The 45,174-nt window shown below is 26.0% G+C and carries 38 protein-coding genes; 31 read left to right on the forward strand and 7 right to left on the reverse strand.

Features of this window, described 5'->3' with window-relative positions:
• Positions 1 to 143 precede the first annotated feature (143 nt).
• Positions 144 to 3,317: a DEAD/DEAH box helicase gene (locus LPC13_RS11795; RefSeq protein ID WP_040419681.1), complete on the forward strand. Its 3,174-nt coding sequence runs from the start codon at positions 144 to 146 to the stop codon at positions 3,315 to 3,317.
• Between the two features lie 108 nt (positions 3,318 to 3,425).
• Entirely contained in the window at positions 3,426 to 4,466 is a 1,041-nt protein-coding gene (locus tag LPC13_RS11800; RefSeq protein WP_005214075.1) for a M42 family metallopeptidase, read from the forward strand.
• A gap of 70 nt (positions 4,467 to 4,536) precedes the next feature.
• Here LPC13_RS11800 and LPC13_RS11805 read toward each other — a convergent pair whose 3' ends face one another.
• Both LPC13_RS11805 and LPC13_RS11810 read right to left on the reverse strand, forming a co-directional pair.
• Complete coding sequence (locus LPC13_RS11805) at positions 4,537 to 5,265, reverse strand: phosphatase (RefSeq protein ID WP_005214074.1); 729 nt, start codon at positions 5,263 to 5,265, stop codon at positions 4,537 to 4,539.
• 148 nt (positions 5,266 to 5,413) lie between these two features.
• Positions 5,414 to 5,608 carry a hypothetical protein gene (locus LPC13_RS11810; RefSeq protein ID WP_005214073.1) on the reverse strand — a complete coding sequence of 65 codons (195 nt, stop codon included), beginning with the start codon at positions 5,606 to 5,608 and terminating at the stop codon, positions 5,414 to 5,416.
• 205 nt (positions 5,609 to 5,813) lie between these two features.
• Here LPC13_RS11810 and LPC13_RS11815 point away from each other — a divergent pair, with 205 nt between their 5' ends.
• The 5 genes from LPC13_RS11815 (at position 5,814) to LPC13_RS11835 (ending at position 10,356) form a co-directional block, all read left to right on the forward strand.
• Complete coding sequence (locus LPC13_RS11815) at positions 5,814 to 6,536, forward strand: thioester domain-containing protein (protein WP_195245566.1); 723 nt, start codon at positions 5,814 to 5,816, stop codon at positions 6,534 to 6,536.
• A 136-nt stretch (positions 6,537 to 6,672) separates the two neighbouring features.
• Entirely contained in the window at positions 6,673 to 7,533 is an 861-nt protein-coding gene (locus LPC13_RS11820) for an SDR family oxidoreductase (protein ID WP_005214071.1), read from the forward strand.
• A gap of 155 nt (positions 7,534 to 7,688) precedes the next feature.
• Positions 7,689 to 7,838, forward strand: coding sequence for a hypothetical protein (locus LPC13_RS11825; RefSeq protein WP_005214070.1), 150 nt, complete (start codon positions 7,689 to 7,691; stop codon positions 7,836 to 7,838).
• 36 nt (positions 7,839 to 7,874) lie between these two features.
• Entirely contained in the window at positions 7,875 to 8,030 is a 156-nt protein-coding gene (locus LPC13_RS11830; RefSeq protein ID WP_005214069.1) for a hypothetical protein, read from the forward strand.
• 226 nt (positions 8,031 to 8,256) lie between these two features.
• Positions 8,257 to 10,356 (forward strand): sodium-translocating pyrophosphatase, encoded by a 2,100-nt coding sequence (locus LPC13_RS11835; protein ID WP_005214068.1) that lies wholly within the window; start codon positions 8,257 to 8,259, stop codon positions 10,354 to 10,356.
• 119 nt (positions 10,357 to 10,475) lie between these two features.
• Here the strand turns inward: LPC13_RS11835 and LPC13_RS11840 are convergent, their stop codons facing one another.
• Positions 10,476 to 11,588 (reverse strand): amidase domain-containing protein, encoded by a 1,113-nt coding sequence (locus tag LPC13_RS11840; protein ID WP_040419685.1) that lies wholly within the window; start codon positions 11,586 to 11,588, stop codon positions 10,476 to 10,478.
• Positions 11,589 to 11,791: 203 nt separating this feature from the next.
• On the opposite strand from LPC13_RS11840, the gene LPC13_RS11845 reads away from it, so the two are divergent.
• The 3 genes from LPC13_RS11845 to LPC13_RS11855 all read left to right on the forward strand — a co-directional run bounded on the left by LPC13_RS11845 (position 11,792) and on the right by LPC13_RS11855 (position 14,242).
• On the forward strand, positions 11,792 to 12,727 hold the full coding sequence (locus LPC13_RS11845) for a metallophosphoesterase (RefSeq protein ID WP_005214066.1): 936 nt from the start codon (positions 11,792 to 11,794) through the stop codon (positions 12,725 to 12,727).
• 128 nt (positions 12,728 to 12,855) lie between these two features.
• Complete coding sequence (gene ymfI / locus LPC13_RS11850) at positions 12,856 to 13,599, forward strand: elongation factor P 5-aminopentanone reductase (protein WP_005214065.1); 744 nt, start codon at positions 12,856 to 12,858, stop codon at positions 13,597 to 13,599.
• A gap of 235 nt (positions 13,600 to 13,834) precedes the next feature.
• Entirely contained in the window at positions 13,835 to 14,242 is a 408-nt protein-coding gene (locus tag LPC13_RS11855) for a hypothetical protein (RefSeq protein WP_005214064.1), read from the forward strand.
• Positions 14,243 to 14,314: 72 nt separating this feature from the next.
• On the opposite strand, the gene LPC13_RS11860 is transcribed toward LPC13_RS11855, so the two are convergent.
• Positions 14,315 to 15,808 (reverse strand): sensor histidine kinase, encoded by a 1,494-nt coding sequence (locus tag LPC13_RS11860; protein ID WP_005214063.1) that lies wholly within the window; start codon positions 15,806 to 15,808, stop codon positions 14,315 to 14,317.
• Positions 15,798 to 16,481 carry a response regulator transcription factor gene (locus tag LPC13_RS11865; RefSeq protein ID WP_005214062.1) on the reverse strand — a complete coding sequence of 228 codons (684 nt, stop codon included), beginning with the start codon at positions 16,479 to 16,481 and terminating at the stop codon, positions 15,798 to 15,800. Before LPC13_RS11865 ends, LPC13_RS11860 begins: the two co-directional genes overlap by 11 nt.
• Positions 16,482 to 16,668: 187 nt before the next feature.
• Between LPC13_RS11865 and LPC13_RS11870 the strand changes: the two genes are divergently transcribed.
• Genes LPC13_RS11870 through LPC13_RS11880 form a run of 3 tightly spaced genes read left to right on the forward strand, consistent with a single transcriptional unit; the run spans position 16,669 to position 19,634 of the window.
• Positions 16,669 to 17,907, forward strand: coding sequence for a M16 family metallopeptidase (locus LPC13_RS11870; RefSeq protein WP_005214061.1), 1,239 nt, complete (start codon positions 16,669 to 16,671; stop codon positions 17,905 to 17,907).
• Positions 17,908 to 17,925: 18 nt separating this feature from the next.
• On the forward strand, positions 17,926 to 18,561 hold the full coding sequence (gene recX, locus LPC13_RS11875) for a recombination regulator RecX (protein ID WP_040419680.1): 636 nt from the start codon (positions 17,926 to 17,928) through the stop codon (positions 18,559 to 18,561).
• A 17-nt stretch (positions 18,562 to 18,578) separates the two neighbouring features.
• Positions 18,579 to 19,634 (forward strand): transglutaminase-like domain-containing protein, encoded by a 1,056-nt coding sequence (locus LPC13_RS11880; RefSeq protein WP_005214059.1) that lies wholly within the window; start codon positions 18,579 to 18,581, stop codon positions 19,632 to 19,634.
• 9 nt (positions 19,635 to 19,643) lie between these two features.
• Here LPC13_RS11880 and LPC13_RS11885 read toward each other — a convergent pair whose 3' ends face one another.
• Positions 19,644 to 20,000 (reverse strand): tetratricopeptide repeat protein, encoded by a 357-nt coding sequence (locus LPC13_RS11885; protein WP_005214058.1) that lies wholly within the window; start codon positions 19,998 to 20,000, stop codon positions 19,644 to 19,646.
• Between the two features lie 159 nt (positions 20,001 to 20,159).
• On the opposite strand from LPC13_RS11885, the gene LPC13_RS11890 reads away from it, so the two are divergent.
• From LPC13_RS11890 to LPC13_RS11940, 11 genes are all read left to right on the forward strand, one after another.
• A complete protein-coding gene (locus LPC13_RS11890) occupies positions 20,160 to 24,449 on the forward strand; it encodes a 2-hydroxyacyl-CoA dehydratase (RefSeq protein ID WP_005214057.1) in 4,290 nt (1,429 codons plus the stop codon).
• A 168-nt stretch (positions 24,450 to 24,617) separates the two neighbouring features.
• Positions 24,618 to 25,565, forward strand: coding sequence for a carbohydrate kinase family protein (locus tag LPC13_RS11895; RefSeq protein WP_005214056.1), 948 nt, complete (start codon positions 24,618 to 24,620; stop codon positions 25,563 to 25,565).
• Positions 25,566 to 25,719: 154 nt separating this feature from the next.
• Positions 25,720 to 28,011 (forward strand): carbamoyltransferase HypF, encoded by a 2,292-nt coding sequence (hypF, locus tag LPC13_RS11900; RefSeq protein WP_005214055.1) that lies wholly within the window; start codon positions 25,720 to 25,722, stop codon positions 28,009 to 28,011.
• Entirely contained in the window at positions 27,998 to 28,294 is a 297-nt protein-coding gene (locus tag LPC13_RS11905) for a HypC/HybG/HupF family hydrogenase formation chaperone (protein WP_234088826.1), read from the forward strand. The genes hypF and LPC13_RS11905 overlap by 14 nt, the downstream gene beginning before the upstream one ends.
• Positions 28,278 to 29,354, forward strand: coding sequence for a hydrogenase formation protein HypD (gene hypD / locus LPC13_RS11910; RefSeq protein ID WP_234088827.1), 1,077 nt, complete (start codon positions 28,278 to 28,280; stop codon positions 29,352 to 29,354). The genes LPC13_RS11905 and hypD overlap by 17 nt, the downstream gene beginning before the upstream one ends.
• A 90-nt stretch (positions 29,355 to 29,444) precedes the next feature.
• On the forward strand, positions 29,445 to 30,452 hold the full coding sequence (hypE, locus tag LPC13_RS11915) for a hydrogenase expression/formation protein HypE (RefSeq protein ID WP_005214051.1): 1,008 nt from the start codon (positions 29,445 to 29,447) through the stop codon (positions 30,450 to 30,452).
• A gap of 95 nt (positions 30,453 to 30,547) precedes the next feature.
• Complete coding sequence (gene yqeB, locus LPC13_RS11920; protein ID WP_040419679.1) at positions 30,548 to 31,345, forward strand: selenium-dependent molybdenum cofactor biosynthesis protein YqeB; 798 nt, start codon at positions 30,548 to 30,550, stop codon at positions 31,343 to 31,345.
• A gap of 16 nt (positions 31,346 to 31,361) precedes the next feature.
• Entirely contained in the window at positions 31,362 to 32,393 is a 1,032-nt protein-coding gene (locus LPC13_RS11925) for an XdhC family protein (RefSeq protein WP_005214049.1), read from the forward strand.
• 38 nt (positions 32,394 to 32,431) lie between these two features.
• Positions 32,432 to 33,022: a sulfurtransferase-like selenium metabolism protein YedF gene (yedF, locus tag LPC13_RS11930; protein WP_005214048.1), complete on the forward strand. Its 591-nt coding sequence runs from the start codon at positions 32,432 to 32,434 to the stop codon at positions 33,020 to 33,022.
• Positions 33,023 to 33,077: 55 nt separating this feature from the next.
• Positions 33,078 to 33,650 carry a nucleotidyltransferase family protein gene (locus LPC13_RS11935; RefSeq protein ID WP_005214047.1) on the forward strand — a complete coding sequence of 191 codons (573 nt, stop codon included), beginning with the start codon at positions 33,078 to 33,080 and terminating at the stop codon, positions 33,648 to 33,650.
• Between the two features lie 380 nt (positions 33,651 to 34,030).
• Positions 34,031 to 35,491: a glycogen synthase gene (locus tag LPC13_RS11940; protein WP_005214046.1), complete on the forward strand. Its 1,461-nt coding sequence runs from the start codon at positions 34,031 to 34,033 to the stop codon at positions 35,489 to 35,491.
• A gap of 75 nt (positions 35,492 to 35,566) precedes the next feature.
• On the opposite strand, the gene selD is transcribed toward LPC13_RS11940, so the two are convergent.
• Positions 35,567 to 36,604 (reverse strand): selenide, water dikinase SelD, encoded by a 1,038-nt coding sequence (gene selD, locus LPC13_RS11945; protein WP_005214045.1) that lies wholly within the window; start codon positions 36,602 to 36,604, stop codon positions 35,567 to 35,569.
• A 230-nt stretch (positions 36,605 to 36,834) separates the two neighbouring features.
• Here selD and LPC13_RS11950 point away from each other — a divergent pair, with 230 nt between their 5' ends.
• The 7 genes from LPC13_RS11950 (at position 36,835) to LPC13_RS11980 (ending at position 45,064) form a co-directional block, all read left to right on the forward strand.
• On the forward strand, positions 36,835 to 38,178 hold the full coding sequence (locus LPC13_RS11950; RefSeq protein ID WP_005214044.1) for an alpha-amylase family glycosyl hydrolase: 1,344 nt from the start codon (positions 36,835 to 36,837) through the stop codon (positions 38,176 to 38,178).
• 188 nt (positions 38,179 to 38,366) lie between these two features.
• The gene (yqeC, locus tag LPC13_RS11955) at positions 38,367 to 39,104 is read left to right on the forward strand and encodes a selenium cofactor biosynthesis protein YqeC (protein WP_005214043.1); all 738 of its coding nucleotides are present in this window, start codon (positions 38,367 to 38,369) and stop codon (positions 39,102 to 39,104) included.
• Positions 39,105 to 39,200: 96 nt separating this feature from the next.
• A complete protein-coding gene (locus LPC13_RS11960) occupies positions 39,201 to 39,833 on the forward strand; it encodes an HAD family hydrolase (protein ID WP_005214042.1) in 633 nt (210 codons plus the stop codon).
• Between the two features lie 136 nt (positions 39,834 to 39,969).
• Positions 39,970 to 40,437 (forward strand): hypothetical protein, encoded by a 468-nt coding sequence (locus tag LPC13_RS11965; protein ID WP_195245330.1) that lies wholly within the window; start codon positions 39,970 to 39,972, stop codon positions 40,435 to 40,437.
• A gap of 344 nt (positions 40,438 to 40,781) precedes the next feature.
• Positions 40,782 to 42,275, forward strand: a complete 1,494-nt coding sequence (gene glpK / locus LPC13_RS11970; RefSeq protein WP_005214040.1) for a glycerol kinase GlpK — start codon at positions 40,782 to 40,784, stop codon at positions 42,273 to 42,275.
• A 165-nt stretch (positions 42,276 to 42,440) separates the two neighbouring features.
• Positions 42,441 to 43,484, forward strand: coding sequence for a calcium/proton exchanger (gene cax, locus LPC13_RS11975; protein WP_040419678.1), 1,044 nt, complete (start codon positions 42,441 to 42,443; stop codon positions 43,482 to 43,484).
• 416 nt (positions 43,485 to 43,900) lie between these two features.
• The gene (locus LPC13_RS11980; protein WP_005214037.1) at positions 43,901 to 45,064 is read left to right on the forward strand and encodes a class I SAM-dependent methyltransferase; all 1,164 of its coding nucleotides are present in this window, start codon (positions 43,901 to 43,903) and stop codon (positions 45,062 to 45,064) included.
• Positions 45,065 to 45,174 lie beyond the last annotated feature (110 nt).

Genomic DNA, 45,174 nt, shown 5'->3' on the forward strand with positions numbered 1-45,174 from the left:
GTGTACCAGACCGGTACGCACGGTGGTGTGAGAGGACGGAAAATAAAATAATTATTTTCCTCCTACTCGATTATTAGGAAGGCTTATATGCTATAATAATGATTAAATAGTATTTATAATCAATGAAAAGAGGTGAGTAAATATTGAATTTGAAAGATATTTTAGATAAAGTATTAGCCTTAGGATCTAATGTTACTATTAAAGAAGGCAAAGAGATTTATAAAGAAAAGTTAGTATCAAATTTAAGTAGTAAAAATATTTCTGGAATATACCACATATATTCTAAGGTAAATAGTAAAAAAGAGTATTATAGTTGTCATATTAAAATTGATTTAAATAAAGAAAAGGTTATTGGATGTACATGCACCTGCAAACAGTATGAGGATTTTTCTAAGTATAAAAGTGACTATATATGCAAACATATAGTTGCTAGTACTTTTACTTTTTATTCAGCTGTAAAAAAGAAAATAAATAAAAATAATATTAATGTAAAAGAGAGAAAAAATGTTCCATTAAAAGAAAAAATTAAATTAAAATTAGATATAGACATAAAGGAAGCAACAGACTTACATAAAATAAGCCCTAATGAAAGAAAATATTATATTCAATTGAGGATAGGAGAGACTTCTACATATTTAATTAGTAAATTAAAGGAATTCTTTAAACATAAAAATGAAAATAAATCCCTTAGAATCAATGGTGAATTTCTATTTAATCCATATGCCATGAGTTTTAATAGTAATGATGAAGAGCTTTTATACTTTATTTATCAAAATTTAGCTATTAATAATTCTGTTAATAATTATAATAAAGTTAACTTAAGAAATTCTATTGAAATATATGAAGATAGATTCTTAGTTGTGAAAGATGATGTATTACGATCCATATTAATGCTAATTAATAGAGATAAAAAGATTAAGTTAAATTATGATTATATTAATTATGAATCTTATGTATTTAATGAAGATCTTAATCTTACATTTACTTTAAAATTAGAAAAAGATACAGTTGTATTAACTACAAAAAAGAAATTACCGGTCCCATTAAGTAAAAACTTCGATATATTCCTAAACGAAAGAAATATATATTTGCCAAGTGATACTCAATCAAAACACTATAAAAAATTATGGGAAGAACTAAAGAAAAATGGGAAGATACTATATAAAAAAGATTCTAGAGAAATATTAAACTTGCTTAAAGTATTAAAAAATATAAGTAATGATATATCTTTAGGGGAAGGTGTTAAGAGGTTTTGTATTGAGCTTTTTAATATAAAGCTTTACTTTGGCTTTGAAAACTCACAAATAACTTGTAAGGCCTCCATAGATTACTTAGGTGATACTATAAATATTTTAGATAAAAATAATGAAATCTTTTTAAGAAATTTTGAACTAGAAGATTATATTGAAAGAAGATTAGAAAGATTACGCTTTATTAAGAAAAATGATAAATTCATATTCATAGGTAACGATGATGAACTTTTTGAATTATTATCAGTAGGAATTCCTTCATTGAGTAAATTTGCTAAAGTAGTATTTTCAAATAATTTTAATGAAGTGTCGCTTATTGGAGAAGAATGTATATCATCATCACTTGAAGAAGAGGATGATAAATTTTATTTCAAATATGCTATAGAAGGCTTAGAATTTTATGAGTATAAAAATATATTAAATGCTATGAATGAAGGTAAGAACTATTATAAGACTAAAAAAGGAAAACTTTTAAATTTAAGAGACTTAGGTATTAAAAATTTCTTTAATATGATAGATAATTTAAATGCTGATTCTGAACTATTAAATGGTTTGTTAGAAGTAGACAAAAATAAAGCTTTATTCTTAGAAAATAATATAACTAATAGCAATTTGACCTTCATTAGAGGAAGTGAGATATTAAAAAAAGTTACTAATAAAATTTCTAATAGAATAAATGATCAATTAAATCAACCTGAAGGTTTAAATGGTACATTAAGAAATTATCAATTAGTTGGATTCAATTTTCTAAAATCTTTAAGTTATATGGAATTTGGTGGGATATTAGCGGATGAGATGGGTCTTGGTAAAACCATTCAAGTTATATCATTCTTATTATCTGAAACTAATAAAAAATCACTGATAATAACACCAACTTCTCTTATTTATAATTGGAAGGAAGAGTTTATTAGGTTTGCACCAAATATGAAAATTGGTATAGTTCACGGAAGTAAATCAGCTAGACAAAAGGTGCTTGCAAATAAAGATTTATATGATGTACTTATAACTACATATGGAACTATAAAAAATGATATTGATTTTTATAAAAGTAATATTTTTGATTATTGTATTATAGATGAAGCTCAAAATATTAAAAATCCAAAATCACAAAATACTAAGACAATAAAAAGTATAAATGCAAAAACTAAAATTGCACTGACAGGAACACCTATTGAAAATAACTTACTTGAACTTTGGTCAATATTTGATTTTATAATGCCAGGCTATTTATTTAATGAAAAGAAATTCAAAGAAAAATATATAAATAACGATGAAAATATTGATGAATTAAAGGAATTAATTAAACCATTTATTTTAAGAAGATTAAAAAAAGATGTTTTATTAGAAATACCAGATAAAATTGAAAAGAAATACTTTGTCCCTATGACATTAGCTCAAAAAGTAGCTTATAAAAATTATATGAAGGAAATAAAAAATAATATTAAAAATAAAAATACTGATAAGTTTACTATTTTATCTTATTTAACAAGACTTAGACAATTGTGTCAAGATCCTTATTTAATTGATAATAATTATTTAGGGGATAATGGTAAACTACCTATAGCTTGTGAAATAATAAATGACGCAATTAAAAATAATAATAAAATATTAGTATTTTCTCAATTTACTTCTGTTTTAAAAAGATTAAGAAATAAGTTAGAACTTGATAATATTAATACCATGTATTTAGATGGAGCTACTAATGCAAAAGAGAGAATTAATCTTGTAGAAAATTTTAATAATAGTGATGAAAGTTTAGTATTTTTAATTTCTTTAAAAGCAGGAGGTACTGGATTAAATTTAACATCAGCTAAAATTGTAATTCATATGGATCCTTGGTGGAATCCTGCCATTGAAGACCAAGCTACAGATAGAGCCCATAGAATTGGTCAAAAGAATATTGTAGAGGTAATTAAGCTTATTTCTAAAGATACAATAGAGGAAAAAATTATACAACTTCAAGAAGAAAAAAGGGAAATTATAAATGATGTTTTAAATGATGATGTTACCAACACTAAATTAATTTCTAAACTTACAAATGATGAAATATTAGAATTATTTGAATAACTGTTATTTATATATTTGAGTGCTAATATTTAATGTGGTATTATAAAAATGTTACAAGAAAATTTTACCACACAAACTAAAGAGGGTAATTTTGAGGAGGCTATTTAATTGAGTAAAGAGTTTAATATTAACAGAGAATTTTTATTAAGTACAGCAAATGAAATATTAAAATTCCATAGTCCTACAGGCTTTTGCTTTGAAATAATGGACAAAATTGAAGCTATGGTTTTACCATTAGGATATAAGTTTGAAAGAACTAATAAAGGTTGTGGAATAATAACAGTAGAAGGAGAGAATTGTGATTTAACAACAGGCCTTTGTGCTCATGTTGATACGTTAGGTGCCATGGTTAGGTCCATAACAGCCTCTGGTACATTAAAATTCACTATACTAGGAGGTCCAATACTTCCAACACTCGATAGTGAATATTGTATTATAAGAACAAGAAATGGTAAAGAGTATACAGGTACCTTCCTAAGTACTAGTCCTGCCGCACATGTTTTTGAAGATAGTAAATCTAAAACTCGTGATGAAAAAAACATGGAAGTTAGAATTGATGAAATTGTAAAGTCTAAAAGTGATGTAGAAAAACTTGGAATAGCTCCAGGTGATTTTATATTTATAGATCCTAAAACAACTATAACTGAAAGTGGATTTATTAAATCAAGGTTTATAGATGATAAAGGTAGTGTAGCCGCAATAATTACATTATTAGAAATGATGCATAGAGAAAATTTAAAGCCAAAGAATACTTTAAAAATTGTTATTTCAACTTATGAAGAAGTTGGGCATGGCTCATCTTATATTCCAAGTGATATTAGTGAAATGATTGCTGTTGATATGGGATGTATTGGAGATGATTTATCGTGTAGTGAATATGATGTATCAATTTGTGCTAAAGATTCTAGTGGCCCATATGACTATAATATGACTACTAAGCTTATTAACCTAGCTAAAGAAAATAATTTAAACTATGCTGTAGATATTTATCCTATGTACGGTTCTGATGTAAGTGCTGCACTTAGATCTGGAAATGATATAAGGGGAGCGCTTATAGGTCCTGGTGTACATGCAAGCCATGGTATGGAAAGAACACACGTAAATGCTCTTATAAATACTATCAAACTTTTAGCATTATACTTAATATAATAAATTAAAAAGGTAACTAGATAATAACTTTTATTCAAACTTTCTAGTTACCTTTTATATTAATAATAAATTATAAATCTTCAAGTCTTCCTTTAGATTTTAAATGAGCGATTAGTTTATCTGGCTCATTCATTATAAGTTCTTCTGGCATTTCTATCTTTTTAAATAGTTCAATTCCTTTACTAAATTCTCCTATACGATTGCTAAAATGGGCATCAGATGTAAGAATTACTTTAGTTTTATATTTTTTACAAAGTATAGCAACTTTTTCACAATTCACATCACTACCAACTCTTGATGCACCTGCAAGTGAACTATTATTAATTTCAATCATAATATTTTTATCATGAGCCTTTTTTATAATAGCATCATAATCAAGTTCATAGTTAGGATTTCCCAAGTGTCCTAATATTTCAACCTTTTCATACTTATCCATTACATTTAGTATAGCTTGTGTATTTTCCTTTAATGTTTTAGGTGTAAAAATTGGTTCATGAAATGATGCAATCATATAGTCTAAGTTTTTCATTCCATCAAAAGGTAAATCTATATTACCATCTATGTCTGTAATATTAGCTTCACATCCCCTTAAAATAATGACATCCTTTATTACTCTAGGTAATACTTTTAAATTAGCAAAATACCAATAATGAGGTGCTCCGGGCATTGTTGGTGCATGCTCAGATGTACCAAGAATTTTAATACCATTTTTAGAGCAATAATCTATGTTTTCCATTAATGTAGTATAAGCATGTCCACTTACTATTGTATGAGTATGTAAATCAGATAAATAGTTCATAATAATCTCCTTCTAAGCTATGTCTAAATTTTATAATTTCAGTTATTAGTATATACTATTATTATTTAAATGCAAATTCTCAATTTATTGATAATTAAAACTTTAAATTTAAAAACCATACTATAAAATAGTATGGCTATAAATTTTATCAAACTCCAGTTACTTTTATACTTTCTAATAAATGCTTATACCTTAAAAAGTCACTATAGAGATTGTCTATTTGTTTTTCAATAATTTCTCTTTCTCTATATTGAGATGTCTTTTTTAATTTATCACTTAAATTTTGAATTTGTTCATCGATATTCCACATTTCTTTCATCACTTCGTAAGCGTTATTTTTCATTTAATAATCACTTCCTTTCAAAATTAAAGTTGAATCTTAATTTTACATACAAATTATAGCATATTTTACTTAAAAAATAAAAAAACTGTAGGTTATAATAAATATATTCAAAAATAAAAATTATGCTATTTTATAAAAATATAAGTATATATTTCATATAGAAGATAATACTACTAACAGAATAATTTGTTAGGAGCTATAAAAAATGAAGAAGAAACTAATTAATACCTTTACTACACTATTTTTAATATTAGTGTTAATAATTATAGCTTTTGATATTAATAGTACAAATGCTAAAATAATTATTAATAATGATATTATTAAAGAAAGTGAAAAATTTACAAATTCAATACCAGAATCAATTGTTATAAACACTGGCAATACTATTATAGGAAATATTTATTATGATGATTATTATTTACAAGCTAAAAGAATCAATTGTGAAATAGGAATACCTTATTGTTTAGAAATAGAGAAGAATTATCCAAGTGGAGAAAACTTTATAAGCATTGGAAATGTACGCAATGATATTATTGGTATATTAGCTGCTGGATATCCTAATAAATCTATTAAGGAGCTTGGTGTTGATACTGAAAATGATGCTTATTTTGCAACCCAAATTGCATTATGGAGTAAAATAGAAGGATATGATATTAATAAATTTCAAAGCTCTAATATTAAAATTTTAGATGCAATAAAAAACATTTATGCAAACGCTGAAAATTATACATCACAGGATGTTCGTCATACTCTTTTAGAATATGAAACATCAGCTAATTCAGTTCAAAGAATAGTGTTATATATAGAAAATTCAGTGGAAGTAAATCCATCTCCTGATAATTCAATTAACTCACCCAAAATAGATAATTCTAATATATTAAAGGATACTAATGAAATATTAGATAATAAGGGCAAAGGCAATGGTTAATATTTTATAATAAAGCTAAAAATATATTTTTAGCTTTATTTGTTCATTATTAATTAATATGTAGAAAAATAATTGCTTTTAATATAAAATTAAATAATAAAAATATACTATGATTAAAAGCGATTAGGAGAATATTATGAAAAAAATATTAGTTACTGGATGCGATGGTTTTTTAGCATCTAGATTTATTGAATACTATAATAATAAATATGAAATAGTAAAAGTTAATAGAAAAGAATTAGATATTACAGATGAATATAAAGTATATAAGCTTTTTAAAGATAATAAATTTGATTTAGTATTTCACAGTGCAGCAATATCTGATACAGGTAAATGTCAAAATAATCCTGAATTAGCAAACGAAATAAATTTAAATGGAAGTATAAATATTGCAAAAGGTTGTGCACTTAATAATAGTACTTTAATTTTTGCTAGTAGTGATCAAGTTTATGCTGGAAATAAAGAATCTGGTCCCTATAGTGAAGATATAATTAAAGTTCCTAATAATGTATATGGATTTACTAAATTAAATGCAGAAAATGAAATAAAAAATATACTAAATAATTACTATAATTTAAGGTTAACTTGGATGTTTTCATTTCCTGAGAGAAATAAAAGAGTTAATACTAATATAATCACCAATATATTAAATGCAGCATTAAAATCTGAAAAAATTGCTTTAGCAACTAATGAATTTAGAGGTATAAGCTATGTTTATGAAGTTATAAAAAATATTGAAAAGCTATTAAATTCTCCTTTTGGAGATTACAATTTTGGTTCTGAGAATCATATGAACACTTATGAAATTGGTAAAAAAGTATTGCAGGATTTAGGTTTATACCATAGGTTAGAAGATATAATAATAGAAGATACAGAAAGATTTAAAAATAGTAAGAGAGATCTTAGAATTAGTAATAAAAAATTAAAAGAAAACAATATACATTTTTCTAATACTTTTGAAGCAATAGAAAAATGTATTAAAGAATTTAAGTTTTAGTCTGAAAAACACACTTAATTTAAATTAAGTGTGTTTTATTTAGCAAAAAAAACATATTTACCTTTTCATCGCTAACTTATGTTAATTAATGCTTAGAATAAGAATCATAAAAAACCATAAAATAATAACATCAAAACATAAGGAGGGATTTAAATATGAAAAAATTAGATGCACTTTTAAGTAGAGATGTAGCTAAAAGAATGATAATTGATGGAAAGCCTTGGGAAGAGATTATGGATACTACTCATTTAAGATTAAAAGATTTAAAGCGCATACAAAGAGATGAAATAGACCCTAAGTTTTAAGGTAAAATTTAAAATTATAAAAATAGGAGATTTAGTATGAATAATAGCAATAAAAGAGAATATACTAAAGAAAATTATTTAAAAAATGGTTCTAAAACCCAAAATCACAATCCTAAAAATAAATATAATACAACTTTAGAAGAGCCCGCTTTAAATGAAAGCGGAATAGAGGCTAAAAAAAGAGGATTTTAATATTAACTAAATAAAAAGAGTACTTATTATAAAATTTATTTTATAACAAGTACTCTTTTTATTAGCATACAAAATATAAAAATTTTAATATTAATTGCTACTTTTAATATATTAATAGTCGAAATAACAAAAAACTTCTTGTTTTATTAAAATGATAATAAGTAAAAATAAGAAATACAATGTATTGTAGAGATAAATTTTAATTTAAGGAGGACAGATAGTAAGCATGAATTTAATAGTTTTTGCTCCAGTGGGAGCAAGTTTAGCCTTAATTTTTGCTGCATATTTTGCTTACACAATTTTTAAAGTTGACGAAGGTACGGATAGGATGAAGTATATCGCATCAAGCATAAGAAAAGGAGCCAATGCATTTTTAAAACGCCAATATAAAGGTGTTGGAATTTTCTTTATATTTATGTTTATTGTACTATTTATATTAGCTCAATTTAAATTTGTTAGTATTTTTATGCCTTTTGCATTCTTAACTGGAGGAATTTTTTCAGGTTTAAGTGGATATTTAGGTATGAAAATTGCAACTAATTCTAACAGCAGGACAGCAAATGCTTGTACAAAGAGTTTAAATAGTGGTTTACGAGTAGCTTTTTCCAGTGGATTAGTTATGGGACTTGTTGTTGTAGGTTTAGCATTAGCTGATTTAAGTATTTGGTATCTTATTTTAAATTGCTATTATAGTTATCTACCTATTGACCAAAGAATCTCTATTATTACTACAACAATGTTAACTTTTAGTATGGGCGCTTCATCAATGGCTCTTTTTGCAAGAGTTGGTGGAGGGATATTTACAAAAGCTGCAGATGTAGGTGCTGATTTAGTAGGTAAAGTTGAAATTGGTATTCCAGAAGATGACCCAAGAAATCCAGCTGTTATAGCTGACAATGTTGGTGATAATGTTGGTGACGTTGCTGGAATGGGAGCTGATCTTTATGAGTCTTATGTAGGTTCAATTTTATCATCTTGTGCTTTAGCAGTATCAGCTGGTCTTTCTGTTAAAGGTGCTGCTATTCCTTTAGTAATTGCCTCTATTGGTGTAATGGCATCTATAGTTGGAAGCTTTTTTGTTAGATCAAAAGAAGATGTATCTCAAAAAGCATTATTAGGTGCATTAAGAAGAGGAACATATTTTTCTGCAATCGTTATAGCTATAGCATCTTTCTTTGTTGTAAATAATATTTTAGGAAAAGGTCATCTAGGAGTATATTTTTCAATATTATGTGGTTTAATTGCTGGTTTATTAATAGGATTCTTTACTGAATATTATACTAGTGATAATTATAAACCAACAAAAAGTATAGCAGAATCCTCTGAAACAGGCCCTGCAACTGTAATAATTACAGGATTATCTGTTGGAATGAAATCTACAGCTGCTCCAGTAATTATTATAGGATGTTCAATTTTAATTAGCTATGTTTCATCAGGTGGTTTAACTAACTTTAATATGGGGCTTTTTGGTATAGCAATATCTTCTGTCGGTATGCTATCAACTCTAGGAATAACTTTAGCAACTGATGCTTATGGTCCAGTAGCAGATAATGCTGGTGGTATTGCTGAAATGGCTGGATTACCTTCAGAGGTAAGAGATAAAACTGATGCTTTAGATTCTTTAGGTAATACAACAGCAGCAACAGGTAAAGGGTTTGCTATAGGTTCTGCAGCATTAACTGCCTTAGCTTTTATAGCTGCATATAAGAATTCAATAGAACAAATGGCTATAGAAAATAATTTATCATTTACTTTTGATTTATCAATTTTAAATCCACAAGTTTTGATAGGTGCTTTTATAGGTGCTATGGTGACTTTTGCATTTTCTTCTTGTACCATGAGTGCTGTTGGTAGAGCTGCTAGTAAGATAGTTATTGAAGTTAGAAGACAATTTAAAGAAATAAAAGGATTAATGGATGGAAAAGCTGAGCCTGATTATGAATCTTGTGTTGATATTTGTACTAAATCTTCTCAAAAGGAGCTTTTAGTAATTGCTGCAATAGCAATTATTACCCCATTAGCTGTTGGATTAATATTAGGACCTAATGGTGTTGCAGGATTGCTTGCTGGAGCAACTATTTCTGGATTTGTTCTAGCAGTTATGATGTCAAATTCAGGTGGAGCATGGGATAATGCTAAAAAGCATATTGAGGCAGGCAATTTTGGTGGAAAAGGATCCGAATGTCATAAAGGAGCTGTTGTTGGAGATACTGTAGGGGATCCGTTTAAAGACACATCTGGTCCAGCTATAAATATATTAATTAAACTTATGTCAATTGTATCAATAGTATTTGGCATGGTGATTTTAACATTCCATATTTTCTAACAGAAATTTAAATTTGTATATGTAAAGCAGAGTAATTTAATTTTTATTTAAATTACTCTGCATTTTTTTGTTATATTTTAACTATACTTCTTAATTAAAAATATTTTAAATTGTACTTATTAATAATGAACATCTATAAAATGAAATTTTATATTGCTATTACTCCATCCTAAATCATATGGTACTAACATTCTATCTGTATTATGACAAGTTACTAAAGGATATCCCTTTGAATCTAAGCCTGTAACAGTTGACACATGAGTTATTCTACCTTTTTTTTCATAAGCTACTATATCACCAGGACGTAATTGAAAAGAGTCTTTATATGTATTACAGTAAGATCCTTTTGAAATATACGAAGCTCTACCACTGTTTACCAAATAATTCTTAAATCCTTGAGCGTTGACCCATGCTTTTGTAGCACTTTTTCCACGATAATTCCAAATATCATTCTTTTTAAATCCGCCACCTTCATAAAGAATTTGAGATGCAAAATTAGCACAATCACCACCATCTGGATTAAAGTTTTTATAATCCTTATTATATTTAAATAAATGACCTTCTTCCTCACTTATACCACAATAGGTATGAGCATAATCAATTGCTTTTTGTGTTCTTTCATCAATATTATACTCTGGGCATTTATGTGCTAAAATAGTCTCTTTAATTTCATCACATTTTATATTTTCTAATTCTAAAGAATCAGCTAATGGATCTGTATACCATTCTTTACTTATTACATATTTATCACTATCTTTTTTCAAATTTATATAATGACATGTTCCAAGTTTAAAAGTATTTTCAACTGTTGGTTCATCTTCATAAGCATAAGTAAACTTAGTACATGCATAACAAATTACAGTATATACATCCTTTTCTTTTTCATTTACTTTGCTAACTTTAATAATTGAATTGATTTTAGTAAAATTAGCGCCTTGTTTATCACACCAATTAGAAAAATATTGTATTTTTTTTGCTTCATTTTCATATGCCCATAAACCTACCTTTTTATTTAAGTCATAGAATTCCTTAAGTCCTTCACTATCTTTTGCAAGTATTGCAGTATTTCTATTTAAAAATATATTCTCTATAATTGGTTGAAATTTAGATTTTAATTCTTCATTCTCATCTAAACTATTAAGATATAATATATCACTTTTCATAGTTTCTACTTCATTTTTAGGTAATTCCTCTGCAAAAGAAATAAAGATGATATTATTAATACTTAACATGGTTATAATAAAAATTTTACATAAATTATTTTTTAAAGAAATATAATGAGGATGAATATTAAAAATAGATTTTTTAATCATTATTATTACCCCTTTTTCTTATGTTTCTAATAGTTTGTGCTAAGTATCTAACTTTTATAAAAAAATATCAAATTTAAATTTAAAATCATAAAATATTAAAAATACTATTAAGTGGTGAAAAAATGTCTGAAAAGCAATTAGATACTTTATATAATGAAGGCTTTACTGTAAATTTTAACGATGATTCAAAGCTGGTTTTTATTTCTGATGTTCATAGAGGTGATGGAACATACTCTGATTCACTTTTACCAAATAGAAATATTTATATTACCGCTTTAAGATATTATTTAAAAAATGATTATACTTATATAGAGGTTGGTGATGGTGATGAACTTTGGAAAAATAAAAATTATAATGAAATAGCATATTGTTATGAGGATATTTTTAAAATTCTTAATAAATTTAAGAAAAAAGAGAACATATATTGTATTTATGGTAATCATGATTTTATAAAGAAAAATAAGAACTTTAAAAGAAATCAAGAAAAAGCATTAAGAAAAATAGGAGCTGATTATGGCCAAGCTTTTATTGAATTTATAAGTGATATTGAATTTTATGAAGGTATAAATTTTATGTACACACCTTTAGAAGAAAAATTTCTAGTAACCCATGGAAATCAAGTTGATATACCTAATAATGAGCTTTGGGTTATTAATAGATTCCTAGTAAGATATTTTTGGAAATTTTTAAATGGTATAGCAGGTTTTCGTGATCCAACTACCTCTGCTAAAAGCAAAACAAAAAGAAGCAGGGAAGACATAAAACTACAATCTTGGGCTATAGATAATGGAAAAATGATACTTTGTGGTCATACTCATAACAGTAGGTTTCCTACTGTTTATGAGCCTCCATATTTTAATGATGGTTGTTGTGTACTTCCTTATGCTATGACAGCAATTGAAATAGAAAAGGGAAAGATAAAATTAGTAAAATGGGAAATTAATGCTCAAGAAACAGGATCTCTTTGGGTTGTTAGAAAAATAATAGGTGGCCCAACACCTATATCATCTTATTTGCAATACGCAAAAGAAGAAAGAATAAAAAAAAGGAAGAATTAAAGCAATAAAAATAAAATATATAAAATTCTCTATATTTTTATATTCACTTGTTATATTATAGCTTATATATTTTTAAAATTAATGATAATATAAATTAATATACAATATAAATAAGTGAGGATAAATAAATGAGTGATTTAATTGGTAAAGTTGTTTTAATTACTGGTTCATCTAGAGGAATAGGAAGTGCAATAGCTAAAGAACTTGCTCATAAAGGTGCAAGTGTTATTATAAATTTTTCACAAGATAATTTAGGTGCTGAAAAAACATTAGAAGAAATTCAACTTAATGGTGGATATGCTAAAATAATAAAAAAAGATATTTCAAATTCTGTTAATTGTAAAGAGCTTATAGAAGAAGTTATATCTATATTTGGAAAAATAGATATATTAATTAATAATGCAGCAAAATCACAAGTAGGACTATTTATGGATTTTACAGAAGAGGATATTGAAGGTTTAATAAACACTAATCTTTTAAGTGCTATGTATTTATCTAAATATGCACTTCCATACATGATAAGTAAAAATTATGGAAATATAATAAATATCTCTTCTATATGGGGGGAAGTAGGAGCTTCTTGTGAAGTTGTATATAGTACAACAAAGGGTGGGCTTAATTTATTCACAAAATCCTTAGCAAAAGAAGTTGCTCCTTTTAATATAAGAGTTAATTCTATAGCTCCAGGGGTAATTAATACTGAAATGAATAGCTTTTTATCAGAAGAAGAAAAGCAAAATTTAATAGATGAAATTCCAATGAATAGATTTGGGGATGTTTCAGAAATAGCTAAAGCTGTAGCTTTTCTATGTAGCGATGATTCTAAGTACTTAACAGGACAAATTATTAAAATTGATGGTGCTTTTATTTAATCAAAAAGTATATTCTATATAATAAAAATTTTCTTTTATTATATAGAGACAATTTAAATTGTAAAAAGTTATGATATAATATTCATAAGTGTAACTTAGAATTTTTATTTTATGAAGTTTAGCTTGAATTAAGTTCTAAATTTCATCTAAAGTGTGCATATGTAATTTAATAAATTAAAGTTAAAAATTGTATGCATTTTAATTACTTAAAAAGATATAGTAAGATGGTGAACTCATGATAAGAATTAAAATAGATAAAAATAGACTTGGTGAACCAATATTTAAAATTGGATTTAAGGAATTAACTGATAAAGAATATAAATTTTTAAAAAGAGCTTTAATGGAAGCAAAAGAGATTTCAGGAAACTTTAAATATGAAATACCTTTAAGATATTTTATTCCTATATTAAATAATTTAGATAAAGAAAATTTAAAGTTAGATAGACATAGTAAACTATCTTATTTGGAATTTTCCGATATATATGATGAAAAATATTTTTATACTTTTCAAGCAACCCCTAAATATATGAAAAAATGGCGAGAAGAAGAGTGTCCTGATATTTTTAAAATTGAAATTAACAAAGATACTTTACAAGTTTCCAAGGAAATTATATTTAAAAAAATAAATAGACAATATATATAATAAAAATAGCCTATCTTTAGAGCATCCCTATGTAGTAAACATGGAATATTGAAAAGATAGGCTATTTTTATTTTATTCTATTACCTTTTTTAAGCTAAATGTAAAAATTACTCCATTATCGCTATTTTTTATTGAAAAAGTACTATTGTGTAGTTCTAATATTATTTTAACACTAGCTAGACCAAGTCCAAAGCTATTTTGACTTCTATCACCTGATTTATCAAGTTTATAAAATGTAGTAAATAAATTCTCAATTTCAGATTCTGGAATAGTTACCCCTTTATTTTCTATTGAAATAATAAAGTCTTCCTCTTCTTCATTAACTTTAATAAATATATCATTATTAGATGGAGTATATTTAATACAATTTGAAATTAAGTTTTTAATAACTTGCTCCATTTGAAGTATATCGGCTCTAACATAAGCATAATCAGGCAAATTACTAAAAATAACGTTAAGCTCTTTATTCTTAAGTTCTAAGGAGAATTTTTTAACAATCCCTTGTAGCATTCTTATAATATTAAACTCTTCTAAATTTAATATTATGTCTCCCGATTCAAGCTTTGATAAATGTAACATGTTAGTTAATAAAGAGTTCATCTTTGCAGCTTCATCAATAATGGTCTCAAGATATATTTTAGCATTTTCACCTGAAACAATGCCATCCTTTAGTCCTTCTGCATATCCACTAATAATACCAATAGGCGTTTTTAAATCATGGCTAACAGTTGCTACAAAATCTTTTCTCATTTTTTCAAGATTTCTTTCTTTTTCTATGTCATTTTCCAATTGCTCATTTTTCTCTCGTAAATCTTGAAGTGATTTTTCAAGATTAGATGATAAGAAGTTAAGTGTACTTGCAAGATTACCGATCTCATCATCAGATGAAACATCACATTTAACATTAAAATCTAATAATGACATCTTTTTAGCTATATTGTTAAGCTTAATAAGAGGATTACTAATAAGTTTTGAATAAATCTTAGATAAAAATATAGCAACTATTATAAAACCTATTAAAAGATAAAGATAAAAACTTTGAATAACGGTATATGCCTCCTTTATAGGTTGTATAGATGATACTGAAATAATTATAGAATCATGTTCACTTTGAAGTGACATTGGTGCAATAATTCCTATTTTTTTTATATCGCTATCTTTATTAGTAAAAAGTGTACTTTTTATTTTACCTGTAGATATAACCTCATTGAGCAATTCTTTATCTGATAATAACTCTGAACAAAAATTTGTGAGAAATTGCAAATCTTCAAAATTACCATCGTAATCAGTTAAATATCTTAGATTTCCGTCTAATGAAAAAATAGCAATACGAGAGTTGTTAGTTTCCTCATAAGATTTTAAAGCATCAACTAATACGCCTTTATTATGAATTTGATAAGAATACATAGTTTGAAGGCGCTTAACATTTATAAGTAGTGCTTTAGTTTTTTTAGTTAAATAGAAATCTTGAAAAAATAGTGTTTGAAATAAAAATGTAAGTAAAAATACAACTGAAATTAACCCAAATGTTATTACAGAGATTCTTTTTGATATACTATTTTTCATTTTGTACCTCAAACTTATAACCACTTCCTCTAACTGTAACTATATAATTGGATTTAACTCCTAACTTTTCTCTAAGCCTTTTAATATTTGTGTCAACAGTTCTTAAATCTCCATAATAATCTAACCCCCAAACATTATCTAGTATTATATCTCTAGTTAATGCAACTCCACTATGTTCTGATAAATAAACTAGTAACTCGAATTCCTTTGGTGATAAAGTTAAATGTTCATCATTAACTTTAACTTCATGAGCAAGCTTGTTTATAATCAATCCATTATAATTTTGTTCTACATTATTATCATTATAATCATTAGTCCTTTTTAATAATGCTTTTATTTTAGCAATTAATATTTTAGGTGAAAATGGTTTAGTTATATAATCATCAGCACCAACTTCATAACCAAAAAGTTTATCCTCTTCTTGGCCTTTTGCAGTTAATAAAATAACTGGAAGATCTGATACTTCTCTAATAGTTTCTAATACTGTTATTCCATCAACCTTTGGCATCATGATGTCTAAAAGAATTAAATCTACCTTATTATTTTTAAAAGTGAATAATCCTTCATCCCCATCACATGCCTCTAAAACTGAAAACCCTTCAGCTTTTAAATAATCCCTTAAAAGAAATCTAATTTTTAATTCATCCTCAATAATTAAAATAGTCTTATTCATAAATGCTCCTTTAATAACGTATTTTATATAATAATTATAGACTAAAAGTTTTTAAATATAAACTATAGAAGTATTATTATGTTGTAATTAAGCAGTAAATTATAGTATTATACTAGAAGGAAAAATAGAATTTTAACAGTATTTAAATAGAAATTTAAATGAACAAATGGGGGGAATTACTAAATAGATGGTTAAATTGAATTTTGATGTAAAAAAACATATTTTGCCTAATGGCCTAGAAGTATTAACAATAAAAAAGGATACTCAAATATCTTCAATAAATGTCGGAATAAAAGTAGGTGCACTAAATGAAAGCTTAAATGAGAAAGGAATTTCACATTTTATAGAACATATGCTTTTTAAAGGTACAATAAATAGAAACTTTGAAGCTTTAAATGATGATTTAGAATCATTAGGTGGAGAATACAATGCCTATACAGACTATTCACAAACTGTATATTCAATAAGTTGCTTAGAAGAGGAGTTAGTAAATGCTATAGACTTACTTTCAGACATGATAATTCATTCAGATTTTCCATTAGAGGAAATTGAAAAAGAAAGGGGAGTTATACTAGCAGAACTTAGAGCAAGTAAAGATAGTGTTGAAGATTACAGCTTTAGACGAACAAATGAAGTTGCATTTACAGAAAGTGCCCTAAGATATGATGTTGCTGGATTTGATAAAAATGTTAAAAGCTTTAATAGAAAAGAATTAGTAGAGTACTATAATAAATACTACTTACCTAATAACTCACTAATAACTATGGTAAGTTCTTTATCACATGAAGAAGCAATTAAAAAAATTATCAAAGCTTTTGGTGAATGGAAACCTGGAAAAAGGATACAATGTAAGGTAAAAGATGAAAAAAATAAATGTACTAAAGAAATATCAAAAAAAGAAAATATAGAGTTAAGTACCATAATATATTTATTTACCTTTTATGACCTAGAAAAAAAATACGAGCTTCCACTAAGAATATTAAATCATAGATTAGGTGAAAGTTCTAACTCTTTATTATTTAGGGAAGTACGTGAAAATAAAGGCTTAGCTTATGATATATATTCACATTTAGATATGACTCAAAATGTAAAAACACTATATATTTATACTGCTGTAGATGAAGAAGATATTGATAAAGCGTCCGATGCAATAGAAGAAATATTAAGCAATATAAAAAGTGGGCATATTGAAATTGGTGTAAAAGATTTAGAAATAATGAAAAAAGTCCATAAAACAGCTGTAATATCAACCCTAGAAGATTCAGTTGAATTATGCAATTATATCTTAAACCAGGCACTTGAAGGTGAAGATATATTTGAGTTTTTAACTGATATGGATAATTTAAATAAAATTACTAAAGATGAAATTTATAAAACAGCACATAAAGTTTTAAATAACCCTACAGTGCATATATTAAAATCCTAAATGTAGGTGGAAGTAGTTATGAATATAATAACAAAAATAGAAGTTGGAAAAAGAAATAAAGAACGTGTAAATATATTTATAAATGATGAATTCGCATTTTCAGTAAGTGCAGAAATTGTATATAAGGAAAATTTAAAGGTTAAACAAGAAATAGATATAGATTCCTTAAAAAAAATAGTAAATGAAGATAATTATATAAAGTGTAAAAATTCTGCGCTTAAAATTATTGAACGAACACATAAGAGTGAAAAAGAAATTAGAGATAAACTAGTATTAAAGGATTATGAAAATCATATAATTGATAAGACAATTAATTTCTTAAAAGAATATAATTTTTTAAATGATAGTAATTATGCAAAAATGTACGTAAGAGATAAAAGTAAAACTCAAGGACAAATGAAAATAAAATATACATTAAAACAAAAAGGCATAGATGAAAGTCTTATAGAAAAAGAATTATCAATGATAGATAATAACGAGCTTAAAGATGTAGCAATAGATTTAGCTTTAAGAAAATATAAAACACTATGCAAAAGAGAAAATGATAAGTATAAACTTAAGCAAAAACTTTATAGATTTTTAATGGGGAAGGGATACGAATATAGCTTAATTTCCGAAGTTATAAAGATTGTAGTTAATGATGAATTAATATAATAAAAGGAGCAATCTTAATGAGTGAAATTCTCTCTTATGGTATATGTACTATTATATTGTTTCTTGTATTAGGTGATAGTATAAAAAAATCACTTAATACAAGAACAATAAAATTTGTACTAGAAAAAATGCTTTATTATTTTTCTATATTTGTTGCATTTATAACATTATATTTTAAAATAGATGTAATTTTATTAATGATAACAGATTTTATTAATAATTATTTTACAAGTAATATTATTGTAACTGATATCTTAAAAATATTATTGCTTATGTGCTTGTTTTTTATTATACAGCTTTCAATTTATTTCATATGTAAAGGTATATTTTTTTTATTAGGATCTAAGAAAAAAATTAATAAAGATATAGTATTGATTTTCTTTTCATCTATAATTGGGTGTTTTAACGGAATTATTATACTTGGAATTATATTTCTAAGCGTTATAACTTATAATAATACTGTTGGATATAACTCCCAAATTAATATTTTTAACAATTTAAACACATATAATAAAGTTTCAAAACTAGTTGAAAATAAAAGAGTTTACTTTAGTGAGGAACTTGTTGAAAAAATTTTACCTGCTAATAACATAATAATTTATTATAATGGTGTTAGAATAGAAGACGGTATTATGTCTTCAGAAGAAATAGATAGTAAAGCTTTAGAATTAACAAAAGGTTGCAATTCTGATAGAGAAAAAGCCCGAATATTATATTCATGGATTGGTAGTAATTTAGAATATGATTATGATAAAGCTAAAATGGCATTAAACAATGAAGAGTTAGAAGATAGTGGAGCAATTTCAGCTTGGACTACGCGGAAAGGTATTTGCTTTGATTATTCTTGTCTTTATGTGGCTATGGCTAAAGCTACTGGACTTAAGGTAAGACTAGTCACAGGTGACGGATTCGATGGAGTACAATATGGTCCTCATGCATGGAATGAAGTCTATTTAGATGATGAAGAAAAGTGGATTCCACTTGATACAACTTTTTATTTAGCCGGTGATTATTTTGATAATTATGACTTTTATAATGATCATATTAAAGAAAGCATTGCGGGAGAATGGTAAAAGCGCTAATTATAGCGCTTTTTTATTTTTACTTATTAAAAGATTTATAGCCTTTTCACAATCCTTATCTGTGCTGTCTAGAGCCCAAGCTCTATTAAAGTATAATAATGCCTTTGTTTTTTCTTCGAGCATTGCATAGCAATATGCCAAATTAAAATAATATTTACTTTCTTTTTGTATTGATAATGCCTTTTTTAACATTTCTATAGCTTTGCTATATTCTTTAAGCTTAATATGACAAACTCCTGCATTATAATAAGAACATCCTTCATTTTCATTAGATTCTATAGATTCTATATAATAATCTATCGCTTTCTTATAATCCTTATTATTATAACATCTATTTCCTTCGCTAAAGTAACTCATAAACACCTCCTAAGTAATTCTTACTAATATTCTAATTATTGTCTATATTCAATATTATTATTCATAAAATTGTAATATGTTTAGAATTAAATATAGACATATATATAAGAAAAATATAGTAAATATAAAATGATAATATATTTTTGTGAGTGTGATAATATGAGTTATTTAAAATTAGGAATTGATGTAGGTTCAACAACAATAAAAATTATAGCACTAGATAATTTAGGAAGAATCACTTATAGTGACTATAAAAGACATTATTCAGATATTAAAACAACTTTAAAAGAAGTTCTTATTGATTTATTTAATGTTATTAATGATTCTAACGTAAAAGTTACAATTACAGGCTCTGGTGGAATTGCTGTTTCAGAATGGCTTAATTGTACTTTCGAGCAAGAAGTTATAGCCTGTACAAAAGCAGTTCAAGAATACTTACCACAAACAGATGTTGTTATAGAACTTGGTGGTGAAGATGCTAAAATAACCTATTTGAAAAATGGAATAGACCAACGAATGAATGGTACATGTGCTGGTGGAACAGGTGCATTTATTGATCAAATGGCTATTCTTTTAAATACAGATGCGGAAGGCTTAAATAATTTATCAAAAGACTCTACAATAATTTATCCTATAGCATCTAGATGTGGTGTTTTTGCTAAAACTGATGTACAACCTTTAATTAATGAAGGAGCTAAATCAGAGGATATTGCAGCATCTATATTTCAAGCCGTTGTAAATCAAACTATAAGTGGACTTGCTTGTGGTAAACCTATTAGAGGAAATGTAACATTTTTAGGAGGACCTCTTCATTTTTTAGATGGTCTAAGAGAGCGATTTATCAAAACTCTGAATTTAAGCGATAAAAATTATAATGTACCTGATAATGGTGAGTTATATGTAGCATTAGGTGCAGCTCTTTTAAGTGAAGATAGAGATACGTTAACTATAAAAGAATTAATAAATAGATTGAATAATACAACTATAGAAATAAATAAAGATAATTCTTTAGAGCCTCTATTCTTAAATGAACAGGAGTATATGGATTTTAAAAAAAGACATGCCTTAAATGATGTAAAAAGGGAAGACTTAAGTACTTATAAGGGAAATGTTTTTATTGGAATAGATGCAGGCTCAACAACCACTAAGATGGTAGTAATAGGAGATCAGGGGCAATTATTATTTTCTAAGTATAATAGCAATGAAGGTAGCCCCTTAATAAAAACTATTACCATGTTAGAAGAATTTTATGAAAAAATTAATGATGATATAAACATAGCAAACTCAACTGTAACAGGATATGGTGAAGCTTTAATTAAAACAGCATTAAAAGTAGATAATGGTGAAATTGAAACTATATGTCACTTCAAAGGAGCTAAATATTTTAAAGATAATGTTGATTTCATATTAGATATTGGTGGTCAAGACATGAAGGCCTTAAAAATAAAAAATGGAGTTATAGATAGCATATTGTTAAATGAAGCTTGTTCTTCTGGATGTGGATCATTTATTGAAAGTTTTAGCAAATCTTTAAATTTATCTATAGAAGAATTTTCAAAGCTAAGCATTAAATCTAAATCTCCAGTTGATTTAGGCTCAAGATGTACTGTATTTATGAACTCTAAAGTTAAACAAGTTCAAAAAGAGGGTGCTGATATTTCAGATATTTCTGCAGGGTTATGTTATTCTGCAATAAAAAATGCTCTATATAAAGTAATAAAAATACGAAATTTTAATGAGCTTGGGAAAAATATTCTAGTTCAAGGTGGTACTTTTTATAATGATGGCGTATTGAGAAGCTTTGAAAAAATAACTGGTATTAATGTTATAAGACCTAATATAGCTGGATTGATGGGTGCATTTGGAGCAGCATTAATAAGTAAAGAAAAATATGAATTAGGAATGAAAACATCATTAGTTAATAAAGATAACTTAAAAAGCTTTTCTATGGATACCAGTTGTAGAAGATGTGGCGGTTGTGGAAATAATTGTCTATTAACAATTATTAAATTTAATAACAATGAAAAATTTATTACAGGTAACAGATGTGAAAAACCATTAGGTCATATAAATAAAAATTCAGAGATCCCTAATTTATATAAATACAAATTAGAGAGAATATTTAATTATGAACCCTTATCAAAAGAAGAAGCTATAAGAGGTGAAATAGGAATTCCTAGAGCACTAAATATTTATGAAAATTATCCATTTTGGTTTACTTTACTTACAAGCTTAAAATTTAGAGTAATTTTATCTGAAAACTCTAGTAAAAAGATATTTAATCTAGGAATAGAAACAATACCTTCTGAGTCTGTATGTTATCCAGCAAAGCTCACTCATGGACATATACTTTCACTTATAAATAAAAACATAAAAACTATATTTTATCCATGTGTTCCATACGAATATATAGAAGATAAAAATGCAAATAATCATTATAATTGTCCAATAGTTACATCTTATCCTGAGGTTATTAAGCATAACATAGACCAATTAAACCTTAAAGGTGTAAAGTATATATCACCATTTTTATCACTTCATAATAAAGAAAAACTATATAAAAGAATAGTAGATATATTTAAGGACTATAATGTTACATTAAAAGAAGCTATTACTGCTGTAAATTTAGCTTTTGAAGAGCGCGAAAATGTAAAAAATGATATAAGAAATAAAGGAGAAGAAGCTCTAAAATATATAAATGATAAAAAAATAAAAGGTATAGTTTTATGTGGACGTCCTTATCATATTGATACTGAAATAAACCATGGACTACCAGATATCATAACTTCGTATAACATGGCAGTTTTAACTGAAGATAGCATATCTCATTTAGGCAAAGTTAATAGGCCATTAAGAGTCGTTGATCAATGGATGTATCATACACGATTATATAAAGCTGCTTCTTTTGTTAAAGATAGAACCGATTTAGAATTAGTTCAATTAACATCATTTGGTTGTGGATTAGATGCTGTTACTTCTGATCAGGTTTCTGAAATACTTGCTTCTAGAAACAAAATGTATACATTAATAAAAATAGATGAAGGTACTAACTTAGGTGCTGTAAGAATTAGGTTAAGATCACTAAAAGCAGCCATGGAAGAGAGAGAAAAATTTAATATAGAACTAAAAAATGTTGATACAAATTATAAAAAAAATATATTTACTAAGAAAATGAAGAAAGATTGGACAATACTTGCACCTCAAATGTCACCAATACATTTTCAATTTATAGAAAGAGCTGCACGATCTAGTGGATATAACTTAGATGTACTGCCAGGTGATGATAAGCAAGCTGTTGAAGAGGGATTAAAATATGTTAATAATGATGCATGCTATCCTTCGATTCTTGTTATCGGACAAATTATAAATGCATTGAAATCTGGAAAATATGACGTAAATAAAACAGCAGTTATTATTACACAAACAGGCGGAGGATGTAGAGCAACTAATTATGTTGGATTTTTAAAGAAAGCTTTAAAAGAAGCTGGATTTAAAGATGTACCAATTATTTCTTTAAATACTATAGGATTAGAAAAACAACCTGGATTCACTATAACATATGAGCTTATAAAAAAATTAATTATGGGCATTATATATGGTGATTTATTTATGCGAGTGTTATATAGAGTTAGACCATATGAAAAAGTAAAAGGTTCTGCAAATGCATTATATAATCAATTTAGAGAAAAGGCATTCATTAATATAGAAAATGGCAATAAAAATGAAATGAATGAAAATATAAAAGAAATAGTTAGCTCTTTTGATAAACTAGAGATAAATGATATTGTTAAGCCTAAGGTTGGAATAGTTGGAGAAATCTTAGTAAAATACCATCCAACTGCTAATAATAATATAATTGATGTTTTAGAAAAAGAAGGTGCCGAAGTAGTAGTACCTGACTTATTAGATTTCTTTTTATATTGTTGCTTTAATAATGTTTTTAAATACAAGTATTTATCAGGAAGTAAATTAGTTAAAGATGGTTGTAATATTGCAATATCTTATATTGAATCATCTAGAAAGGTTTTAATGGAAGAACTTGAAAAGAGTGAAAGATTTGGATCACCTGTTAAAATAAATGCCCTAGCCGAAAAAGCCAATAAAGTTGTCTCTTTAGGAAACCAAACTGGTGAAGGATGGCTTTTAACTGGTGAAATGATAGAACTTATAGAAAATGGCGTTAATAATATTGTTTGTGTACAACCTTTTGCATGTCTTCCAAACCATGTTACTGGTAAGGGTATGATTAAAGCTTTAAAAACAAAATATCCTCTTGCCAATATTATTGCAGTAGATTATGATCCTGGTGCTTCTGAAGTAAATCAAATAAATAGAATTAGGCTTATGATGTCAGTAGCATTTAAAAATTTAAATTTAACAGAATGTAATATAAATTATAATCCTAAAGAAATTAATATAAATATGAAAACTGTTCCTACGAATATTTAATTATATTTATTTGCCCCAAGTTCGTATTTTTAATTAACTTGGGGTAATTTTTTCTTATAAATTTAATTTTTCGACATTTTTTTTGTAATTCCCTCTTTATTTTTTCCTTTCTCTTTACTATAATGTATTTATATTTTATTACGTTAATTTTATGGCAGGAGAGATAGTATGAATGATAATAATCCATATATATTAGTATTAGGGGCATCGATAGTTGATATTTTTGGTTTCTGTGGAAGAAGCTATGTTCAAAATGATTCAATTCCAGGACATATAAAAATATCTTTTGGGGGAGTATGTAGAAATATAGCTGAAAATTTAGCAAGAGTTGGGGTAAAAACTGAATTTATTTCTACACTAGGTGATGATGAAAATGGAAAGAGCATTTTTGAACATTCTAAAAAAATGGGATATAACATGGAAAACTCACTTATATTAAAGGGAGAAAGCACACCTACTTATATGGCCATTTTAAATCATCAAGGTGAAATGGAATCAGCCGTAGTTGATATGGAAAGTTTAAATAAAATGGATCAATCATTCATTGATGCTAAGGATGAAATTTTTAGAAATGCTGAATATACAATTGTTGATTCAGATAATCCTGAGCTACTAGAGTACATATTAAAAAAATATGGAGGTAAAAGTAAATTCATATTAGATCCAGTTTCGGCTAAGAAAGCTAGAAAAATACGTCATTTAGTTAAATATTTCCACACTATAAAACCTAACAGATTTGAGGTTGAAGCCCTTTGTGGATTTAAAATAGAAAATGATGATGATTTAAGAAAAGCAGGTAAATTCTTTATAGACCAAGGTGTTAAGAATGTATTCATAAGTTTAGATGCTGATGGTATATATTATGTAACAAGTACTGGAGAAGAAGGTAAGCTTGCTTGTGGCGAAAAAATAGAAGTTAAAAATGTAACTGGAGCAGGTGATTCCTTTGTTGCAGGTATTGGATATGGTTATATGAATAATTTAAGCATTAAAGATACTTTAAAATATTCAGTAGCTATGTCTATAATAACTATTACTCATGAGGAAACTATTAATCCAGATATGAATCATAATATTGTTGAAGAGTTTATTAAAAATTCAACTTGGAAAGAGTAATCTTAAAATAAAGACTTAAAATAGAGATAAATATAATTAAAATTAATTATATTTATCTCTATTTTTTTATTTTATAATTATTGAAATTATAAAATAAATGATATAATTAACTTATACTTATATGTAAATTTTTTACAGAAAGGTGGTGTGTAATATGTCTATAAAAAGAAAATTTATTGAAATTAATGGAATTGTTCAAGGAGTAGGCTTTAGGCCATTTATATATAATTTAGCTATAAAAAGTAATCTTAATGGATGGGTAAACAATACTGCTATGGGAGTATTAATTGATGCTGAAGGTGACAATAGAAGTTTAGATGTATTTATAAATAACATAAAAAATAATCCACCTCCACTCTCTAAAATTAATAAAATTATTGTAAAAGAAAAAAAAGTTATTAATTATAAAGAATTTACTATAAAAGAGAGTAATAATAGTACAAAACCAACTACGTATATTTCTCCTGATTATTCTATATGTGATAAGTGTAAAGAAGATATATTTGATAAGAAGAATATACGATATAGATATGCCTTTACAAATTGTACAAATTGTGGACCACGATTTACTATAACAAAATCACTTCCATATGATAGAGACTCTACTACTATGAATGAATTTATAATGTGTGATAACTGTAAAAAAGAATACGAAAATCCATTAAACAGGAGATTTCACGCCCAACCTAATGGTTGTAAAGAATGCGGGCCTCGTGTTTGGCTTTCTAATAAAACTGGAGAAGAGTTAACTTTAAATTCTAATTATGTAATGAGTGAAGCTATAGATTTTTTAAAAAAAGGAAAAATACTAGCTGTAAAAGGGTTAGGTGGATTTAATTTAGTTTGTGATGGTACAAATGAAAATACAATAAAACTATTAAGAGAAAAAAAAGGAAGACCTAGAAAACCTTTAGCTATTATGATGAAAGATGTAGAAACCGTAAAAAAATATTGTATATTAACAAATAAAGAAGAGGAAATTCTCACTAGTAACAAACGACCTATTTTGTTGTTAAAAAAATTACCTGATTTTAAGCTACCTGAAAATTTAGCACCTAATAATAAAAGAGTAGGAGTAATGCTACCCTATACTCCCTTGCATTATTTATTATTTGAAAATGGAATAAATGTACTAGTTGTAACAAGTGCCAATATTAGCGGTGAACCTATGATTTACAAAAATGAAGATGCATTAAACAAACTTAATCATATTGTTGATTATTATTTAATGCATAATAGAGAAATATATATGCCTATTGATGATAGTGTAAGTATTTTTTTAGAAAATAAAGAAAGAGTTATCAGATCCGGTAGGGGATATTCTCCTACTGCAATAAATATTAAAACTAAAAATGAAATTTTAGCATTAGGTGCTGAATTAAAAAATACAATTTCATTAAGCAATAAAAAAGATATATTTATAAGTGAATATATTGGTGATTTGCAGAATGTAAGTACAATTAACTTATTAGAAAATATAATAGAACACTTTACTAAAATTTATGAAATTGCTCCTAAGACCATTGTTTATGATATACATCCTGATTTTAATTATAAGAATATAGAAATTGAAAAAAAAATATATATTAGTGATTCTTTGGATAATACCTTTAAAAAGATAGAAGTCCAACATCATCATAGCCATATTGTAAGTTGTTTAGCTGAAAATAATGCTAATGAGAAAGTTATAGGTGTTGCATTTGATGGTACAGGATATGGATTAGATAAAAAAATATGGGGGGGCGAGTTTTTAATATGCAATAAAAAATCCTTCCAGCGAGTTGCACATTTAGGCTATTTTAATTTGCCTGGTGGCGAAAGTGCAATAAAGGAACCTTGGAAAATTGCAATTTCTTTATTATATAAAGTTTTTAATGAAGATTATGAGAAATATATACCTACTCATTTAAGACAAAATGACTATAAAACTATAAAAAAAATGATTGATAAAAATATAAATTCTCCTGAAACTTCTAGTATTGGAAGATTATTTGATGGAATTAGCTCATTAATTGGCTTTAATAGTAATATAAGCTTTGAAGGTGAAGCTGCAATTTATCTTCAAAATATAAGTAATGATTCAATAACGGAATCATATACCTATTCTATTAAAACTATTAATTCTCTTTATATTTTAGATTTTGATAACATTATAAAAGGCATTATTAAAGACATAAATAATAATTTAGCTGTATCAATAATATCGAAAAAGTTTCATAACACAATAATTAATGCCACAATTGAAATTATTTTAATATTAAGAAAAGACTATAATATAAATTCTGTTGCTTTAAGTGGCGGTGTTTTTCAAAACGAAATATTATTTACAGGAATAATTGATGTATTGGAAAAAAATAATTTCAATATTTATACTCATAGAAATATTCCTTGTAATGATAGTGGAATAAGTTTTGGGCAACTCATTATTGCTAATGAAAATTTATAATTTATTTGTAATATTTGAAAGGTGTGAGAATGAAATGTGTATAGCAGTACCAGCTAAAATTGAGAAAATAAATGATGGAGAAGCTGTTGTTAATTATGGTGGCGTTAATATTAATGTAAATATATCGTTTATAGAAAATCCAAAAATCGGAGAATATGTTTTAGTTCATGCAGGTTGTGCGATTCAAAAGATTGATGAAGATTATGCTAAGGAAACTTTGGATATTTTTGAAGAACTTAGTGATGCAATTGAGGAGTGTAAGCTAAATGGAAGTCATAAATAAAATAAAAGATCCTAAAATTACAACTAAACTTTTGAATAAAATACAAAAAAACACTACAGATATTACAATTATGGAGGTTTGCGGTACACATACTAATGCTATTTTAAAATTAGGTATAAAAGACCTATTACCTAAAAATATTAAGCTAATTAATGGTCCTGGTTGTCCTGTCTGTGTTACACCTCAAGGATATATAGATACAGCTATAACTCTTTCAAAAATGAATGATGTAATAATTACAACATTTGGTGATTTAATGAGAGTTCCAGGTACTAAAAGCACTTTAAATACCGAAAAAGCACTTGGACATGATATAAGAGTTGTATATTCTCCAGTAGATAGTATAAAAATTGCAAAAGAAAATCCTAAAAAGAAAATTGTATTTTTATCTATAGGATTTGAAACTACAGCTCCAATAATAGCTCTTACTATTACTTTGGCTAAAAAGCAATCGATAAATAATTTCTTTATTTTAAATTCATTAAAAACAATGCCTGAAGCCATGAAAAGCTTAGTTTTAAATCCTCAGGTTAAAATTGATGCATTTTTATGTCCAGGTCATGTTGCAACAATTATTGGTGAAGAGCCATTTATAAATTTGTCAAAAGAATATAATACCCCCCTAGTTATTTGTGGCTTTGAAGCAAATGATATTTTAGCATCAATATTAAAACTAATTGAAATGAAGGAAAACTCTTGTTCAACTTTAGAAAATTTTTATGGAAGGTTAGTTAAAAAAGAAGGAAATATAGAAGCTTTAAAAATGTTATATGAAGTTTTTGAACCGACTGAAAGTATTTGGAGAGGTATTGGTAAAATAGATAATGCCGGACTTAAATTAAAGGATAAATATATTAATTTTGATATTTTAACTAACCTTAATATGAATATTATTGAAACTAAAGATAATAAAGGCTGCTCTTGTGGGGAAATTTTAATGGGTATTAAAGAACCCATTCAGTGTAAACTTTTTGGAAGTACTTGTACGCCATTAAATCCTATTGGCCCATGTATGGTTTCAGAAGAAGGAGCTTGTGCATCTTTTTATAAATATAGATAAATGAATTACGTTTTAATATAATCATTCTTAAAATTTTAATTATTAAGTTTATGTAAGTAAAATATATAAAATTAAGCGAGGAAATAAATTATGGATATAATAACCTTATCTCATGGTAGTGGTGGAAAAGCTACAAATAAACTAATAAATGATATATTTTTTAAGTACTTTGAAAATGAATATCTTAATCAAAAAAATGACTCAACTATATTACCTAAACTTAATGACAAAATAGCAATATCAACTGATTCTTTTGTTATAAATCCTATTTTTTTTAAAGGTGGTGATATTGGAAAGCTTTCAGTCTGTGGGACAATAAATGACATTTCAATGAGTGGAGCTATTCCTCTTTATATTTCTGTAGGATTTATAATTGAAGAGGGATTAAGTTTTAATGAACTTGAAAGAGTCGTTAAATCTATGGCAGAAACAGCTAAAAAAGCTAACGTTAAAATTGTTACAGGAGATACAAAAGTTGTTGAAAGGGGAAGTTGCGATAAACTTTATATTAATACAACAGGTATTGGTATAAAAAAAGATACTACGCCTTACCTAGGTGGAGATACTGTAAAAGATGGAGATAAAATAATTATAAGTGGTACCTTAGGTGATCATGGTATATCTATTATGAATGAAAGAGAAAATCTAAACTTTAGTTCAAACATAAAAAGTGATTGTTGCCTTTTAAATGAACTTATAAGTGATATTTTATCTGTAAGTAATAATATTAAAGTATTAAGAGATCCAACAAGAGGGGGGATTGCTACTACATTAAATGAAATTTCAGAACATAGTAAAATAAGTATGGAAATTAACGAAATTGACCTTCCTATAAAAAATGAGGTTAAATCTGTATGCGATATATTAGGATTAGATCCTCTATATGTAGCAAATGAAGGAAAAGTAGTTGTAATAGTTGATAAAGAAGAAGCTAATAAGGTTTTGAATATAATGAAAGAAAACCCTGTAGCAAAAAATTCAGCTATAATTGGTGAAGCAATTAATGATGGTAAAAACAAAGTATATTTAAAAACCTTAATTGGTGGAAAAAGGATTGTTAATATGCCTGAAGGTGAACTTTTAGTTAGAATTTGTTGATAATCCTAGAGTTCTTAATTAAAGAAACTTTAATATAAAATATTTTAAAATGAAATTTAAATATCTTATATATTATTAAAATGGAGGGTTATACTATGCTAATTTTAATAAAGGGCGCTGGTGATTTAGCTACTGGCGTAGCCCATAGATTAAAAAGATGTGGCTTTGATATAGTTATGACAGAAATAAGTAAACCTACTACAGTACGACGAACTATTTCATTTTCTCAAGCTGTATATGATGGTAGTGTAGAAGTTGAGGGTATTAAAGCAATTTTAGTAAATAATATAAAAGATATAAAAAATATAATTCATAATGGCAATATTCCAGTTATTATTGATAAGACTGCAGATATTGTAAAACAATTAAAACCTGATGTTGTAATTGATGCAATAATTGCAAAAAAAAATTTAGGGACAAGTATACATGATGCTCCTATTGTTATAGCTCTAGGACCAGGTTTTAATGCAAATGTAGATTGTCATTGTGTTATTGAAACACAAAGAGGGCATTATTTAGGTAAATGTATTTATGATGGAGAGGCTCTTCCTAATACAGGGATCCCCGGAGATATTGCTGGATTTACTGAAGAAAGAATAATAAGAGCAACAACTGATGGGATAATAACTCCAATAAAACAAATAGGAGATTATGTTTATAAAGGTGATATTGTTGCTTATATTAATACTACTAAAATTAAAGCAAATGTAAATGGAATTATTCGCGGAATGTTGAAAGAAGGATTACAAGTTTATAGTGGAATGAAGTGTGGTGATATTGATCCAAGATGTGAGAAATCCCATTGCTTTACTATTTCCGATAAAGCAAGGTCAATAAGCGGTGGAGTTTTAGAAGCTATTTTATATTTAAATAAAGAACATATTAATAAATAGGTTATGGAGCAAAGAAATGAGTAGACAAGTTTATAATATTTTAAAAAATAAACTAAATGAAGATAAAAATATTTATATTATTACAATTATATACTCAAAAGAAAATACTATATTAATAAACAAAATATTAAAATTTGAGAATGAAGTAATATTTGAAGATACAGATAGTAGCAATATTTATAAAGAAATTATTCAAAATCTAGAATCTATAGAATTAGGAAAAGTATTTAAAATTAATGAAAATATTAAAGTATTTATTGAGCTTATTTCATCAAAACCCCATTTAGTTATTTGTGGTGGAGGACATATAGCTTTACCTTTGTGTAATATTGGAAAAATGTTAGATTTTGATATTACTATAATTGATAACAGGAAAGAATTTGCAAATAAAAATAGATTTCCTTTAGCTAATACTATTATTTGTAATGATTTTGAAAAAGCTCTAAAAGATATAAATTATAATAATTCATATTTTGTTATTGTTACTAGAGGTCATAAAGACGATATATTAGCATTAAAATGTATATTAAACTCTAATTTTAAATACATTGGAATGATAGGAAGTAAAGCTAAAGTTGAATCAGTAAGAAGGGAATTATATAACTGTGGTTTTACTACTGAGGATATTGAAAAAATTCATGCTCCAATAGGATTAAAAATAAAAGCTCAAACACCAGCCGAAATTTCCATAAGTATAATGGGTGAAATCATTAATTATAAAAATTCCATTAAAATATCAAATATAGATGATGCAATTCTAGATAATATCACTAAAAATAAAGATAAAATTATGCTTATTACTATTTTAAATAAAAACGGATCATCTCCAAGGGCAGTTGGAACTAAAATGCTTGTAATTGAAAATGGTAATTTTATAGGAACTATTGGTGGGGGTATCCTAGAAAATGTTGTTTATAATAAAGCTTTAGAATTAATTAAATTAGAAAAATCATCAATTGAAAATTATGATCTATCTAATTCAAAAGCTGCTAACTTAGGTATGGTTTGTGGTGGGCAAATAAAAGTTCTATTTGAATATATACCTTAATCTTATAAAAATATATAATTTTAGAGGAGATTTTAACTATGAAAATAATTAATGCAGTAGGGCAAAATTGTCCAATGCCTGTAATTATGGCAAAAAAAGAAATTGATAATGGAGAAGACTTTTTTATAATTGTTGTTGATAATAAAATAGTAGTTGAAAACTTAAAAAAACTTGCTAATAGTCAAGGTTTTAAAATTACTGTAAAAGAAGAAAATAATATTTATAATATTACTTTTAATAATTCTTGTGAAGAGTGTGAATCTATCATTTCTAAAATTCAAAGAAAAAATTTAGGTAATTGGGCAACTTTTATAGGGAAAGATATTATTGGTTATGGCGATAAGGAACTTGGTAAAAGTTTAATAAAAATGTTCTTTTATACATTAGCAGAAAGTGATGATATTCCTAAATATATCTTATTTATGAATGATGGCGTTAAGGTTCCTACATTAAATGAGCAAGCTATTGAACATCTAAAAGAGCTTCAAAAGTTAGGTGTTAACATATTAGTGTGTGGAACTTGTTTAAGTTTTTATGGGTTAGATAATAAACTTTCGGTAGGAGCTGTAAGTAATATGTATGAAATAATTTCTGCAATGAAAGAAGTTGAAAAAGTTATCTCTTTATAAAGTTTATATAAATAGTAATAAAATTTAATGGAATTAAAAAATTAGGAAATATAAAATGAAAATTAATTTAATTTTATTAGCTGCAGGTAATAGTAAAAGATTTTTAGAAAATAAACTTCTTTATAAAATTAATGGAAAAGATATGTACATGTATATATTAGATACAATTAAAAATATAAATTTCAATAAAGTTATTTTTGTTACACAGTATGAAGAAATACAAAAAGAATTAAAGAAATATAATTTTAATATTGTTATAAATACTGAAAGTTATAAGGGTATCTCTTCTTCTATACAACTTGGAATCAATTATGATAAGTCTGCAGATGGATATATGTTTATGGTATGTGACCAACCATTTATAAAAATTCAAACTATACGTAACTTAATACATGCTTTTAATGTATCTAATACGGGAATAGTTGCAGTTTCTTATAATAAAAAACCTAGAAATCCGGTTATATTTTCAAGGAAATATTTAAATTCACTTTTAAGTTTAAATGGAGATATTGGTGGAAGTAGTATTCTAAAAAACAACTTACATGATTTAATTTTAGTTGAAGTTAGCGAAAAAATAGAGATTTGTGATATTGATACTAAAGATGATTTAAAAATAATTAAATATTAAAAGCTATCCTCATAAGAGCAATGGGATAGCTTTCTATATCAAGAAAAAGTATTATATAACTTTTTCCTAAAGTTATTATAGCCATAACTTATTAAATTTATTCTTATAAATATATAAATAATTTTTACTCTATAATATTACGTTAATATATTATCTAGCAAAAATTTAAAGAACAGCTATTAAAATTATCATTTTTCACTTGGAAATTTTATGTAAAATTTATTTGTAAATGTTTATAAGAAATAAATTAATAATAATAACTTCTATTTGTTTACAATTAATGTAAATATGGTAAAATAGTATTTGTATTTAGTTTTAATTTTTTTATTTAGTATACACATTAAAATTTACTATATAGTTAAATCAGGGGGAATTGAGATATGAAAAATATATTATTTGTGGCTTCTGAAAGTGTTCCTTTTATTAAAACTGGTGGTTTAGCTGACGTTGTAGGTTCACTTCCAAAGTCATTTCCAAAGGATGAATTTGATGTTAGAGTAGTAATACCTAATTATAAGTGTATCCCTTGGCAGTATAAAAATAATTTTAAATATGTTACTCATTTTTATATGGATCTTGGACAAGTATCTAAAAATACCTATGTAGGTATAATGACTTGTGAATATGATGGAATAACTTTTTATTTTATAGACAATGAACATTATTTTGGTGGAAATGCTCCTTATAGTGGAGATACAAAGTTTGATATTGAAAAGTTCTGCTTTTTTAGCAAAGCAGCCTTATCAATTTTACCATCAATAAATTTCAAACCTGATATTATTCATTGTCATGATTGGCAAACTGGAGTTTTACCGGTTTACTTACACACTATATTCAATGATAATAGCTTTTATCATAATATAAAAACTATTATGACTATACACAATTTAAAATTCCAAGGAATTTGGGATATAAAAACTCTTAAGAGCATTACTAACTTCCCAGATTATGTTTTTAGACCAACAGATATGGAATATAAAAAAGATGCAAATATGCTAAAAGGTGGATTAATATATGCAAATTATATTACCACTGTAAGTAATAGTTATAAAAATGAAATCCAATGTGATTATTACGGAGAAGGCCTTGATGGAGTTATACGTGAAAAAAGTGGTGGCCTTTATGGAATTTTAAATGGAATAGATTATAATGAATACAATCCTGAAACAGATAATGAAATTTTTAGAACGTATGGAAAGTATAGTTTTATTCCAAATAAAGCTTATAATAAAACAGAATTACAAAAAGAATTAGGATTAACAGTAGATGAAAATAAGTTTATGATAGGTTTAATATCTAGATTAACAGACCAAAAAGGTATAGATTTAATTAAAAATGTAATAGAACAAATTGCAGATGATCATACTCAATTAGTTATTCTTGGAACTGGTGATGAAGGTTATGAAAATTTATTCAGGTATTATGAGTGGAAGCTAAAAGATAGAGTCTCTGGTAACATTTGCTTCTCAAATAATAGAGCTCATAAAATATATGCAGCTGCTGATGCTATGCTTGTTCCTTCAAGATTTGAGCCATGTGGTTTAACTCAATTAATCGCCTTAAGATATGGATCAGTTCCAATAGTAAGAGAAACTGGTGGTTTAAGAGATACAGTTGAACCATATAATGAGCATTATGACTGTGGTACAGGTTTTTCATTTGCTAACTATAATGCCTATGAAATGCTAAATATAATAAACTATGCAAAACATGTATATTTTAATCAAAGAGATAAATGGAATGGAATAGCTTATAGAGGTATGTGTAAAGACTTCTCTTGGAATAATTCAGCTGAAGAATATACAAAATTATACAGAAAACTTATGGGCGAATGGGTTTAAATAGATATCTCATTTAAAGTATAAAGTATAATGATAATAAAGTAACCATTGTGAATTTCTTTCACAATGGTTACTTTATTTTATTACTATATCATATTGCGACTTTTCATATACCTGTCCAATAATTTTAGTCCAATTAGTATAATACTCCATCCTAGATAAATATTTTTTTGCATCCTCTTCTGGCATAGATAAAAGTAATCCTCCAGATGTTTGTGGATCAAGCAATACATCTCTCATTTCATCTGAGATATTTTCTAAGCATTTAAATTTATCTTTTAAATACTCTAAATTATTGTACATTCCTTCAGGAATAACTCCAATCTTTGCATATTCTAAAGCTTTAGGTAAAATAGGTATATCTTCACTTGAAATTTCTATAGTTTTATTACTTCCATCAGCCATTTCATATGCATGTCCAATTAAACCAAAACCTGTAATATCAGTACAGGCATTAACTCTTAATCCATTTAAGCATTCCTTTGCATATTTATTTAACATTGTCATTACATCGGTAATCTCTTTACTTTCACTACTATTTAAAAGTTCAGCTTTAGATGCAGTATTCAATACTCCTAATCCTATGGGTTTAGTTAAAACAATAACATCTCCAGTTTTAGAATTACTATTGGTAAGTATTTTATTTTTATTAGCAAATCCACTAACACAAAGACCATACTTAGGTATAGGATCAGCAATAGTGTGTCCCCCTACCACAATAGCTCCAGCTTCTTGTACTTTATTATATCCTCCTGATAAAATTTCACTCATAATTGATTTGTCCAAACATGATGGGAAACACAATAAATTCATCGCAATAGCAGGGTCACCTCCCATTGCATATATATCACTTAATGCATTGGTAGCCGCAATTTGTCCAAATATATAGGGATCATCAACCATAGGTGGAAAAAAATCTACTGTCTGTATTAAAACATTCTCGTCACCTATTTTATATACACATGCATCATCTTTTTTATCAAAACCTACAATAAGATTATTATCATTAAACTTAGGTAAATTTTTCAATACAGATTCTAAAGTAGCTGGTCCTATTTTTGCTGCACATCCTGATGATTTAGTTAAGTTGGTTAATTTAATATCATTAATCATTTTATTTCCTTTCTTTTGAATAAATTTTATTAACTACATGAATATAATAAGCTTTAAATTTTCATATTAATAAATAATATACTATATTATTTAAAATTATTATAAATTTCAATTGAATAATACGTACAAAATATTCCATTATAAATTATAATAATTATATAAAGTTATACTAAACCATATGTTTATCTACAATATTATATACCTTAATAAAATATTTAGGAGGATTTTAAATGTTAAATTCAATACAAGATACAATATTTTATCACGTATATACACTAGGATTTTGCGGTGTTTTAAAGAAAGATAATTGCAGTATAGCTATTAATAAACTAAGCAAATTTGATGATAACTGGATTAAACATTTAGTTGATATGGGCATAACTGCTATTTATTTGGGTCCTATTTTTGAATCAACCTATCATGGTTATGATACTAAAGATTACTATAAAATTGATGAACGTTTAGGAAGCAATGATGATTTTAAAAAATTGGTAAAAATTCTTCATGAAAATAATATAAAGGTTGTAGTAGATGGAGTTTTTAATCATGTAGGCCGGGAATTTTGGGCGTTTAAAGATGTATTGAAAAATAAATATAACTCTGATTATTCATCATGGTTTAATATAGATTTTAATAGAAATAATAATTATAATGATGGATTTTACTATGATGGATGGGAAGGGCATTATGAATTAGTAAAATTAAATTTATCTAATAATGAAGTAAAAACTCACTTATTTGATGCTATAAAAACCTGGGTCAATGATTTTGGGATTGATGGAATTAGACTAGATGTTGCATATTGCCTACCAAAAGACTTTATTAAAGAATTGAAAAGCTTTTGCAATAATATAAAACCAGATTTATGGTTAATGGGAGAAATTATTCATGGAGATTATAATAGTATTGTTGGCAGTGATTTATTAGATTCTGCAACAAATTATGAAATTTATAAGGGACTATATTCAAGTCATAATGATAAAAACTACTTTGAAATAGCATATTCATTGAATAGGCAATTTGGTGATTACGGTATATATAAAGATTTAAATCTATATAATTTTGTAGATAATCATGATGTTAATAGAATTGCAACAATGGTAAATGATAAAAGGTATTTAAATAATATATATACTTTGCTATTTACTATTCCTGGTATTCCATCTATATACTATGGAAGTGAATGGGCAATTGAAGGTGATAGAAAAATAACTGATTTGAACTTAAGACCTGAATTATCATTAGATGATTTTAAAGATAATGCTGAAGCTCAACAAATGTTAAAAACAATATGTAATTTATCAAAAATGCGAAATGAAATTCCCGTGTTAACCAATGGTAAATATAAAGAAATTTTAGTTAGAAATAAACAATTTGTATATGCTCGTACTTTTGATAATAAATGGGCAATTATTATTTTAAATTTAGATGACTGCCCTTGTGATATAGAGTTTTCATTACCTATATCAAATGGCGTTAAATTTAAAATTTACAATGATGATACAATTATAAACTATTCTGGAAAAATAAAATTAAATATTAATGCTTTTTCTAGCTTAATTTTATATAATTAATTAGATTTGCTATATAAAGTTAATCTTAGTGTATTAAATATAAATCTATTTTATATTTAATACACTTTTATATTTGCCTTTAAATATTAATCAAATAAATTATTATTAAGTAATATTTATATCTTTGAATTTGTTATAAAATAGTTTATTATTAAATATATAGAAATTTAATAATAATAGGATATACTATGAAAATAATAAAGTGTACTGATATCACTATAGAAGAAACTCATTTGTATAAAGCACTAGATATAAACCCCAATAAGAAAGAAGTAATTTCTTTTGTTGGTGCTGGAGGAAAAACTACATCATTATATACTTTAGCAAATGAGCTTAGTAACTTAGGTAAAAAAGTAATAGTAACAACTACTACACATATGCATATGCCAAAGGACTGTATTATATTTAATGATAATAAAGATTTAATTAAAGATTCTTTAGATAAAAATTTATTAGTTACAGTAGGAAAAAAATCCAATAATAATAAAATTGGCTCTATAGATGAAGAAATTGCTGATAAATTAATTGAACTTTGTGATTTCTTATTAGTTGAAGCTGATGGTTCTAAAATGTTACCACTAAAAGCACCAGCTAAATATGAGCCTGTATTATTAAAAAACACTACAATAGCTATAGGGATAGCTGGTATTGATTCAGTTTATAATCCATTAAATGTAGTTTGTCATAGACCTGAAATTGTATCAGCAGTTTTAAATGTTAATTTAGATCATTTAATAACTCCTTATGATATTGCATATCTTCTAAGTAGTAAAAGTGGACAAATGAAAGATATAAATAATAATTCAACACTCTATAAAACTATTATTAATAAAGTAGATAATGAAATACGCTTAAATTATGCATTTGAAGTAGCATCATATTTACAACCTAAAAATATAAATTGTGTTATAACTTCATATGTTTAATCTGAAAATAAAATATTTACTAAAAATATCTGTACATCCTCTTCTAACGAGATAAATCTATTTAGAAGAGCATATACATAATATTCAGGAGGAAAAATGAAAGTCGATGGATTAATATTTGATTTAGATGGTACCTTATGGGACTCTACTAAAGAAGTTGCAGAAAGTTGGAGTAAGATTTTATCAAACTATAACTTTGATAAAAAAGAAATTACAGTAGAAGAACTAAAACCTTGCATGGGAAAATTATTAGATGAAATTGCAGAAATGTTATTTCCAAACTTAGATAAAGAAACTCAAATTAAAGTAATCCATGAATGTGCTAACTATGAAAATGAATATATAGGTGAATACGGAGCTAAGTTATATGACAATTTAGAAAATACCCTTAAAATATTAAATAAAACCTATAAATTATTTATAGTAAGTAATTGTCAAGATGGATATATTGAATGTTTTTTTAAAGCTCATAAGCTTGATAAGTATTTTTTAGATTATGAATGTCCAGGTAGAACAGGCCTTACAAAAGGAGAAAATATAAAGTTAATAATAGAAAGAAATAATTTGAAAAATCCAATATATATTGGAGATACAGAAGGTGATATGAAAGCTGCAAAAATAGCAGATATTCCTTTTGTTTATGCTAAATATGGATTTGGAAGTGTATTAAATTATGATTATTCTATTAATTCATTTGATGAACTAATAGGTATAAAGTTTAGCAAATAAGAGCTTAATATTAAAGCTCTTTTTTTATTATACAGCTTATCTTTAAATATACTTGTAATGTATTGTATTAGTAAGAATATATTTAAATATGTATTAAAGTATTTTTTATTAATAAGGTATTTAAAGGAAGGTTAAAATGAAACTTAAAAATCTACTATTAACACTTACAAAAGAAGATATATTAAATTTATTAAAATTACAAGATAAAGTTTTTATAAACGAGCTTTCTCTAGAAAACAACATAAAAATACGAGGTGTTTATAAAGTAATTGGATTGAATATCGATTTTTATACCATGCTAACCGTTAATAACTTCAAAAATAATATACTGCAAATAGATATCAATGACTTTAAATTATCTAATAAAGGTGCAATGAATCCAATTATAAAAAGAAGTGTTGCTTTATTTGAAAAATCAATAAATGATATAGATGGTGTAACTCTTGCAAACAAAATATTATCAATTGATATAGAAAAGGTAGTAGAAGTATATTGTACTGAAAAATATGGTATAGTATTAAATAAATTAATAATTGATAATTTAACAAGTAAAAATAATTGTATAGAGCTTAATATTAATGAAGTAAGCTTAGCTTTTAAATAGGTATTATATATTGGGGTTATATTAAAATAGCTATACTACTAATATTGTATTTTAATACGACCCCTTAAAAACACTAATTTTATATTCAAAATAAATTTATTATATGATATTATTGTCAATATACTGATTAATGTCTATAAATAAAATTACAAGTCAACTTGTATACATTTTCATTTTCTATTGAAATCTTTTAATTATGATTATTTTCAGTATAACTATTAAGTTATATATAAATGTATTGTTAACATAATATTATTATTTATATAGTGTGAAATATACTAAATATGAGAAAGTTTAAGTAATAATCTAACAACTATCTTAGTAAACTTAGGAGGTACGTTACAATGAATAAATATATTATGGCTTTAGATCAAGGAACTACTAGTTCAAGAGCAATAATATTTGATAAAGATCAAAATATATATGGAATAGCACAAAAGGAATTTACTCAAATATATCCTAAAGAAGGCTGGGTAGAGCATAATCCAATGGAGATATGGGCTTCACAATATGGAGTATTACAAGAAGTAATGGCAAAAAGTAATATATCTCAAGAGCAAATAGCCGCAATAGGAATAACTAATCAAAGAGAAACCACTATTGTTTGGGATAAAGAAACAGGTGAACCAATTTATAATGCAATAGTTTGGCAATGTAGAAGAACTGCTAGCATTTGTGAGAAACTTAAAGAAGAAGGATTTGAAAAATATATTAAAAAGACTACTGGTTTAGTAATAGATGCATATTTTTCAGCAACTAAAATTAAATGGATTTTAGATAACGTTGAAGGTGCTAGAGATAAAGCTAAAAATGGACAATTACTTTTTGGAACTGTTGATACATGGTTGCTTTGGAAACTTACAAATGGTGAAGTTCATGTAACTGATTATACAAATGCTTCTAGAACCATGCTTTTTAATATTAAAGAATTAAAATGGGATGAAGAAATAGCAGCTATACTAGATATACCATTATCTATGCTACCTGAAGTAAGAAATTCTTCAGAAATATATGGTTATGTAAATCTTGGTGGAAAAAGCAACACTAAAGTTCCAATTGCAGGAATTGCAGGAGACCAACAAGCTGCACTTTTTGGTCAAGCTGCCTTTAATAAAGGTGATGCGAAAAACACATATGGTACAGGATGTTTTTTACTTATGAATACAGGTGATGAATTAGTTGAAAGTAAACATGGCTTATTAACCACTATAGCTATTGGATTAAACAATAAAGTACAATATGCTTTAGAAGGTTCTGTGTTTATGGGAGGAGCTATAATCCAATGGTTAAGAGATGAATTAGGATTAATCACTGATGCAAAGGATTCGGAATACTTTGCAAAAAGTGTTAAAGATAATGGAGGGGTATATGTTGTTCCTGCATTTGTAGGCCTAGGAGCGCCTTATTGGGATATGTATGCAAGAGGTTCTATCTTTGGATTAACTAGAGGTACAAATAAAAATCATATTATTCGTGCCTCACTGGAATCAATTGCTTATCAAGTAAAAGATTTATTAAATGCCATGGAAGAAGATGCCGGATTCAAAATAACAACCTTAAAAGTTGATGGAGGCGCTAGTAAAAATAAATTATTAATGCAATTTCAATCAGATATAACTGATATAAAAGTATGTAAACCTATTATTACAGAAACTACTGCCTTAGGAGCAGCTTATTTAGCAGGACTTGCTGTTGGATATTTTGATAGTACTGATGAAATATCAAAAAACTGGTATTCTAGCGAAACATATACATCTAAATTAGATGAAAATAAAAGAAATGATTTATATAATGGTTGGAAAAAGGCAATTGAACGTTCAAAAGGTTGGGAAAAATAATTAAAGCTTTTATATAAGCATAAAATTTAATATAATTTACAAACATAATCTAAAAAACTTCACTAAATTTTAAAAGAAATTTAGTGAAGTTTTTTTTATAATAATATTTATTTGTAGTTAAGGAAAAACTATTAAATATTATTGTGTGAAATGGATGTGATATATGTGAAAATATTGAAGTTTATGTTGATTTTTATTCCTATTAGCATAGTTGGGAAATTCTTAAATTTTTCTCCATCTATAATGTTTATCTTAGCAGCTTTATCTATAATACCTTTAGCTGGATTAATGGGAGAGGGAACTGAAGAAATCTCCTTTTATACCGGTCCTAAAATTGGTGGATTTTTAAATGCGACTTTTGGAAATGCAACAGAATTGATAATATCATTCTTTGCTCTTAAAGAAGGATTATTTGAAGTTGTGAAATCGTCTATAGCTGGCTCAATAATAGGAAATATATTGCTTGTTTTAGGCGGTAGTATGTTAATAGGTGGTTTAAAACATAAAAACCAAAAATTTAATAGAAATATTGTAGAAGTTACATCTAGCATGCTTTTATTTGCTGTAATTGGTCTTTCTATTCCAGCTATATTTACTCATACCTTGTCTAGTAATTTATTAAATACTAAATATGAAGGGTTTAGTTTAGTAGTAGCTATAGTAATGTTTGTATTATATATATTAAGCCTAGTTTTTTCCTTTTTTACTCACAAAGAATTATACGCTGTTAATTATGAAGAAGATGGGAAAGCTAAATGGTCTTTAAAAAAAGCAATTATAATTCTAATTGTTTCTACAGTATTAATAGCTATAGAAAGTGAATTTTTAGTAAGTGGTGTTGAAGATATAACTGCTAAATTAGGATTAAGTGAATTTTTTGTAGGTATAATTTTAATACCTATTATAGGAAATGCAGCAGAGCATAGTACTGCTATAACAATGGCAATAAAAAATAAAATGGATGTTGCAATTGAAATTGCAATAGGATCTAGTCTTCAAATTATATTATTTGTAGCACCAATACTTATATTTTTAAGTTTATTATTTACACCAATGACTATAATTTTTAATCAATTTGAACTTGTAGCTCTTATAGTTTCTGTATTAATTGCAAATAAAGTAGCAAATGATGGAGAGTCAAATTGGTTAGAAGGTGCGCAGTTAGTAGCTGTATATTTAATAATAGCAGCTGGATTTTTCATATTATAGAAATATTGACTTCAATTTCATAACATCAATGCTTTTGTTGTTTATAAAATAATAAGGTAATGTTGAAACATACATTAGTATTTTATTTACTTAAACTTTAGGAGGAAATACTATGAGTGAAAAGCATGATTGTTGTTGTTCTAGTCAACAAGAAAAAGAAAAGAAAGCCAATAGTTGCGGATGTCACCATAAAAAAGAGAAAAAAGCTCAAAATATAAAGGAAAATTATTAATATTAAACAGCTATCATATTTTATGTGATAGCTGTTTAATATTAATAACTATAAAATAAAGTAGGTAAATTATAAAAAATAGTTTGAATTATCTTATTTGCTATATATAATTAATGTTAGGAAAAATAAAATTTTAAGTTTAATTTAATATAGTTTAAAATAATAATTATAAGGTGAGTAATACATGGAAAATTTAAAAAAATCAATAGACGAAATGTTAAATGAGGAATTATTTAAAATTGTTATAAGTAATAAAGCCAATAAAGATCTTAAGTATAATAAAATAGTAATATCACTAAAAAGTTCACCTAAAAATACATATTATCAAATTGAAAAATTCACAGATAAACAAGTATTTCATGAAAATATAGAAGTTGATTTTTTAAGTGATAAACTAATAGAGATTATATATGAAAATTATAAACAAGTAGCAGCATGGTCACTAAATAATACATATGACTTAAAAATCTCTAAAAAAGGTAAGGTATTTTTAAATAAAAGAAAAAGTGATAATTCAAATTTAATAAAAAAAGGCCATAATAAAGAAAAAAATTATATTTTAAAAGAAGGTATGATCATCGAGCCGTTAATAGATCTTGGTGTATTTACTAAAGAAGGAAAAGTTATTAATTCAAAGTATGATAAATATAAACAAATTAATAGATTTATTGAAATTATAGATGATGAAATTAAAAAGAATGACTATAAAGATCTTACTATTTTAGATTTTGGTTGTGGTAAATCATATTTAACATTTGTTTTATACTACTATTTTGTAAAAATTAAAAATATTAATGTAAAAATGATTGGCTTAGATTTAAAAGAAGATGTAATAAAAAAATGTAATGAAATTGCTAAAAGATATAACTACGAAAATCTTCACTTTGAATTAGGTGATATAAATGGCTTTAAATACACAAATAAAGTAGATATGGTTATTACTCTTCATGCTTGTGATACCGCAACTGATTATGCTTTATATAATGCAGTAAAATGGAATAGTAAAATGATTTTTTCAGTTCCTTGTTGTCAACATGAACTTAATAGTCAAATGAAATCAGATTCTTTATCTATATTAACTAAGTACGGAATAGTACAAGAAAGAGTTGCAGCCCTTATGACAGATAGTATTAGAGCTAATTTACTTGAATGTGCTGGCTATAAAACCCAACTTCTTGAATTTATTGATATCGCTCATTCTCCTAAAAATATCTTAATTAGAGCTTCAAAATCAAATATTAATAAAGATAAGAAGGAAAAGTCATTAACTGAAGTTCATAATTTAATAAACACTTTCAATTTTAAACCAACACTTTTTAACTTATTGAAAAATGATAATCTAATTTAATGAAAAGCAGTAAGATTATTAAAATCTTACTGCTTTCAGACTGCTGACAAAGTGTCAGTAGTCTTTAATTTTATACAAATATGTAATATAATTTAAAATATATTAATTTA

Origin of the sequence: Clostridium celatum, from assembly GCF_021412605.1 — a bacterium.
GTDB lineage: Bacteria > Bacillota > Clostridia > Clostridiales > Clostridiaceae > Clostridium > Clostridium celatum.

Coding starts and splice junctions, on each gene's coding strand:
- ymfI (WP_005214065.1), top strand. CDS start 12,856: ATGAGTGATTTAATTGGTAAAGTTGTTTTAATTACTGGTTCATCTAGA.
- LPC13_RS11905 (WP_234088826.1), top strand. CDS start 27,998: ATGAAAATTTATAATTTATTTGTAATATTTGAAAGGTGTGAGAATGAA.
- glpK (WP_005214040.1), top strand. CDS start 40,782: ATGAATAAATATATTATGGCTTTAGATCAAGGAACTACTAGTTCAAGA.
- LPC13_RS11935 (WP_005214047.1), top strand. CDS start 33,078: ATGAAAATTAATTTAATTTTATTAGCTGCAGGTAATAGTAAAAGATTT.
- LPC13_RS11805 (WP_005214074.1), bottom strand. CDS start 5,265: ATGAACTATTTATCTGATTTACATACTCATACAATAGTAAGTGGACAT.
- LPC13_RS11870 (WP_005214061.1), top strand. CDS start 16,669: ATGGTTAAATTGAATTTTGATGTAAAAAAACATATTTTGCCTAATGGC.
- recX (WP_040419680.1), top strand. CDS start 17,926: ATGAATATAATAACAAAAATAGAAGTTGGAAAAAGAAATAAAGAACGT.
- LPC13_RS11890 (WP_005214057.1), top strand. CDS start 20,160: ATGAGTTATTTAAAATTAGGAATTGATGTAGGTTCAACAACAATAAAA.
- hypE (WP_005214051.1), top strand. CDS start 29,445: ATGGATATAATAACCTTATCTCATGGTAGTGGTGGAAAAGCTACAAAT.
- LPC13_RS11815 (WP_195245566.1), top strand. CDS start 5,814: ATGAAGAAGAAACTAATTAATACCTTTACTACACTATTTTTAATATTA.
- hypD (WP_234088827.1), top strand. CDS start 28,278: ATGGAAGTCATAAATAAAATAAAAGATCCTAAAATTACAACTAAACTT.
- LPC13_RS11885 (WP_005214058.1), bottom strand. CDS start 20,000: ATGAGTTACTTTAGCGAAGGAAATAGATGTTATAATAATAAGGATTAT.
- selD (WP_005214045.1), bottom strand. CDS start 36,604: ATGATTAATGATATTAAATTAACCAACTTAACTAAATCATCAGGATGT.
- LPC13_RS11980 (WP_005214037.1), top strand. CDS start 43,901: ATGGAAAATTTAAAAAAATCAATAGACGAAATGTTAAATGAGGAATTA.
- LPC13_RS11880 (WP_005214059.1), top strand. CDS start 18,579: ATGAGTGAAATTCTCTCTTATGGTATATGTACTATTATATTGTTTCTT.
- LPC13_RS11865 (WP_005214062.1), bottom strand. CDS start 16,481: ATGAATAAGACTATTTTAATTATTGAGGATGAATTAAAAATTAGATTT.
- yqeC (WP_005214043.1), top strand. CDS start 38,367: ATGAAAATAATAAAGTGTACTGATATCACTATAGAAGAAACTCATTTG.
- LPC13_RS11820 (WP_005214071.1), top strand. CDS start 6,673: ATGAAAAAAATATTAGTTACTGGATGCGATGGTTTTTTAGCATCTAGA.
- LPC13_RS11835 (WP_005214068.1), top strand. CDS start 8,257: ATGAATTTAATAGTTTTTGCTCCAGTGGGAGCAAGTTTAGCCTTAATT.
- LPC13_RS11855 (WP_005214064.1), top strand. CDS start 13,835: ATGATAAGAATTAAAATAGATAAAAATAGACTTGGTGAACCAATATTT.
- LPC13_RS11965 (WP_195245330.1), top strand. CDS start 39,970: ATGAAACTTAAAAATCTACTATTAACACTTACAAAAGAAGATATATTA.
- LPC13_RS11960 (WP_005214042.1), top strand. CDS start 39,201: ATGAAAGTCGATGGATTAATATTTGATTTAGATGGTACCTTATGGGAC.
- LPC13_RS11845 (WP_005214066.1), top strand. CDS start 11,792: ATGTCTGAAAAGCAATTAGATACTTTATATAATGAAGGCTTTACTGTA.
- LPC13_RS11810 (WP_005214073.1), bottom strand. CDS start 5,608: ATGAAAAATAACGCTTACGAAGTGATGAAAGAAATGTGGAATATCGAT.
- hypF (WP_005214055.1), top strand. CDS start 25,720: ATGTCTATAAAAAGAAAATTTATTGAAATTAATGGAATTGTTCAAGGA.
- LPC13_RS11950 (WP_005214044.1), top strand. CDS start 36,835: ATGTTAAATTCAATACAAGATACAATATTTTATCACGTATATACACTA.
- LPC13_RS11925 (WP_005214049.1), top strand. CDS start 31,362: ATGAGTAGACAAGTTTATAATATTTTAAAAAATAAACTAAATGAAGAT.
- LPC13_RS11895 (WP_005214056.1), top strand. CDS start 24,618: ATGAATGATAATAATCCATATATATTAGTATTAGGGGCATCGATAGTT.
- LPC13_RS11940 (WP_005214046.1), top strand. CDS start 34,031: ATGAAAAATATATTATTTGTGGCTTCTGAAAGTGTTCCTTTTATTAAA.
- yqeB (WP_040419679.1), top strand. CDS start 30,548: ATGCTAATTTTAATAAAGGGCGCTGGTGATTTAGCTACTGGCGTAGCC.
- yedF (WP_005214048.1), top strand. CDS start 32,432: ATGAAAATAATTAATGCAGTAGGGCAAAATTGTCCAATGCCTGTAATT.
- LPC13_RS11840 (WP_040419685.1), bottom strand. CDS start 11,588: ATGTTAAGTATTAATAATATCATCTTTATTTCTTTTGCAGAGGAATTA.
- LPC13_RS11860 (WP_005214063.1), bottom strand. CDS start 15,808: ATGAAAAATAGTATATCAAAAAGAATCTCTGTAATAACATTTGGGTTA.
- LPC13_RS11830 (WP_005214069.1), top strand. CDS start 7,875: ATGAATAATAGCAATAAAAGAGAATATACTAAAGAAAATTATTTAAAA.
- LPC13_RS11825 (WP_005214070.1), top strand. CDS start 7,689: ATGAAAAAATTAGATGCACTTTTAAGTAGAGATGTAGCTAAAAGAATG.